The 55,474-nt window shown below is 62.3% G+C and carries 54 protein-coding genes and 1 pseudogene (2 of these 55 cut by a window edge); 28 read left to right on the top strand and 27 right to left on the bottom strand.

Annotation, left to right across the window (positions count from 1 at the left end; all coding sequences use genetic code 11):
- A protein-coding gene (locus LDN70_RS00550; RefSeq protein WP_142937213.1) for an HAD family hydrolase crosses the window boundary here: on the bottom strand, positions 1 to 780 show its 5' portion. The gene continues 66 nt to the left of window position 1, outside the view; the window shows 780 of its 846 coding nt (coding positions 1-780); its start codon is at positions 778 to 780; the stop codon falls past the left edge of the window.
- 219 nt (positions 781 to 999) lie between these two features.
- Between LDN70_RS00550 and LDN70_RS00545 the strand changes: the two genes are divergently transcribed.
- Positions 1,000 to 2,028 carry a hypothetical protein gene (locus tag LDN70_RS00545; protein WP_223941392.1) on the top strand — a complete coding sequence of 343 codons (1,029 nt, stop codon included), beginning with the start codon at positions 1,000 to 1,002 and terminating at the stop codon, positions 2,026 to 2,028.
- Between the two features lie 29 nt (positions 2,029 to 2,057).
- On the opposite strand, the gene serS is transcribed toward LDN70_RS00545, so the two are convergent.
- Positions 2,058 to 3,338: a serine--tRNA ligase gene (gene serS, locus LDN70_RS00540; RefSeq protein WP_166842675.1), complete on the bottom strand. Its 1,281-nt coding sequence runs from the start codon at positions 3,336 to 3,338 to the stop codon at positions 2,058 to 2,060.
- Between the two features lie 112 nt (positions 3,339 to 3,450).
- On the opposite strand from serS, the gene LDN70_RS00535 reads away from it, so the two are divergent.
- Entirely contained in the window at positions 3,451 to 4,512 is a 1,062-nt protein-coding gene (locus LDN70_RS00535; protein ID WP_142937216.1) for a diacylglycerol/lipid kinase family protein, read from the top strand.
- Here LDN70_RS00535 and LDN70_RS00530 read toward each other — a convergent pair.
- The 3 genes from LDN70_RS00530 to LDN70_RS00520 all read right to left on the bottom strand — a co-directional run bounded on the left by LDN70_RS00530 (position 4,509) and on the right by LDN70_RS00520 (position 6,136).
- Positions 4,509 to 4,739, bottom strand: coding sequence for a hypothetical protein (locus LDN70_RS00530; RefSeq protein ID WP_142937217.1), 231 nt, complete (start codon positions 4,737 to 4,739; stop codon positions 4,509 to 4,511). The two genes, LDN70_RS00535 and LDN70_RS00530, sit on opposite strands and share 4 nt — an antisense overlap.
- 105 nt (positions 4,740 to 4,844) lie before the next feature.
- Positions 4,845 to 5,777 carry a prephenate dehydratase gene (gene pheA / locus LDN70_RS00525; protein WP_223941391.1) on the bottom strand — a complete coding sequence of 311 codons (933 nt, stop codon included), beginning with the start codon at positions 5,775 to 5,777 and terminating at the stop codon, positions 4,845 to 4,847.
- Positions 5,778 to 5,809: 32 nt separating this feature from the next.
- Positions 5,810 to 6,136 (bottom strand): rhodanese-like domain-containing protein, encoded by a 327-nt coding sequence (locus tag LDN70_RS00520; RefSeq protein WP_142937219.1) that lies wholly within the window; start codon positions 6,134 to 6,136, stop codon positions 5,810 to 5,812.
- A gap of 175 nt (positions 6,137 to 6,311) precedes the next feature.
- Between LDN70_RS00520 and LDN70_RS00515 the strand changes: the two genes are divergently transcribed.
- The 3 genes from LDN70_RS00515 to LDN70_RS00505 are packed head-to-tail and all read left to right on the top strand — an operon-like array spanning position 6,312 to position 10,038.
- The gene (locus LDN70_RS00515; protein WP_142937220.1) at positions 6,312 to 7,055 is read left to right on the top strand and encodes a Type 1 glutamine amidotransferase-like domain-containing protein; all 744 of its coding nucleotides are present in this window, start codon (positions 6,312 to 6,314) and stop codon (positions 7,053 to 7,055) included.
- 7 nt (positions 7,056 to 7,062) lie between these two features.
- Entirely contained in the window at positions 7,063 to 8,484 is a 1,422-nt protein-coding gene (locus tag LDN70_RS00510) for an amidase (RefSeq protein ID WP_502773824.1), read from the top strand.
- Between the two features lie 54 nt (positions 8,485 to 8,538).
- On the top strand, positions 8,539 to 10,038 hold the full coding sequence (locus LDN70_RS00505; protein ID WP_166842670.1) for a peptide MFS transporter: 1,500 nt from the start codon (positions 8,539 to 8,541) through the stop codon (positions 10,036 to 10,038).
- A 92-nt stretch (positions 10,039 to 10,130) separates the two neighbouring features.
- Here LDN70_RS00505 and LDN70_RS00500 read toward each other — a convergent pair whose 3' ends face one another.
- The gene (locus tag LDN70_RS00500; RefSeq protein WP_223941389.1) at positions 10,131 to 10,772 is read right to left on the bottom strand and encodes a DUF4190 domain-containing protein; all 642 of its coding nucleotides are present in this window, start codon (positions 10,770 to 10,772) and stop codon (positions 10,131 to 10,133) included.
- A 220-nt stretch (positions 10,773 to 10,992) separates the two neighbouring features.
- Here LDN70_RS00500 and LDN70_RS00495 point away from each other — a divergent pair, with 220 nt between their 5' ends.
- Positions 10,993 to 11,748, top strand: coding sequence for an SDR family NAD(P)-dependent oxidoreductase (locus tag LDN70_RS00495; protein ID WP_166842668.1), 756 nt, complete (start codon positions 10,993 to 10,995; stop codon positions 11,746 to 11,748).
- Between the two features lie 273 nt (positions 11,749 to 12,021).
- The gene (gene pgm, locus LDN70_RS00490) at positions 12,022 to 13,683 is read left to right on the top strand and encodes a phosphoglucomutase (alpha-D-glucose-1,6-bisphosphate-dependent) (protein ID WP_223941388.1); all 1,662 of its coding nucleotides are present in this window, start codon (positions 12,022 to 12,024) and stop codon (positions 13,681 to 13,683) included.
- A 179-nt stretch (positions 13,684 to 13,862) separates the two neighbouring features.
- Here pgm and LDN70_RS00485 read toward each other — a convergent pair whose 3' ends face one another.
- The gene (locus LDN70_RS00485) at positions 13,863 to 14,468 is read right to left on the bottom strand and encodes a malonic semialdehyde reductase (RefSeq protein WP_223941387.1); all 606 of its coding nucleotides are present in this window, start codon (positions 14,466 to 14,468) and stop codon (positions 13,863 to 13,865) included.
- 203 nt (positions 14,469 to 14,671) lie between these two features.
- On the opposite strand from LDN70_RS00485, the gene opgC reads away from it, so the two are divergent.
- Positions 14,672 to 17,182: an OpgC domain-containing protein gene (gene opgC, locus LDN70_RS00480; RefSeq protein WP_223941386.1), complete on the top strand. Its 2,511-nt coding sequence runs from the start codon at positions 14,672 to 14,674 to the stop codon at positions 17,180 to 17,182.
- 85 nt (positions 17,183 to 17,267) lie between these two features.
- Positions 17,268 to 18,623, top strand: a complete 1,356-nt coding sequence (locus LDN70_RS00475; RefSeq protein WP_142937227.1) for a uracil-xanthine permease family protein — start codon at positions 17,268 to 17,270, stop codon at positions 18,621 to 18,623.
- Positions 18,624 to 18,669: 46 nt separating this feature from the next.
- Here LDN70_RS00475 and LDN70_RS00470 read toward each other — a convergent pair whose 3' ends face one another.
- Positions 18,670 to 20,136 carry a lysozyme gene (locus LDN70_RS00470; protein WP_223941385.1) on the bottom strand — a complete coding sequence of 489 codons (1,467 nt, stop codon included), beginning with the start codon at positions 20,134 to 20,136 and terminating at the stop codon, positions 18,670 to 18,672.
- A 136-nt stretch (positions 20,137 to 20,272) separates the two neighbouring features.
- Positions 20,273 to 20,608, bottom strand: coding sequence for a nucleotidyltransferase domain-containing protein (locus tag LDN70_RS00465; RefSeq protein ID WP_223941384.1), 336 nt, complete (start codon positions 20,606 to 20,608; stop codon positions 20,273 to 20,275).
- A 351-nt stretch (positions 20,609 to 20,959) separates the two neighbouring features.
- Between LDN70_RS00465 and LDN70_RS00460 the strand changes: the two genes are divergently transcribed.
- The 6 genes and pseudogenes from LDN70_RS00460 to LDN70_RS21275 form a co-directional block, all read left to right on the top strand.
- Positions 20,960 to 22,276, top strand: coding sequence for an ABC transporter substrate-binding protein (locus tag LDN70_RS00460; RefSeq protein WP_223941383.1), 1,317 nt, complete (start codon positions 20,960 to 20,962; stop codon positions 22,274 to 22,276).
- 63 nt (positions 22,277 to 22,339) lie between these two features.
- On the top strand, positions 22,340 to 23,440 hold the full coding sequence (locus tag LDN70_RS00455; RefSeq protein ID WP_223941382.1) for a carbohydrate ABC transporter permease: 1,101 nt from the start codon (positions 22,340 to 22,342) through the stop codon (positions 23,438 to 23,440).
- Positions 23,437 to 24,339, top strand: coding sequence for a carbohydrate ABC transporter permease (locus LDN70_RS00450; protein ID WP_142937232.1), 903 nt, complete (start codon positions 23,437 to 23,439; stop codon positions 24,337 to 24,339). Before LDN70_RS00455 ends, LDN70_RS00450 begins: the two co-directional genes overlap by 4 nt.
- Positions 24,339 to 25,796, top strand: a complete 1,458-nt coding sequence (locus LDN70_RS00445; protein ID WP_223941381.1) for a GH1 family beta-glucosidase — start codon at positions 24,339 to 24,341, stop codon at positions 25,794 to 25,796. Before LDN70_RS00450 ends, LDN70_RS00445 begins: the two co-directional genes overlap by 1 nt.
- 45 nt (positions 25,797 to 25,841) lie before the next feature.
- Entirely contained in the window at positions 25,842 to 26,861 is a 1,020-nt protein-coding gene (locus LDN70_RS00440; protein ID WP_142937322.1) for a LacI family DNA-binding transcriptional regulator, read from the top strand.
- A 24-nt stretch (positions 26,862 to 26,885) separates the two neighbouring features.
- Positions 26,886 to 27,629: pseudogene (locus LDN70_RS21275) on the top strand (Gfo/Idh/MocA family protein); the annotation flags it as partial.
- 214 nt (positions 27,630 to 27,843) lie between these two features.
- Here the strand turns inward: LDN70_RS21275 and LDN70_RS00430 are convergent.
- Positions 27,844 to 28,131 (bottom strand): helix-turn-helix domain-containing protein, encoded by a 288-nt coding sequence (locus LDN70_RS00430; protein WP_308196359.1) that lies wholly within the window; start codon positions 28,129 to 28,131, stop codon positions 27,844 to 27,846.
- On the bottom strand, positions 28,131 to 28,622 hold the full coding sequence (locus LDN70_RS00425) for a DUF2975 domain-containing protein (RefSeq protein WP_223941379.1): 492 nt from the start codon (positions 28,620 to 28,622) through the stop codon (positions 28,131 to 28,133). The genes LDN70_RS00430 and LDN70_RS00425 overlap by 1 nt, the downstream gene beginning before the upstream one ends.
- A 189-nt stretch (positions 28,623 to 28,811) precedes the next feature.
- On the opposite strand from LDN70_RS00425, the gene LDN70_RS00420 reads away from it, so the two are divergent.
- Positions 28,812 to 29,378: a type 1 glutamine amidotransferase domain-containing protein gene (locus LDN70_RS00420; RefSeq protein WP_223941378.1), complete on the top strand. Its 567-nt coding sequence runs from the start codon at positions 28,812 to 28,814 to the stop codon at positions 29,376 to 29,378.
- 100 nt (positions 29,379 to 29,478) lie between these two features.
- On the opposite strand, the gene LDN70_RS00415 is transcribed toward LDN70_RS00420, so the two are convergent.
- Both LDN70_RS00415 and LDN70_RS21105 read right to left on the bottom strand, forming a co-directional pair.
- Complete coding sequence (locus tag LDN70_RS00415) at positions 29,479 to 29,727, bottom strand: hypothetical protein (protein ID WP_223941377.1); 249 nt, start codon at positions 29,725 to 29,727, stop codon at positions 29,479 to 29,481.
- Between the two features lie 146 nt (positions 29,728 to 29,873).
- The gene (locus LDN70_RS21105; protein WP_286198872.1) at positions 29,874 to 30,005 is read right to left on the bottom strand and encodes a hypothetical protein; all 132 of its coding nucleotides are present in this window, start codon (positions 30,003 to 30,005) and stop codon (positions 29,874 to 29,876) included.
- On the opposite strand from LDN70_RS21105, the gene LDN70_RS00410 reads away from it, so the two are divergent.
- Positions 29,999 to 30,418, top strand: coding sequence for a DUF6984 family protein (locus tag LDN70_RS00410; protein WP_223941376.1), 420 nt, complete (start codon positions 29,999 to 30,001; stop codon positions 30,416 to 30,418). The two genes, LDN70_RS21105 and LDN70_RS00410, sit on opposite strands and share 7 nt — an antisense overlap.
- Before the next feature lie 179 nt (positions 30,419 to 30,597).
- Positions 30,598 to 31,554 carry a hypothetical protein gene (locus LDN70_RS00405; RefSeq protein ID WP_223941375.1) on the top strand — a complete coding sequence of 319 codons (957 nt, stop codon included), beginning with the start codon at positions 30,598 to 30,600 and terminating at the stop codon, positions 31,552 to 31,554.
- 291 nt (positions 31,555 to 31,845) lie between these two features.
- Here LDN70_RS00405 and LDN70_RS00400 read toward each other — a convergent pair whose 3' ends face one another.
- Positions 31,846 to 32,955: an FG-GAP repeat domain-containing protein gene (locus LDN70_RS00400; protein ID WP_223941374.1), complete on the bottom strand. Its 1,110-nt coding sequence runs from the start codon at positions 32,953 to 32,955 to the stop codon at positions 31,846 to 31,848.
- Between the two features lie 954 nt (positions 32,956 to 33,909).
- Between LDN70_RS00400 and LDN70_RS00395 the strand changes: the two genes are divergently transcribed.
- Entirely contained in the window at positions 33,910 to 34,236 is a 327-nt protein-coding gene (locus tag LDN70_RS00395) for a hypothetical protein (protein ID WP_142937238.1), read from the top strand.
- 34 nt (positions 34,237 to 34,270) lie between these two features.
- Complete coding sequence (locus LDN70_RS00390) at positions 34,271 to 34,822, top strand: dihydrofolate reductase family protein (protein WP_223941373.1); 552 nt, start codon at positions 34,271 to 34,273, stop codon at positions 34,820 to 34,822.
- A gap of 47 nt (positions 34,823 to 34,869) precedes the next feature.
- Here LDN70_RS00390 and LDN70_RS00385 read toward each other — a convergent pair whose 3' ends face one another.
- Positions 34,870 to 35,823: an ArsR/SmtB family transcription factor gene (locus LDN70_RS00385; RefSeq protein ID WP_223941372.1), complete on the bottom strand. Its 954-nt coding sequence runs from the start codon at positions 35,821 to 35,823 to the stop codon at positions 34,870 to 34,872.
- 57 nt (positions 35,824 to 35,880) lie between these two features.
- Between LDN70_RS00385 and LDN70_RS00380 the strand changes: the two genes are divergently transcribed.
- On the top strand, positions 35,881 to 37,140 hold the full coding sequence (locus LDN70_RS00380; protein ID WP_223941371.1) for an MFS transporter: 1,260 nt from the start codon (positions 35,881 to 35,883) through the stop codon (positions 37,138 to 37,140).
- Positions 37,141 to 37,213: 73 nt separating this feature from the next.
- On the opposite strand, the gene LDN70_RS00375 is transcribed toward LDN70_RS00380, so the two are convergent.
- Together LDN70_RS00375 and LDN70_RS00370 are read right to left on the bottom strand one after the other, a co-directional pair.
- On the bottom strand, positions 37,214 to 37,513 hold the full coding sequence (locus LDN70_RS00375) for a hypothetical protein (protein ID WP_223941370.1): 300 nt from the start codon (positions 37,511 to 37,513) through the stop codon (positions 37,214 to 37,216).
- A 738-nt stretch (positions 37,514 to 38,251) separates the two neighbouring features.
- Positions 38,252 to 38,695, bottom strand: coding sequence for a YdeI/OmpD-associated family protein (locus tag LDN70_RS00370; protein WP_223941369.1), 444 nt, complete (start codon positions 38,693 to 38,695; stop codon positions 38,252 to 38,254).
- Positions 38,696 to 38,785: 90 nt separating this feature from the next.
- Between LDN70_RS00370 and LDN70_RS00365 the strand changes: the two genes are divergently transcribed.
- A complete protein-coding gene (locus tag LDN70_RS00365; RefSeq protein WP_223941368.1) occupies positions 38,786 to 39,028 on the top strand; it encodes a DUF2630 family protein in 243 nt (80 codons plus the stop codon).
- Here the strand turns inward: LDN70_RS00365 and LDN70_RS00360 are convergent, their stop codons facing one another.
- From LDN70_RS00360 to LDN70_RS00345, 4 genes are all read right to left on the bottom strand, one after another.
- Positions 39,029 to 40,171 carry a glycerate kinase gene (locus LDN70_RS00360; protein WP_142937244.1) on the bottom strand — a complete coding sequence of 381 codons (1,143 nt, stop codon included), beginning with the start codon at positions 40,169 to 40,171 and terminating at the stop codon, positions 39,029 to 39,031. It lies immediately after the preceding gene.
- Positions 40,172 to 40,359: 188 nt separating this feature from the next.
- Positions 40,360 to 41,322 (bottom strand): D-2-hydroxyacid dehydrogenase family protein, encoded by a 963-nt coding sequence (locus LDN70_RS00355; protein WP_223941367.1) that lies wholly within the window; start codon positions 41,320 to 41,322, stop codon positions 40,360 to 40,362.
- Positions 41,323 to 41,374: 52 nt separating this feature from the next.
- Positions 41,375 to 42,172 carry a glycerophosphodiester phosphodiesterase family protein gene (locus LDN70_RS00350; RefSeq protein ID WP_223941366.1) on the bottom strand — a complete coding sequence of 266 codons (798 nt, stop codon included), beginning with the start codon at positions 42,170 to 42,172 and terminating at the stop codon, positions 41,375 to 41,377.
- Positions 42,173 to 42,185: 13 nt separating this feature from the next.
- On the bottom strand, positions 42,186 to 42,455 hold the full coding sequence (locus tag LDN70_RS00345; RefSeq protein WP_166842652.1) for a hypothetical protein: 270 nt from the start codon (positions 42,453 to 42,455) through the stop codon (positions 42,186 to 42,188).
- Positions 42,456 to 42,599: 144 nt separating this feature from the next.
- Between LDN70_RS00345 and LDN70_RS00340 the strand changes: the two genes are divergently transcribed.
- Positions 42,600 to 43,466 carry an SDR family oxidoreductase gene (locus LDN70_RS00340; protein WP_223941365.1) on the top strand — a complete coding sequence of 289 codons (867 nt, stop codon included), beginning with the start codon at positions 42,600 to 42,602 and terminating at the stop codon, positions 43,464 to 43,466.
- A gap of 9 nt (positions 43,467 to 43,475) precedes the next feature.
- Here the strand turns inward: LDN70_RS00340 and LDN70_RS00335 are convergent, their stop codons facing one another.
- Both LDN70_RS00335 and LDN70_RS00330 read right to left on the bottom strand, forming a co-directional pair.
- Positions 43,476 to 43,685: a histone-like nucleoid-structuring protein Lsr2 gene (locus tag LDN70_RS00335; protein ID WP_142937248.1), complete on the bottom strand. Its 210-nt coding sequence runs from the start codon at positions 43,683 to 43,685 to the stop codon at positions 43,476 to 43,478.
- A gap of 93 nt (positions 43,686 to 43,778) precedes the next feature.
- Positions 43,779 to 44,591, bottom strand: a complete 813-nt coding sequence (locus LDN70_RS00330) for an HAD family hydrolase (protein ID WP_223941364.1) — start codon at positions 44,589 to 44,591, stop codon at positions 43,779 to 43,781.
- A gap of 71 nt (positions 44,592 to 44,662) precedes the next feature.
- Between LDN70_RS00330 and LDN70_RS00325 the strand changes: the two genes are divergently transcribed.
- A complete protein-coding gene (locus LDN70_RS00325) occupies positions 44,663 to 45,724 on the top strand; it encodes a glutathione S-transferase family protein (RefSeq protein ID WP_223941363.1) in 1,062 nt (353 codons plus the stop codon).
- A gap of 3 nt (positions 45,725 to 45,727) precedes the next feature.
- Here LDN70_RS00325 and LDN70_RS00320 read toward each other — a convergent pair whose 3' ends face one another.
- Positions 45,728 to 46,663, bottom strand: a complete 936-nt coding sequence (locus LDN70_RS00320; RefSeq protein WP_223941362.1) for a carbohydrate kinase family protein — start codon at positions 46,661 to 46,663, stop codon at positions 45,728 to 45,730.
- Positions 46,664 to 46,704: 41 nt separating this feature from the next.
- Positions 46,705 to 47,526 (bottom strand): alpha/beta hydrolase fold domain-containing protein, encoded by an 822-nt coding sequence (locus LDN70_RS00315; protein ID WP_166842645.1) that lies wholly within the window; start codon positions 47,524 to 47,526, stop codon positions 46,705 to 46,707.
- A gap of 110 nt (positions 47,527 to 47,636) precedes the next feature.
- Between LDN70_RS00315 and LDN70_RS00310 the strand changes: the two genes are divergently transcribed.
- The 3 genes from LDN70_RS00310 to LDN70_RS00300 all read left to right on the top strand — a co-directional run bounded on the left by LDN70_RS00310 (position 47,637) and on the right by LDN70_RS00300 (position 51,320).
- Complete coding sequence (locus tag LDN70_RS00310) at positions 47,637 to 48,743, top strand: GTP pyrophosphokinase (protein WP_223941361.1); 1,107 nt, start codon at positions 47,637 to 47,639, stop codon at positions 48,741 to 48,743.
- Between the two features lie 20 nt (positions 48,744 to 48,763).
- Positions 48,764 to 50,260, top strand: a complete 1,497-nt coding sequence (locus LDN70_RS00305) for a SulP family inorganic anion transporter (protein WP_223941360.1) — start codon at positions 48,764 to 48,766, stop codon at positions 50,258 to 50,260.
- Between the two features lie 64 nt (positions 50,261 to 50,324).
- Positions 50,325 to 51,320, top strand: a complete 996-nt coding sequence (locus tag LDN70_RS00300) for a bile acid:sodium symporter family protein (protein ID WP_223941359.1) — start codon at positions 50,325 to 50,327, stop codon at positions 51,318 to 51,320.
- Here the strand turns inward: LDN70_RS00300 and LDN70_RS00295 are convergent, their stop codons facing one another.
- Positions 51,321 to 52,325: a LacI family DNA-binding transcriptional regulator gene (locus LDN70_RS00295; RefSeq protein WP_223941358.1), complete on the bottom strand. Its 1,005-nt coding sequence runs from the start codon at positions 52,323 to 52,325 to the stop codon at positions 51,321 to 51,323.
- Between the two features lie 127 nt (positions 52,326 to 52,452).
- Between LDN70_RS00295 and LDN70_RS00290 the strand changes: the two genes are divergently transcribed.
- Positions 52,453 to 53,700, top strand: coding sequence for a D-arabinono-1,4-lactone oxidase (locus LDN70_RS00290; protein WP_223941357.1), 1,248 nt, complete (start codon positions 52,453 to 52,455; stop codon positions 53,698 to 53,700).
- A gap of 77 nt (positions 53,701 to 53,777) precedes the next feature.
- Here LDN70_RS00290 and LDN70_RS00285 read toward each other — a convergent pair whose 3' ends face one another.
- A protein-coding gene (locus LDN70_RS00285) for an acetyl/propionyl/methylcrotonyl-CoA carboxylase subunit alpha (protein ID WP_223941356.1) crosses the window boundary here: on the bottom strand, positions 53,778 to 55,474 show its 3' portion. It continues 64 nt past the right edge of the window; only the last 1,697 of its 1,761 coding nucleotides appear in the window; the start codon falls outside the window, past its right edge; it ends in the stop codon at positions 53,778 to 53,780.

Genomic DNA, 55,474 nt, shown 5'->3' with positions numbered 1-55,474 from the left:
GACGGCAATGACCTCGTCAGGCGCCTGGCCCATGGCAACGCCGCGGCCGGCCCACGTGAGCATCTCGATGTCGTTGCGGCCATCGCCCACGGCAACCGTGTTGGCCTGGTCCGTTCCGAGCTTGTGGCGCAGAACCTCCAAGGCGCTGGCCTTGGTGACGCCCTCGGCTGCGATGTCCAGCCAGGCGGTCCATCCCACCGAGTACGTCACGCCGGAAAGTCCGATGTGCCTGATGGCCTCATTGAACTCATCCGAGGTGTTCTCGCTGCTGAAGACCACTACGCGGACTGCCGTGGCATCCAACATGGTCTGGAAGTCGACGCCGATGGACTCCACACCGAAACTGGCATCCTGGAAGCGCTCCGTGGAGAGGAAGTTTCCGTCCTCATCCTCCAGGGCGTACTTGGCGTTGGGCAGCCGTTCCCGCAAGGCCTTCAGAGCCGGAGCGGGGTCGAACGTTGCCTTATGGATGATCTCGTAACCCTTCTCCAACGACGGATCAAGGCGGAGGGTCACACCACCGTTACAGCACACGGCGTAGCCTCGCTCGAGGCCGATCTTCTGGATGATGGGAAGCGTCGCATTGAGCGAGCGGCCGGTGGCAATCATGACGTCGTGGCCGCTTGCAACCACAGCCTGGGCGGCGGAGCGAACTCCCTCCGACATGTGGCCGTCGTGGTCCACGAGTGTGCCGTCCACGTCCAATGCCACCATGTACTTGTTGTTGTTATTTGGCTGGTCATCGATGCCAGCAACTGGAGTATCAGTCAAAATAGTCATACTTACAGTAGAGCAGACACCCCGGACACTGAACTAGGACCGGCGCCACAGCTGCGCGTTAACGCACGGTGAATACCTGTTCCGAGTTTCACCCTCTACCGGACAATTCACCCCCGCATCCGCCGGTGAATTGTCCACATAACGGTGAACAACCGAACCCTTTCCACATAGCCCTACTGAGCGGGAGTCACGTGAATCCCTGTGCAGCAACAGTGGTCCATGGACTATCAGAACGAATTCATAGTGGCTGCCCGGCATGAACTGGAAACAGGTGCATCGCGGCAGCTCAGCAGACGGTACAAGAAGGGCGAACTTGTCCGGGTACGCCAGGGCGTATACGTGGACAAACAGCATTGGCTGGGGCTCAAACCCTGGGATCGATACGCTGCAACCGCACGGGCCGTGGCAGCGGAGAACCCTTCCGCGGAGTTTTGCTTCGAAACAGCCGCGTTACTCTGGGGACTGCAGATGGTCGGCGTTCCATCGCACATCCACCTTGCCAACGCCTCGCGCGGGCATGCCGGCGCTCGAAAGCCGAGCACCAGCGCAGCCACCCTGGATTCCTCGGGAACCAGCGGTCTGGAGCGGATCCGCGGATATGGCATCTACCGGCACTACTACTCAACCGACACCGTGTACCTGCGCGGGTTGCGACTCACAGGACCGGCGCGAACGGCCGTTGATGTCCTGGCCAGGGGTTCGTTCACCAAGGGCGTCACCTTGGCCGATCACGCGATCAGTGCAGCAAGGTTTCCGTCGCTTTTCATGAGCAAAGCGGCACTTAGCGCGGCAGCCGAGGGCCTTGCTTCCGAGGCCAAGAGACAACGCGTAGAGCACATTCTGAGCTTTGCTGACGAGAATTCCGGCTCCGCGGGCGAGTCGCTTAGCCGCGCCCAGATGCACCTTCTCGGCTTCCCTGCTCCGGAGTTGCAGTGCGAGTTCCGCGATGCCATGGGGTTCGTTGCCCGTACGGACTTCTTTTGGCGGGACCAACGAGTAATCGGAGAGTTCGACGGCGATGCAAAGTACTTGAGGGACGAGTATCTGGGTGGACAGAGCACCAGGGAAGCGGTCCTCGCCGAGAAGAAACGTGAGGACAGGCTGCGTGCTCTCGGGTTCAAAGTAGTGCGATGGGACTGGGCAACGGCCAACAATCCCGCCTTGTTCACGGCAAAACTCCTCGCGGCTGGGCTGACCCCGCAAAGAAACACCCTCCTACGGACAATTCACCCGCGCACTCGAGGGTGAATTGTCCGTAGGAGGGTGACAAGTGGAATCTAGAGAACCGGGAGAACCTCAAGGCCGCCAAGGTACTTCTGCAATGCCTTGGGAACATTGACGGAGCCGTCCGGGTTCTGGTGGTGCTCAAGGATGGCAACAATCCAGCGCGTAGTGGCAAGCGTGCCGTTCAGCGTGGCAACGGCTCGGGTTCCCTTGGCAACACCTTCGTCGTTGACCACGCGTTCCCGGATGTTGAGGCGACGCGCCTGGAACGTGGTGCAGTTGGAGGTGGAAGTGAGCTCGCGGTAGGCGTTCTGCGTGGGGACCCAGGCTTCGCAGTCGAACTTGCGTGCCGCGGACATGCCCAGATCACCGGCAGCCGTATCGATCACGCGGTAAGGAAGCTCGCACTTTGCCAGCATTTCCTCTTCCCAAGCCAGCAGGCGCTCGTGCTCGGCAGCGGCTTCCTCCACAGTGGTGTAGATGAACATCTCCACCTTGTTGAACTGGTGCACGCGGATGATGCCGCGGGTGTCCTTGCCGTGGGAGCCGGCCTCGCGGCGGTAGCAGGAGCTCTGGCCTGCGTAGCGGATGGGGCCGGCAGAGAGGTCCAGGATCTCGTCAGCGTGGTAGCCCGCGAGGGCCACCTCCGAGGTTCCCACGAGGTAAAGGTCGTCTTCGGCGAGACGGTAGATCTCGGCGTCGTGCTTTACATCAAAACCGGTGCCCTGCATGGTCTCGGGGCGCACCAAAGTGGGGGTGATCATGGGGACGAAGCCGGCGTCAATCGCCTGCTCCATGGCCATCTGCAGCAGCGCCATTTCCAACCGTGCACCGACGCCGCGGAGGAAGTAGAAACGCGAGCCGGACACCTTGGCGCCGCGCTCCATGTCAATGGCGCCAATCAGCTCACCGATTTCCAGGTGGTCTTTCGGCTCAAAATCCTTGAACTCGCGGGGAGTGCCTACGGTCTTGACCACAACGTAGTCGTCCTCGCCGCCCTCGGGGACTCCGTCAACAACAAGGTTGGGGATGACCCGCAGCAGCTCTTCCTGCTTGGCCTGCGCTGCGGCAGCCTCGGCGGAAGCGGCCTTGACCGAGTTGGCCAGCTCTTTGACCTCGGCCAGGAGGGCCTGCTTTTCTTCGCCCTTGGCCTGAGCCACCTTCTTGCCGAAAGCATTCTGCTCGGCACGCAGGGTTTCGTGGCGAATCAGCGCGGCACGGCGATCGGAGTCAGCGGAGATGATCGCGTCCACAACGGACTCGTCGGCGCCACGGGCGCGCTGGCTGGCCCGGAACTTGTCCGGATTTTCGCTGAGGTCTTTTACGTCGATCACCAGACAAGAGTATTCGAATCTGCCGTGGTTTTCCGGCCCGCAGCGGGCAAAGTCCCTCCGTCACGGGCGTGAGGCAAGAGGAGACTGCCCGGGAGGATAGTGTGGGAGCACCATGAGCGACTGGATCCTGTACCTGATTCTCGCTGGGGGCGTGGTTTTTGCCGTCTCCAGTTGGTGGGGTGTGCGCCGACTGAAAGCCCGCCACATCAGGAGCGCGGTCCGGGAGGACTCACACAAGCCCGGCCCCGGGGACCAGCGCGTGGCGGTCATCCTCAACCCGGTGAAAAACAACGCCGAAGAGGCCCGCCAAGCCATCATCGACGCCTGCGATCTAGCCGGCTGGGACCCGCCCAAGTTCTTTGAAACCACCGTGGACGACCCCGGTTACGGTCAGTCGCGCCAAGCGCTGGCGTACGGGGCCGACGTCGTTCTGGCGTGCGGCGGCGACGGTACAGTGCGCGTTGTGGCAGAGTCGCTGGCGCACAAGAACGTTGCCATGGGCCTTGTCCCGCTGGGCACCGGTAACCTGCTGGCCCGCAACGTGGATCTTGACGTGACCGACCTCGCTGACTGCATCCAGGTGGCGTTGTTCGGCAACCAGCGCTACATCGATACCGCCACCATGGGCGTGGATAACGACATCACGGGCGAGTCAGCGAAGCACACGTTCCTGGTCATCGCCGGCATGGGCCTGGACGCCGAGGTTGTGGGTGACACCAAGGAAGACCTGAAGAAGAGCGTTGGTTGGCTCGCCTATACGGAGGCCGGCGTCCGCCACCTGCCCGGGCGCCGCAAACGCGTCACCATCACCATGGACGACCAGCCCGAGCAGGCACGCAAGATCCGCAGTGTACTGTTCGCGAACTGTGGCCTAATTCCCGGCGGCATTGATTTCATCCCTCAGGCCATGATTGATGACGGAATGCTGGACATTGTGGTGATGAGTCCCCGCAGTGCTTTCGGCTGGCTCGCCATGTACACGAAGGTTTTGTTCAAGCACAAAGCGAACCTGCCGATGATGAGCTTCTACCGTTCAGGGAAGGTCATCATCCGCAGCCAGGAACCCATGGCCACCCAGCTGGACGGCGACCCCTCAGGCGAGGCGACAACCGTCACCGTGCAAGTGGAGCCGGCGTCCCTGCTGGTGCGGGTGCCGAAAGCCAAAACCGTTTAGAGAGCGCCGACGTCCGGTTTTGCAGCATCCCTCTCGGCTTCCTCAGTGGCCGCCTTGGCAGCAGCGCGAGCCTCAGCCTGCTCCTTGATCATCGCTTGTTCTTCTTCAAAGCGGAGTCGGTCAGCGCGATCAGCTTCATCGCCATTCCAGTCGTCCTGGTTATCGCCAGTGGGCTTCGGATTGACGATCATGCCCTGGCCGTCTTTGTCATCCCGGTGGACAGACATGACCGCTCCTTTCATTTGCCATTCATCCATCGTTTATGGATCAGGCAAGCATACGCACAGAAGCATTCTTGCGAAAGGGCAGACGCTCCGCCTGTGGATAGCGGGCTAGGAGCCCCTCAGGATTGAATCCACCCACGCGTGCGCCGAAGCGAAAGCAGCGTCAGAAGTGTGCGGAGCAACCACGGCCGGCTGCTTGTCGGCACGGGCATAGGAGCCCAGGAACCGGGTTGCCGGACTGATCCGGTGCAGGCCTGCAAGCGCGTCAGCCACCCGCGAATCAGTGGCGTGCCCATCAGCGTCGATGCTGAAAAAGTAGTGGCCCAGGTATTGTCCAGTGGGCCGCGATTCGATGCGGCTCAGGTTCACGCCGCGGGACGCGAATTGGTCCAGGATTTCCATGAGCGCGCCTGGGTGGTCCTCCGGCAGCGGCACCACCACGGTGGTTTTGTCCGCGCCCGTTCGGTCCGGAAGAAGGCCGGGCTTGCTCACCAGGATGAACCGGGTGACAGCCTCGGGGTTGTCGCCAATGTCCTCGGCCAAGACGTTGAGGCCGGGTTGTCCGGCAGCAACCAACGGGGCACAAATGGCTGCGTCATAGGGAGCGTCGTCCTCCAGCAGGCCCATGGCGGATGCCGCCGTCGAGGATCCGGGGACGTAATCGGCCTGCGGGAGGTGCTCATCCACCCACAGACGGCATTGCGCCCAGGCATGGCCGTGCGTCGAGATCCGCTTGATGTCCGAAAGCTCGACGCCGGGCCTCGCCACGAGCACGAACGTGATGGGAACAAGGGCCTCACGGATGATCCGGAGCTCTTGGCCCGTGGCAATCGCGTCCAGCGTGGCAGTGACCCCGCCCTCCACCGAGTTCTCGATGGGCACCATGGCCGCGTCAGCCTCTCCGGCCCGGACCCGATCCAGCGCCGTATTGACGTTGGTGCACGGGACTCGAGTGGCGTCCGCAGCCCCAGGGACCTGCATGAGGGCAGCTTCGGTGAAGGTGCCCTCGGGGCCGAGGAAGGTGTAGGTGACTGCTGACATCGGAGATATTCCTTGCTGGTTATATACGCGGGTTACAGAACTACCGGCTTGAGCCCGTTATCCGAAACCATGGGTTTCCCCGCCTCAAACCACATGTCCATGCCACCGGCGACGTTCACGGCAGAATAGCCCTGCCCCACGAGCCACTGGACAGCGCGGAATGACCGGCCTCCGGTGCGGCAGATGACAAAGAGATCGTCATCCGGGTCAAGTTCGTCCAGGCGTGCCGGCAGCTGGTCCATGGGGATGTGCACTGCACCTTCCGCGTGCCCGGCCACCCATTCGTAGTCTTCGCGGACGTCCAGAATGCTGGCATCTGCCGGAATGTCGCCCACAGGTACGGTATCGAAGTCGCTCATGGCGTTCCCTTCCCATCGATTTAGTCCAGCATCCAGCCTAGTCCCCGACGCGTGGCACCGTAACTTCACGGGACACCGCAACGCCACGGAATCACCTGCCCTTGCTTCCCGGCGCCAGGACGTTAAGACTGGGACGGAAGCGCCTTCCCACCCCCGGCCCGTTAGGAGTGCCCGAATGACCTCTGGACAAGCAACCATTCTGGCGACCTCCGGCGGCTACAAGCCGGGTGAGCGGACCCGGATCGAGTTCAACCACCTGATGCACTACGCAGTGGAGCTCTCGGGCGTCAGCGGCCGGGCACCCCGGGTGACACATATCGGGACTGCATCCGGTGATCAGCGCTGGTGGGCTGCGGAAATGGACCAGGCAGCACGCATTGCGGGGTTCGATTTCAGCCATCTCAACCTCTTCACTATGCCCAACATCGAGGACCCGGAAGCGCATCTCCTGGAGCAGGACGTTGTGTGGGTGAACGGCGGCTCGGTGGTGAACCTGCTGGCTGTGTGGCGGGCGCACGGACTGGACGGAATCCTGCGGAAGGCTTGGGAGAGCGGAGTGGTATTGGCTGGCGTTTCGGCAGGGTCCATCTGCTGGTATCAGGGTGGTGTGACCGATTCTTTCGGCCCGGAACTCAAGCCTGTCACCAATGCTCTGGGCTTCCTCCCCTACGCCAACGGCGTCCATTACGACTCCGAGTTGCGGCGCGCCCCGGCCATCCACAAGCTGGTGGCCAACGGCACGCTCGGCGAGACCCACTGCACGGACGACGGCGTCGGGCTGGTTTACCGGGGAACGGAACTGGTGGAGGTGGTGTCCGAAGTGAAGAACAAGGCTGCCTTCCGGGTGACAGCCGGCGCCGGCGAAAGCGTGGACGCTGTTGCTGTGGAGGAACGGTTGGAGCCACGATTCCTTGGTTGAGCCTCCCCTGCAAGAAATTTCGCAACTGACAGCCGTTGAGCTCCGCAATGCCCTCGCTGCGGGCGATCTCTCCGCCCGGGAAGCCGCCGAGCATTTCCTGCAGGCCATCGAATCGCGGAACAGGCAACTGGGTGCCTTCGTCACCGTCACGGCCGAACAGGCCCTCAAAGACGCCGCGGCTTCAGACGCGCTGCACGCAAGGCTGGCCCGGGAGGGCCGCCGCGAAGAACTCCCCGCCCTCCACGGCATGCCCACCGCCTTCAAGGACCTCACGGATGTGGCCGGCGTGCCCACCACGCACGGCAGCGCAGCCCTCGAGCACAAACCAGCTCCGGAGGACGGCGCCCTCGCAGCAACGTTGAAAGGGCAGGGCGTCATCTCGCTGGGTAAGACCCAGGTTCCGGAATTTGGACTTACGGCCTACAGCGAAAACCGGGTGGCACCGCCGTCGCGCAATCCGCATGCCTTGGGACGAAGCTCGGGCGGGTCGTCGGGCGGCAGCGCTGCCGCCGTAGCTGCGGGGCTGGTTCCGTTCGCGCCGGGTACCGACGGCGGCGGCTCCATCCGGATTCCAGCAGGCGCCTGCGGACTGGTGGGCCTAAAGCCGGGACGGGGCTTGGTGCCGGGCGGCGCCAGCGCGGGCGATGCCGCTAAATTGGTGGTTGCCGGGCCGCTCGCCCGGACCGCGGCAGACGCAGCACTGCTGATGGACGCGCTGGTCCCGCGGGATCAAGCGCCCGACGGCGGATACCGCGCCAGTGTGGGGCAGGCCCCGGAGCCCTTGAGGATCGGGGTGAGCTTGGACAGCCCGTGGGCCGGTATCTACCCGTTCCAGATCGACGAAGAAGCAGCTGATGCCTTGGAGCTCGGGACCAAGCTGCTGGAAAAAGCCGGCCACAGCGTCACCGAGGCCGGCATCCGCTACGACAACCGCTATCCCGAAGCGTTCACAACAGCCTGGACTGCCGGCGTCGGGAGTGCCCGCATAGCACCCCAGCGTGAGGCGCTGCTGACCCCGTTGACCCGGACGTTCCGGCGTCGGGCGCAACAGCGGAGCGCCTCGAAAGTCAATGAAGCGCTGAGTTTCCTGCGGCAATTCGAGCACGACACCTTGGCGCAGTACGCGGAGTGGGACCTGATCCTCATGCCCACTTTGGCGCAGACACCGCGGCCCATCGGCTGGTTTACCGGCGGCGGCCACAGCGGCGAGCCGTGGCCGAGCGAGTGGGCCGGCGATGCCGATGAGGACTACAAACGGCAGTGCGAGTACGCTCCGTGGTCCTCCATGGTGAACGTCTGTGGGCTCCCGGCCATCAGCATCCCGGTGCACACAACTGCCTCAGGGTTGCCCATGGGAATTCAGATCATCGGCCGGCCGGGATCTGAACTGCAACTTCTCCAGCTTGCAGCCGTCCTGGAGGCCCGGTAACCAGCACGTCTAACATATGGAAAGTGGTTGCCCCGGGCATTGATCGATGTGACAATGCCCGCAGTCAGTGCCAGCATTGAGAAAATGAGCACACCTCAAACCACGGCTGAGTCCGCAAAGCCAGCGGGCGATACGTCATTCTTCGGCCACCCAAAGATGTTGGCCAGCCTCTTCTCCGTGGAAATGTGGGAGCGATTCTCCTTCTACGGCATGCAGGGAATCCTGCTCTACTACATGTACTTCACCGCCGAGCAGGGCGGTCTTTCCATTGACCAGGGACTCGCTGCTGGTTTGGTGGGCGCGTACGGTGGTGGCGTTTACCTGTCGACGATCCTCGGCGCCTGGCTCGCCGACCGTCTCTTCGGCTCCGAAAAAGTTCTGTTCGGCTCGGCCATCATGATCATGGCCGGCCACATCGCACTGGCGCTGCTTCCGGGCGTTCCGGGCCTGATAGCGGGCCTTGTGCTCGTAGGTATCGGCTCCGGCGGCTTGAAAGCCAATGCCACGGCATTGGTGGGCACCCTCTATGGCGAGAAGGACGAGCGCCGCGACGCCGGCTTCTCCATCTTCTACATGGGCATTAACATCGGCGGGCTCATCGGCCCGCTGGTGACCGGCTGGCTGCAGACGAGCTACGGCTTCCACGTGGGCTTCGGCGCCGCAGCCGTGGGCATGGCCATCGGCCTGGTCATCTACGCGTTGGGCCGCAAAAGGCTCCCCGAGGAAGCGCACCGCGTTCCCAACCCGCTCCCGGCGAAGGACCGCACCAAGTATGGGCTCATCTTCCTGGCCATCCTGGTTGTCATCGGCGTACTGCTCGGAACGGGGCTCGTCAACGCCAACAACCTCGCCAGCAGCATGGCCTACGCCGCAATTGGCGCCGCTGTGATCTACCTGTTCCTGATCTTCCGAAGCCCGCTGGTCACCGGCATTGAGCGCAAGCGCGTGGTGGCCTTCATCCCCTTGTTCATTGCATCGGCCGGGTTCTGGGCACTGTTCCAGCAGCAATTCACCTTCATCGCCGTGTACTCGCAGGAGAAGCTGGACCGCAACCTGTTCGGCTGGGAAATGCCGGCCGCCTGGGTTCAGTCCATCAACCCGGTGTTTATCATCATCTTCGCCGGCGTCATGGCTGCGCTCTGGACGAAGCTGGGTTCCAAGCAGCCGAGTTCGCCGCTGAAGTTCTCCGCCGGCCTGTTCATCATGGGACTGGCATTCCTGGCGTTCATCCCGCTGGCCGGCGAGGGCAAAACTCCACTGCTGGCGCTTGTGGGCATCCTGTTCATGTTCACCTTGGCCGAACTGTTCCTCTCCCCCATCGGCCTGTCCGTGAGCACCAAGCTCGCCCCGCAGGCGTTCCACACCCAGATGGTGGCCTTGTTCTTCCTGTCCGTCTCACTCGGCACCACGCTGGCCGGCATCCTCGCCGGGCTGTACAACCCCCAGGACGAACTCCCGTACTTCCTGGGGATCGGCGGCGTTGCAGTGGTCCTGGCCGTTGGCTTGGCTGCGGCTACGCCCGCGATCAAGAAGCTGATGGGCGGCGTTCGCTAGGCTTCCCGGCACACGGCACGCAACCTTAACGACGGCGACCCTTGGGTCCGGTGGAAATCCCACCTGACGCAAGGGTCGCCGTCGTACGCGTCTTAGTAGTTGTAGCGGCCGCTGCTTGACGCGCCAATGGCGACGAAGAAGATGATGCCAAAGATCAGCGTCAGCGCAACGCCGAGGTAACCCATCACCAGGCCGGCGATCGCCATGCCCTTGCCTGCAGGCTCACGCTTCAAGGCGAGGTGGCCCAGAATCACGGCTGCAATCTGCGGGAGGATGAAGAACCCGAAGCCAACGTAGACGGCGATGCCACAGCACATGCTGGCAATGCTCAGGCCCTTGGGCTCGGCCTGCATGGCGTAGTAGGCGGGCTGGCCGTAGGGTGACTGCGGCTGACCGTAAGGCTGCTGGCCGTAGGGCTGCTGGTTGAACGCCTGCTGCTGGTACGGGCTGGGCGGCTGGCCGTAGGGCGAGGGGGGCTGCTGGCTGTAATCACCCGGCGTGTACGGGTTCTGGCCTTGCGAGCCCTGCTCGTAGGGCGGGATCGGCTGGGTGGCGTTGGCGCCGTATTCCGGAGCGCCGTGTTCGGGAGCGCCCTGGTCAGGTGTGCTTCCGGCGGACGGGCCCTGATGGGACGTGCTCGACTCGGGCGCACTGAACTGTGCGGGCGGGACGTACTGGGGCGGTTCGTAGCCCGCAGGCTTATCCTCGTTGCCCTTGGATGGCTGGTCTGACATAGGTATCCCCCTGGATGTGGTCTTTGGTCCCAACACTACCGCCGCCAGGGGCGCCACATAAGGTAGCGCGCGACCCGCGCGTGTGCCACCGAATCACGTAGGGGCATATTCATGCATACGCATGGAATATTTTCGAGCCGGACTTGGTTTTCATCCATAGCGACCTAAATCATCGCTCACCAACGAAATCTGCGGGGCTTTGTCCCGCAAAGGAGGAATCATGGGTAACTTCGAAGGCAAAACCGCGCTCGTCACCGGCGGAGGCTCCGGCCTCGGGGAAGCAATCAGCAAGGACCTCGCGAAGAACGGCGTCAACGTTGTTGTTGTGGACGTCAACCTCGACGCCGCCACGCGCGTAGCCGAGCAGATCACGGCCGACGGCGGCACTGCAGTACCGTTCCAAGGCAACACTGCTGTGGCCGAGGACAGCAAGAAAGCCGTCGACTTCGCAGTGGAGACGTACGGAGCCCTCAACTACGCCGTCAACAATGCCGGTATCGGCGGTGCCAGTGCTCCCGTTGGAGAAATCGACATCGAGGACTGGGACCGGGTCATCGCCATTAACTTGAGTGGCGTCCTCTACGGAATGCGCTACCAAGTCCCGGCCATCCTTGCCGCTGGCGCATCCGAGGGCGCCATTGTGAACATGGCATCGATCCACGGCGCCGTAGCCGCTCCCGGCAACGCCGCGTACACCGCAGCCAAGCACGGCGTTGTAGGCATGACCAAGAACGCGGCGGCTGAATACGGAGCCCAGGGGCTTCGCGTCAATGCAATCGGCCCCGGCTACATCGACACTCCCTTGCTGGCCGCCGCGCCGAAGGAAGTTGTCAGCGGGCTCGAAGCGAAGCACCCGCTTGGCCGCTTGGGCACGGCCGAGGAAGTCGCGAACGTCACCACGTTCCTCCTCTCCGACAAGGCCAGCTTCATGACCGGCTCCTACGTGCTCGTCGATGGTGGCTACACCGCCGTCTAGCGTTCCTGGTTTCGTTCCCACTGGGTTGTTCGCTACCCCTACCCCCGATCGCGCCCCTAACCTCTGGAGCGAATGGCGCGAAAGGGTGCGCCACCGGTGAACAAGTGGCGCACCCAAGGGGAACGGGTGCGCCTGCTGTGGTGTGAACGGGGAATGAATCTTTGCTGACTCGGCGGTTTTTGTCCTGACGTAACAACGCCATTCGGCGTCACAGGGGCCGGATCGGCGGACATTTCGTGTCAGCTGACGCCAAGGTCTGGCATGCTGGACCCCATGGCTAGCCGAGCGGGCACAGTTGCCCTTCCCCAGGACCTTGTTGACATCACAGCCCTGCTGGACGCGTACTTCGACGTAACTCCAGATCTGGGCGACCCTGCGCAGCGCGTGGCATTTGGTACGTCCGGGCACCGCGGATCCAGCTTGAAGGCGTCGTTTAACGAGCCGCATATCCTCGCGATCACGCAGGCAATCGTCGAATACCGTGGCCGTCAGGGCATCACCGGGCCGCTGTTCATCGGACGTGACACCCACGCCCTCAGTGAGCCGGCGCAGAACTCAGCACTGGAAGTACTAGCTGCCAATGGCGTGACCGTTCTGGTGGACGCACGCCACGGTTATACCCCGACGCCGGCGCTGAGCCACGCCATTCTCAAGTACAACCGCGAAGCCGCCCCGGGCACTCCCCAAGCTGACGGCATCGTGGTCACCCCCAGCCACAACCCGCCAGGTGATGGCGGTTTCAAATACAACCCTCCGCACGGCGGCCCCGCTGACACGGACGCAACGGGTTGGATAGCTGACCGCGCCAACCAGTTGCTTGAGAACGGCCTCCGCGGGGTCAAGCGCATGCCGTTGAACGATGCCTTGGCCGCCGACACCACCGGCAAGTTCGACTTCCTCAGCAGCTATGTGGACGACCTCCCTTCCGTGCTGAATCTTGACGCCATCCGGAACGCCGGCGTCCGCATCGGGGCTGATCCCATGGGCGGCGCGTCCGTTGACTACTGGGGCGAGATCGGCGAGCGCCATCAGCTGAACCTCACGGTGGTCAACCCCACCGTGGATCCGCAGTGGGCTTTCATGACCCTCGACTGGGACGAGAAGATCCGCATGGATTGCTCGTCGCCGTCGGCCATGGCGTCGCTGATCAAACGGATGGCCGCCGGTGCCGATGGTACCGCCGCCTATGACATCGCCACTGGCAACGACGCCGACGCCGATCGCCACGGCATTGTGACACCGGATGGTGGTTTGATGAACCCCAACCACTACCTGGCCGTAGCCATCGATTACCTGTACCGGAACCGTAGCGGCTGGAACCCCGAGTCTGTTGTGGGCAAGACGCTGGTTTCGTCCTCGATCATCGACCGCGTTGCAAGTGGGCTCGGCCGCAAGTTGGTTGAGGTTCCCGTGGGCTTCAAGTGGTTCGTGCCTGGATTGCTTTCCGGTGAAGGCGCGTTCGGTGGCGAGGAATCGGCCGGAGCATCCTTCAATAAGCTCGACGGCAGTGTGTGGACTACGGACAAGGACGGCATCTTGCTGGCCCTGCTGGCGTCGGAGATTACAGCCGTCACCGGCAAGTCTCCTTCACAGCTGTACAAGGGTTTGACTGACCAGTTCGGCGCGCCTGTTTACGCACGCATTGACGCTGCGGCCACCCGCGAGCAGAAGTCCAAGCTGGGCAAGCTCTCCGCCGCGGACGTCACCGCGACTTCCCTTGCAGGCGAAGAGATCACGGCCAAGCTCACCGAGGCTCCCGGCAACGGCGCGTCAATCGGGGGCTTGAAGGTTGTCACGGAGAACGCCTGGTTCGCGGCACGGCCTTCCGGCACCGAGGATGTGTACAAGATCTACGCCGAGTCCTTCAAGGGTGCGGATCACCTGAAGCAGGTCCAGGAAGAGGCCAAGGCGTTGGTGGACGGCGTTATCGCGTAACTTCCTCAAATCTTCTTTCACATTCCAGCCCTAAATCCGGGTCCCTCTCTCCCGGGTGGAAGTGATAGAGCGTTGGCCCCAAACCCGAGGGATGTGAGAGAACGTCCAGAGGGTCGCCCCGTTAAGGCAAAACGCCCGCTCACACGAAAGTGAGCGGGCGTTTCTGCTGCGGGAAGACTCTAGACGGTGCGCACAACGTCGTCGTAAGCGAACTTCGGCTTGGCTTCGCCCCAGGCGTCCGGGCCGGGCTGGCCGATGTTGACCACCAGGAAGCTCTTCTGGTCGCCGGCCGGGAAGAATTCGGCGTCGATTGCGGAGAAGTCGGCACCGGTCATCGGGCCAGCGGCGAACCCCAGCGAGCGCACGGCGAGGATGAAGTAGCCGGCCTGCAGGTGAGCGTTGTTGTTGCCCGTAGCAGCGGCGAAAGCGGGGTCGGCGTCGTACATAGCCTTGGGCGCGTCGTAGGCGGGGAGGAACTTGTCCCACTGGCCCTGCCAGTCGGTGTCGTAGGACAGGATGGCAACCAGCGGGGCGGACGCGGTCTTGGCCTGGTTGCCACGCGAAAGGGTGTCCACCAACTTGGCGCGTGCCTCGTCCGAGCGGACGTAGGTCACGCGGAGCGGCTGGGAGTTGAATGCGGTGGGGCCGAACTTGGTGAGCTCGTAGATGGCGCGGGCCTGCTCGTCGGTGACCTCGCCGGCGAAGCTGTTGGCGGTGCGGGCTTCGGCAAAGATGGCGTCGACTGCTGCGGCGTCAATGACTGCTTCTTCGTGTGCAATCGTCATGGGTAAACCTTTCGCTGGGCCTGACCCTGAACCGGCCGGGCACTTCTGCTTTCCATGGTTGCAACTTCAACTTCCGTTGTCCTCTTCCCATGACGGCCCGTGACGTTGGGCACAGCGCAAAAGTCGGTAGCATCGTGCATACGAGCTGCCACCCGTTGTGGGGGACGTTCAGCCGTGGGAATGACGACACCAGAAGGGGCCTGATGCCTACCTTTCCCTTAGCGGCCCGCCAGCGGGCACTGGCTGTTCTTGTGGTGCTTTTGGTGATGTTCCTGATGCCAACCGGGCAGGCGTTGGCGTCCACGCAGACACTTGGTTCCGAACAGCAGCAGCCTGGCGTCGAGGATCCTGGAACACGCTTTTTCGGGGCTTTGCTGGACTGGGACAAGGACTCAGCTGCGGATTACGCCCAGCGACTCGGTACGCCCGCGGCTTTGTACGGCCAGAACGTGTCCATGCCCGTGGATGACGGCGGCCGCGAATATTTGAAGGGTTACTTCTCCCAGATCGCGGACCAAGGCTCGCACGCGCTGCTCACGGTCCGCCCCGGGATCGCCCTGAAGGACATCAACGACGACGTTGCGTCCGCTTTTGCGCGTCAAATCACGACGGCGGCAGCTGGCTTTCGAGGGAAGGTCTTCATCCGCTTCGCACCGGAAATGAACGCCCCGTGGGTCAGCTGGGGACAGGAGCCGGAAGCTTATCGAGCTGCTTTCGACAACGTAGCCGCAGCACTCCGGTCCACCCTGCCGGATCCGGAGATGGTGTGGTCTCCCACAGCTGAGAAGGATTACCCGTTCCAGAGTGCAACGTCTACGCCTCCCAAGGGTGTGCCCTTGGAATCGGTGGACACGAGCGGCAATGGCGTGTGGGATCAGGATGACTCCGCTTTTGAGCCGTACTATCCGGGCGACGACGTGGTGGATTGGGTTGGGCTGTCCGTCTATCACGACACGACGGGCGCCGGTAAGGCCAGCAATACGCTGCCCACGGCGGGTGAGTTCAATGAAGCCTTGCACGTATCCAGCGGGGGAATTTCCAGCGGCGGGGCTGGGACGGACAATTTCTACAACACCTATGCACAGGCCCGCGGCAAGCCTCTCTTGGTTGAGACGGGGGCTTTGTACTCGCCCGGAGCCGGTGGCGCTTCTGAGCTGGACGTCAAGCAAACGTGGTGGCACCAGGTCTTTGCCTCGGTGGCGGAGCCCGGTAATGGGGCGGTCCGGGCTGTGGTGTGGAATGAGACCACCGATGTGCGTGAACCAGGGCGGGTGCCCATTGACTGGAGGAGCACTGCTGAGCCCCAGCTGGCCACCCCGTTCCGAACCTCGTTGGACACCTCAGGCCTCACTCTTGGACCTGTCACGGAGAAGGGCCTGGACAACGTGCCCGGCATTGAGGCCCCTCAAGCGAAGAGTGGGACGGTCATACAAGGCTGGGCGGCGTGGGCTTCGGCCGGGTCTGTGCTGATTGCTGTGGCGGCATTGTGGCTGTTGTCCTCGCGGGCTTTCGCCAGTAAATGGTCCTACACCGGCACGGGTAAGCGTGATGCGCGGATCGACATGCTCCGGGGCCTGGCCATCGTGTTCGTGGTGGTGAACCATGTGGGCATCAACTCCGTTTTCCAGCTGCTTAGCCAGGAGACCTTGGGGGTGGTTTCCGGTGCGGAGCTCTTCGTCATGCTCTCCGGTGTGGTCCTCGGCATGGTTTACGGTCCCCGAATAGCCACCGACCTGGGTGACGTTGTAGACGGGACCACCAAGCGCGCTTGGAAGTTGTACTTCACGGCCCTTGCCGTGGTGTTGATCGTGTACGGGCTGAGCCTGCTTCCTTTCATTAACGCCGCAGCAGTCACCACCTTCACGGATCAAGGAACCGGCGGGGCAGGCCGCGCAGCGGCAGGCACTACGTACGATCTCTACGCCGGGATGGAGGGACTGCTGCAGTTCCCCGTCCCGCAGGGTCTCATCCCGGCTCTGCTGTTGCTGCAGGTTGGGCCGTGGCAGTTCAACATCATGGGGCTCTACGTGATCCTGTTGCTGATTAGCCCCCTGATCCTCGTTGCGCTCTCGCGCGGATTCACCTGGCTGGTCCTCACGCTCAGCGTCGGCCTCTACACGGCGGGATCAATTTTCCGTTTCCGCCTGCTGCCGTCGCAGTTCGAGGATTCTTTCCCGCTTCTCGTGTGGCAGCTCTTGTTTGTTGTGGGGATGACCGCCGGGTTCTATCGGCGTCAGATCATCGAGTGGTTCGGTGACCCGCAGCGGCGCCTGCTGCTTGGGGCGTGCATTTTCCTGGCCGCTGCCTGTGCGGTGTTCTCCTGGAGCGGCCCTTACCTGACCAATCAACTGGACGTTAGGCTCGCGCTGATCCCGGAAAGCACGTTCAGGTTCGTCTACGACACCTTCTTCAGTAGGACCTACCTTGGCCCGGGGCGGGTGCTCAACGTCTTCCTCATCACCATTGCCCTGTACGCATTGTTGAGTGCTTTCTGGAAGCCGTTGTCTCGTGCCGTGGGCTGGTTCTTCATACCTCTGGGCCAGGCCACGCTGTACGTGTTCATCATGCACGTGTTCTTTATTGTGGCCATTGCCAACATCCCTGCCCTGCGGGACGGAAACCTGTGGCTGAACACTGCCGTGTACATCGCGTTGCTTGCCACACTGTGGGTAATGGTCAAAACAAAGTTCCTGTTCGGGCTGGTTCCCCGCTAGAGACCAGCATTCGCCGCCGACCCAAGGTCCGCATTGGCGGTAATGTTGCACCGAATCCCAATACTCTTCTGAGGAAGGCCCCGCCATGAGCATGCTCGGCATCAAATGGAAGCTCCACGGCAATGGCAAGTCCATCCGCCCCGGCCACGTGGTGGCCCCCGACGAGCGGCTCGCCTGGCCCCTGACCATCGGCATCGGCATGCAGCACGTGGTTGCCATGTTCGGCGCGACGTTCCTTGTCCCCATCATCACGGGCATGCCCCCGGCCACCACACTGCTCTTCTCGGGTATCGGCACGCTGCTGTTCCTGGTGATCACCAAGGGCCGGGTGCCCAGCTACCTTGGGTCGAGCTTCGCATTCATCGCCCCCATCATGGCGTCCCAGCAGCAGTACGGCGTGAGCGGCGCCTTGGGCGGTGTGGTGCTTGCCGGCGTCGTACTGGCGCTTATCGGTGCGGTGGTCCAGAAGTTTGGCGCCGAATGGATCAACCGGCTAATGCCGCCCATTGTCACCGGCGCGATTGTGGCGCTGATCGGCCTGAACCTCGCGCCGGCCGCGAAAGCGAACTTCGACGCCGCTCCCGTCACCGCGCTGATCACGCTGGTTACCATCATCCTGGTTTCCGTGCTGTTCCGCGGGATTCTTGGCCGCCTGAGCATCCTGGTGGGTGTTGTGGTGGGGTATCTCGTGGCGATGATGCGCGGCGAGGTCAACTACGAAAAGATGGACGCCGCCGCGTGGGTAGGCCTGCCACTGTTCCAGACGCCCGAATTCCACATCGGCGTGGTGGGCCTGTTTGTGCCGGTGGTGCTGGTGCTCGTGGCGGAGAATGTGGGGCACGTGAAGTCGGTGGCCGCGATGACCGGCCAAAACCTCGACGGCGTCTCCGGCCGCGCGCTGATGGCCGACGGCGCCGCGACGGTACTTGCCGGGTTCGGCGGCGGTTCCGGTACCACAACGTATGCGGAGAACATCGGCGTCATGGCCGCCACCAAGGTCTACTCGACGGCGGCCTACTGGGTGGCCGGTATCTTCGCCATCCTGCTGAGCTTCTCCCCGAAATTCGGCGAATTGATCGCCACCGTTCCGGCGGGCGTCCTGGGCGGCGCCGCGACCATGCTGTATGGCATGATCGGCGTGCTCGGCGTGAAGATCTGGGTTCAGAACAAGGTGAACTTCTCCAACCCGATCAACCTGACCACAGCCGCCGTGGCTTTGATCATCGGCATTGCTGATTACACGTGGACCATTGGCGAGCTGAAGTTCACGGGTATTGCCCTCGGGTCAGCCGCTGCCCTAGTGATTTACCACGGCATGAAGGGGCTGGCCCACTGGCGCGGGACTGTGGCCGAGCCGGAAACCGAGACGGCGGGGCTGCCGCCTGCGGTGAAGTCAGCGATGAATGCTGCGGCCAAGAGGGGCGGGAAGAAGGGGAAGTAGGGCTTCCTGCCGGGACCTGCGGATGAGGTGTGGATCCGGAGCAGCCTTACTGGTCCCCAAACTTGGTGTCGAAACGGCTCATGAACGCGGCCATGGCATCGCGGGCCACCGGCTCAAAAGGCCTGTAGGTCTTGGTCCCATTGGTTTCGTTCCACCCGGAACTGATGCCACTGCTCGCCAGCCAGGTGATCTGCTTGTAGAACGGGTTGGTGGTGTCAACGTCCGCAAACGGCGACTCCGCTGGGGCATTGAACTCCGGCGAACCGGCCAGCCTGTACATGAAGGCGGCCATGGCATCGCGGGCTACCGGTTCAAGCGGGCGGTACGTCTTGGTCCCGTTCGCCTCAATCCATCCGGTACTAATGCCCTTGCTGGCGAGCCAGGTGATCTGCTTGTAAAACGGGTTGGTGGTGGCAACGTCGGCAAAGGGCGACTTGGCGGGGGCCGTGAACTCCGGGCTACCTTCCAAGCGATACAGGAAAGCAGCCATTGCATCACGGGCAACAGGGGCCAGGGGCCGGTAGGTCCTGGCTCCGTTGGACTCGGTCCATCCGGTTGAAATTCCACGGGACCCGAGCCAATTGACTTCGGTGGTGAATTGTCCCCCGGTTATGTCGGAAAAGATGGGGCCTGGGTTGCTGGCGAAGGCTGCCAGCTGCTGGACGGTACCGTTGAAAACATTCTGATCACCCGGGAAAACGCCGGAATCGGCGTGCTGCCACAGGGTGTAGGCCTGCCAACCTGCGGGCAGCTCTCCGGGCGTCGCTGACCACCTCGCGATGTGCAGCGGGTGGTTGCCGAATCCGTTGGCCCTACCCGTGCAGGTGTTCCACCAGTCCGTGGTGGTGTAGATGGCGGGAAGGCGCCCGGTTCGCGACAGGATGGTGGTGGAGAAGTCGGAGATCCACGAAACCATTTGACCCGGGGTCATTCCGTAGCAAGAGCTGCCGTAGGGGTTGTACTCGAGGTCCAACAGCGCAGGCAGTGCTTCACCATCAGGAGTCCAGGCTGCACCGCTCTGCAGGAAATAGCTGGCTTGAGCGGCACCGGAAGACGCGTTGGGAAGTGCGAAATGATACGCGCCACGCAGCATCCCAACCGAAGCTGCCCCGGCGTACTGGTCGGCGAAGTACGGGTTGCTGTATTCGGTTCCCTCGCTGGCTTTGACGTACGCGAACCTGGCCCCGTTTTCTGCAGCCTTGGTCCAGTCCACCACCCCTTGGTGGCTACTGACATCCATTCCGGGCACCCCCGGCAATGATGAGGCGGACTCCGTGGCCTGAAGGGTGAACAAGTGGCCTGCGCTTTCATGACCATGAATTGTAGATCCCATGGCGTGGTCGTTCTGAACTGTGGGCGATTCATCGGAAGCGGTGGCCGGCGTCGCACCGGACGCGATGAGAAGCATGGTGGCGAGCAAGGCAGCGGCCGTTTTGGTGCCGGCAATCCCTTGCGGCCGCCGTTTGGGTGACGTTTCCGGGGTGCTTGGGCAGCTGGGCGTGGAGAGTTTCATTCGACGATTCCTTCGGCATGCGGGAGGAACCGGCGCCCCCACGTGGTTCAGCCCAGCCTACAGCCAAACTAAAGGTCGACGTCGAGGAAAGCCCGCGAATCCTCTAGCCGCGCACTCGCATCTGACCTCGCCGTCACTAGGCAGCCGCCGCATCAAGCAGGCGGCGCGACAACCAGTGACGGTCACCGTGAACGTGGACGCCTTCCCTCATAATCGAGTCGAATATCGGTGCCGCCCGCACTTCGGCCGCTTCGTAAATCATCGGACGAACGTCGTTGCCGGTAAGGCGGTACACGTCCACGGCCAGGTTTCCAATCTGCTCATATAGGTCGTCGTCAGCACCGTCATGAATGATGAACAGCAAGTCGATATCAGAGTCATTGCGCATGTCTCCGCGTGCCGCTGAACCAAAAAGGGTTACCTGCAGCGGGCGTTCAGGCCATCTCAATATTGCGCGGGAAACAAAACGCATGAATCGATCCCTGCCCCGGGATGCTTCTGCGATGACGCCAGCGAGCATGTGGGATGAATTCAGGGCGTACTCGGTTCTTATTGCACGCGATTTTTCAAACTTCCAGCCGCCCCGGAAGTGATCATCGAGGGACGGATTCTCGGCGACATGAGCCACCCAAAGCCCCGAGAGCCAACCCTTCGAGGGACGGGCACCGAGGACGCGGCTAAGTGGTCGCCCGAAGACATAGAGCACTTCTGAGAGAGCGCTCTCTTGACGTAAGTGACTTGCAGCACATACATTGGTCCCACATCCCAGAGAGCGCTCTCTCGCCATTGGCGTACGGTCGCTCGAACACACAAAGGAGTGATCGTGGAGTTTTCACGACTAAGGAAATTCACTGCCCTGGCGGGCGTAGCCTCACTGGCCCTCGTAGCAGCGGGCTGCAGCGGCGGAGGCGATAAGGCAGCGAGCGCCGACAACCCCGTCACACTGACCGTGACCACCTTCGGCACCTTCGGATACGACGACCTGTATGCCGAATATGAGAAGCAGAACCCCGGCGTCACCATCGAGGCCACCAACATCGACCGCGGTTCCAACGCCCGGACCGATGCGTTCACCAAGCTCGCCGCAGGCTCCGGGCTCAGCGACGTCACGGCTATCGAGGAAGGCTGGCTCGGCTCCATCATGGAGGTCTCGGACCAGTTCGTGGACCTCAAGGAGCACGGCGCTGAGGACATCAAGGGCAACTGGGTGGACTGGAAGTTCAAGCAGGGCACGGACCCCAACGGCCGTGTGATCGGTTACGGCACGGACATAGGACCGCAGGCACTCTGCTTCAACGGCAAGCTCTTCGAGGCGGCGGGCCTGCCGAGTGACCGTGAGAAAGTCGCGGAACTTTTCGGCGGCAAGGACGGAAGCTGGGAAACGTACTTCAAGTTGGGCCGCCAGTACAAAGAGGCCACCGGCAAGGCCTGGTATGACCAGTCCGGCTTCGTCTGGAATTCCATGGTCAACCAGATGGACGAGGGTTACTACACCAAGGACGGCAAGCTGAACGTCGAAGGCAACAAGGAAATGCGGGCTAAGTTCGACATGCTCGCCTCCGGAACCGCTGATGGTCTTTCCGCCAACCAGACCCAGTTCGACTGGGGTAACGGCAAGGCCTTCGTGGACGGATCCTTCGCTACCCACGTTTGCCCGGCGTGGATGCTGGGCACCATCAAGGGCCAGCTCGAGTCCGCCGGCGGCGGACCGGCAAGCGGCTGGGATGTAGCGGATGTCTTCCCGGGCGGTGCCTCCAACTGGGGCGGTGCTTTCCTCTCGGTTCCCAAGACCTCCAAGCACCCCGCTGAAGCAGCCAAGCTGGCAGCATGGCTGACCGCACCTGAGCAGCAGATCAAGCAGTCCGCTGCGGCGAACAACTTCCCCAGCACCCTGGAAGCACAGGCAAAGATCGTGGAAGCGGCAAAGCCGAACGAACTGTTCAACAACGCTCCCTATGGCGCCATCTTTGAGTCCCGCGCTGAAGGTGTGATCGCACAGTTCAAGGGTCCGGATGACTCCGTGATCCAGGAGAACGTCTTCGGTCCGGCCCTCAAGATGCTCGACTCGGGCAAGGGCACCGCAGATGAGGCTTGGAATGAAGCCGTCAAGCTTCTCAACGACCTCGTGGTCAACAACTAGCAGCACCCGGCCGTGGGGCCTCCGGGAAACCGGAGGCCCCCTCACAGAGTCTGAGACCCGACCATGACCACCACCCTGAATCGCCCGGCAGCCGGCAGAGCGGCCGCCACCAAACCGAAACCGACGTTCCGCCAACGCCTGAATGTCTTCGACATGAAGGCATCCCCGTACTTCTATATCGCACCGTTTTTCATCCTGTTCGCCCTGGTGGGGCTCTTTCCCCTGGGCTACACGTTCTTCGTTTCCCTCTTCGACTGGCACCTGCTCAAAGGCCAGGGAGAGTTTGTGGGATTCCAGAACTTCGCAGAGGTTCTTCAGGACAGGTTCTTTTGGAACTCCCTGTTCAACACCGTCAGTATCTTCCTGATCTCCACCATTCCCCAGCTGACCATGGCAACCATTATTGCCGCGGTGCTGGACCAAAACCTCCGCGCCAAGACGTTCTGGCGCATGAGCATCCTGCTTCCCTACGTCGTGACTCCCGTGGCTGTTGCCATGATCTTCACCAACATGTTTGGCGAGCAGTACGGGCTGATCAACAACATCCTGGCCAGCTTCGGCATTGACCCCGTTATGTGGAAGAACGACACCCTTCCCAGCCACATCGCCATTGCCACCATGGTGAATTGGCGCTGGACAGGCTACAACGCGCTGATTCTCCTGGCTGCCATGCAGTCGGTGCCGCGCGACATCTACGAGTCTGCAGCGATCGATGGCGCCGGTTCGGTCCGGCGCTTTTTCAGCATCACGCTGCCGAGCATCCGGCCCACCATGGTGTTCGTCATTGTCACTGCGACCATTGGCGGGTTGCAGATCTTCACGGAGCCCCGGCTGTTCGATCCGGTGGCGGCGGGGGGAACGGCACGACAGTTCCAGACCACCGTGCTGTACCTGTGGGAGATGGCCTTCCAGCGGCAGAACTTCGGCAAAGCCTCCACCATCGCCTGGCTCCTGTTCCTGATCATCCTGCTCTTCGGCATCGTGAACTGGCTAATCTCACGCCGCATCGCCACCAACGGCGACGATCGCGGAGCAGCCAGCCGCCGCCGTCGTAAGCGCTCTTCCGTGGCGAAAGCAAAAGCGCACGACGCCGGCCTCGCCGCCCAGGCGGTAACGGCAGAACCGGTAACGGCACCAGAATCAACCCCGAGGAGCGGGCAATGACCCTCACGCAAAACCGACCACAAGCGCCGGCTCCGCAGCGAACCTCCCGGTCCCTGACCGCCAGGAAAGCACTCTTTGGCAACGGCCGCCGGCCCGGGTTCCTCACCTACGGGTTGTTGCTCGCCTTTTTCCTGGCATCGGCCTACCCGCTCTGGTGGTCCGTGATCATCGGCAGCCGCTCCAACGAGGCCCTCGGGGAGACGTGGCCGCCGTTGTTCCCGGGCGGCAATTTCTGGACCAACGTCGGGGAGGTGTTCGACACCGTCCCGTTCTGGCTTGCGCTGGGCAACAGCGTGCTGATCTCGGGCATCATCACCATTTCCGTGGTGGGATTCTCCACCTTGGCCGGATATGCGTTTGCCAAGCTGCGCTTCCGCGGCCGCAACTGGCTGATGGTAGCGGTGATCGCCACTATGGCCATCCCCACGCAGCTCGGCATCATCCCCTTGTTCATGCTGATGCGCACGCTGGGCTGGACCGGTGAGATCGGCGCCGTCGTGATCCCTACGCTGGTCACGGCGTTCGGTGTCTTCTTCATGCGGCAGTATCTGGTGGACGTGATCCCGGACGAGCTGATCGAGTCGGCGCGCATGGACGGCGCGTCCATGATCTCAACGTTCTGGCATGTGGCACTCCCGGCCGCGCGCCCGGCCATGGCCATCCTGGGCCTGTTCACGTTCATGACGGCGTGGACTGATTTCCTGTGGCCTTTGCTGGTGCTCGACGCCGGCAATCCCACCTTGCAGACGGCGCTCAGCCAACTGCAGTCGGCCCGGTATGTGGATTACTCCATAGTCCTGGCCGGCGCCGTCATGGCAACACTTCCGCTGCTGGCCCTCTTCGTCGTGGCGGGACGACAACTCATATCCGGAATTATGCAAGGAGCAGTGAAGGGCTAATGCCATTCGAAGCAACAACCTACCCAGCGATCACTCCCTTTAACAGGGTGTGGCCCAAGGGCTTCCTTTGGGGCTCGGCCACCGCCGCAGCCCAGGTGGAAGGTGCCAGCCACGAGGGCGGCAAGGAAGATTCCGTGTGGGACGCTTTCGCCCGCGTTCCGGGCGCCATTGCCAACGGTGAAAACTTGAAGGACGCGGTGCAGCACTACCACCGGATGCCGCAGGACGTCAGGATCATGAAGGAGCTGGGCCTGGATTCCTACCGGTTCTCCACCAGCTGGTCACGCGTCCGTCCCGGTGGCCGCGCTGCGAACGCAGAAGGCCTGGACTTCTACTCGCGTTTGGTGGATGAATTGCTCGACGCCGGCATCCTCCCTTGGTTGACCCTTTACCACTGGGACCTGCCGCAGGCGCTGGAGGAGAAGGGCGGCTGGGCCAACCGCGACACCGCCTACCGCTTCGTGGACTACGCGAACGACGTCTATTCGGCACTGGGAGACAGGGTTCAGCACTGGACCACGTTCAACGAACCCTTCTGCTCGTCACTCCTTGGCTACGCGGCCGGCGTGCATGCTCCGGGCCGTCAGGAACCGGAAGCTGCCGTCGCGGCAATCCATCACCAGCACCTCGCCCACGGCCTGGTGGTCAATGAGCTCCGGAGCCGCGGCGCCCAACAGCTGGGGATCACACTCAACCTGAGCAACTCCATCCCACGGGATCCTTCCGATCCTGTGGACCTTGACGCCGCCCGCCGGTTTGATTCGCTGCAGAACCGGATCTTCCTCGATCCGATTCTCCGAGGTGTTTACCCGGAGGACACGCTCAACGACCTTGAGCAGTTCGGCATCCGGGACGTCATCAAACCTGGCGACCTGAAGATCATCGGTGCTCCCATCGACTTTCTGGGCGTCAACCACTACCACGATGACCTCATCAGTGGTCACCCCACTGATGAACACGGCGACGGCCACTCGGGCGGCGCAACCCGCCCGACGTCGTCGTGCTGGATTGGTTCGGAGGACATCGCATTCCCCAGCCGCGGCCTGCCGCGCACCGCCATGAACTGGGAGGTCAACCCGGACGGGCTGCGGAAGCTCCTGGTGCGTCTTGGCGAGGAATACCCCACGCTGCCACCGCTGTACATCACCGAAAACGGTGCCGCTTACCACGATGTGGTCAGTCCTGACGGGGCGGTCCATGACGCCGAGCGGACCCAGTTCGTGCTGGATCACATCACGGCCGTGGGCGAGGCGCTGGACCAGGGCGCCGATGTGCGCGGCTACTTTGTGTGGTCCCTCCTGGACAACTTTGAGTGGTCCTGGGGCTATGGCAAGCGCTTCGGGGTGGTTCGCGTGGACTACGACACCTTTGAGCGCACGGTCAAGGACAGCGGACTGGCATATTCGAGGGTTATCGCCTCGGCCAAGGCATCGGCCGACGCCACTGTGAACGCCTAAAGTAGCCTTCAAAGGCATACTTTTTCTTACGTTCCGGAGATGACCATGACGCAGGACACCAGCGGCCCCCGGCCGGTACCCACCCTTGAAATGGTGGCTGCCTTGGCCGGGGTCTCGCGGGCCACCGTGTCCCGGGTGGTCAACGACAGCCCCAGTGTGGACCCGGAGTTGGCGCAGTCGGTAAGGAAAGCCATCCTCGCATTGGACTACACGCCAAACCGTGCTGCTCGTTCGCTCGCCAAGCGCCGGGCTAATGCGGTCACACTGATCGTTCCGGAGTCGACGTCCAAGGTCTTCGCAGACCCATTCTTCGCCTCGGTAGTGCAGGGCATCGCCTTGTATCTCACCGATACCGAGTACACGCTGAACATGGTGATCTCCTCGGAGTCGAAACCGGAGAAGACCCGCAGCTTCCTGCTTGGGGGCAACGTGGACGGGGTTCTGGTGGTGTCGCACCACAGTGGCGATAACTCCTGGACGCACCTCTCGGGGTCCTTGCCCATGGTGTTTGCGGGGCGGCCCTTGGTAGGTGGCAAGGAGAGCTACTACGTTGACGTGGCCAACGAGCAAGCGGCTTATGAGGTCACGCGTCTACTGACCGAGAGCGGCCGAAAAAACGTTGCAACCATTGCCGGCCCCCAAGACATGCCTCCCGGGCTGGACCGCCTTGCTGGGTGGAGGACGGCCGTACGGGAGGCAGGCCTGGGGGAAGGCTTGGTGGAGGAGGGCGACTTCACTTTGGCCTCGGGCGCCAAAGCCATGCATCGATTGTTGGACCGCGGCGTGCCTGTTGACGCCGTTTTTGCAGCGAACGACCAGATGGCTGCCGGCGCCTACACCGCCATTCAAGGGCGCGGTTTGCGCATCCCGGAGGACATCGCCGTGGTGGGTTTTGACGACGATTCCTTCGCTACCTCCGTAACCCCAGCTCTCACCACCGTGCATCACCCGATTGTTGAACTCGGCAAGAAAATGGCCGAAACCCTGGTGAACCTGATCGAGGGCAAACCGGCAGAACGCGTGAACAGAATGCCTACCTCGATCGTGATCCGCGATTCCGTATAGCTCTATGCCTTGAAAGGCTTTTCCATGATTCCTGCTCCCGTCAGCACCGTAGCGCCCTCCAGGGCGACAGGCCATCCCATCCGATGGGGAGTCGTGGCCACAGGCTCTATTGCACAACGGGTGGTGGAAGACCTCGCGCTCCTGGAGGACTCTGTCCTTCAGGCTGTCAGTTCGCGCACGGAGGCGTCGGCGCGGAGCTTTGCTGAGAAGTTTGGCTTCGTCTCTGCGTATTCCGACGTCGGGGAGACGCCCGGTTACGAGCGGCTGCTGGCGGATCCCGCTGTCGACGTCGTGTATGTCGCCACGCCGCACGCGCAGCATCACGTCGTCGCATTGGCCGCGCTCAATGCGGGCAAGCACGTACTGTGCGAAAAGCCCCTGGCCATGGATGCCGTGCAGGCACGTGAGCTGGCTGACCTCGCCCGGGACAAGGGGCTTTTCCTCATGGAGGCAGTGTGGACCCGGTTCCTGCCGAGCTTCTGCCGCGCCATGGAAATCCTGCGTTCGGAAGAAATTGGAGAGCCGCGCTGGCTTCAGGCCGATCTTGGCTTTGTACCTGCCTACGATCCCGCTTCACGGATCTGGGATCCGGCTGCCGGGGGCGGAGCGTTGCTGGACCTTGCCGTCTATCCGTTGACGTGGGCCCTGGGAGTTTTCGGCGAGCCTCGCAGTTTGCTGGCCAACGGAGTTTTGACTCCTGAGGGAGTGGACCTGCAGAGCTCCGTCACGTTGGATTACCAGGGTGGGGCACACGCTCAGTTCATCACCTCGATCGGCACTGAGTGCCCCGGCGTGGTGACGGTGGGAGGAACGGAAGGTTGGCTGCGATCCTCGGCTCCCCTTTTCAAGCCGGCCGAGCTCGTTATCCAGCCTCGTAGTGGCACACTGCGGACGGAGGAATTTGAGGTGCTGGGGCACGGGTTCAGTTACGAGCTGCGCGAGGTGACGCGTTGCCTGCAGGCCGGGCTGACCAAGAGCCCGTTCATGACTCCTGAGGAGTCTGTTGGGACCATGGAACTGTTGGATGAGGCTCGTCGACAGATGGGTCTCCGGTATCCCAGCGATCTTCAGACTCCCACCGCAGCAGGTCCCCTGGCTGGCACTCCAGCACCTCACACAGCGCTTCGAGCGTAGTAAAACGCACCGCCTTCGCACGGCCGTTCTTTAGCACGGCCAAGTTGGCCGGGGTGATGCCTACCTTCTCGGCGAGCACTCCTACGGGCATTTTGCGCTTGGCGAGCATGACGTCAATGTCCACGATGATCGGCATCAGATCACCTCGTCCAGCTCGGACCGGAGATGCTCCGCTTCTGCGTCCCGGGCTACGGCTTGGGCGAGGAGGGTTCGCATCACCAGCACCACCAGGGCCACTCCCCCGATCAACAACGCCGCTCCACAGATCAGCAGCACGACGCCAGGGGCAATCTCACCGGGCGCCAGGATCACTGCGATGCCAAACATCAGTAACGCGGCGATTGCGATGGCTCCAAAAATGACGTCCACAAACCGGAAGGCCCTGTGGGAGAACACCGTCCCGCGGCGCACCATGGTCAGCAAACGCCACACGCAGACCGCCACCACCTGGACGCACAGAATACCCAGGACCACGATGGCGAGCAGCGCAATGCGGGGACCATCCGGGGCGCCAGCCTCAACGAGGTCGCCGGAGAGCAGCGGGACCATCCGCACCTGAACGAACAATGAACCCGCCACCACCATCGCGATTACTACCCGCAAGGCGAGGATTGTCAGCTTTCCCATGAGACTCCCTTATCGAACAACAGCCTTATTCTATCGTTATTCGATACTTAAGCAACTCTTCGAGAGTATTGTGGATAGTCAGCTTGCTTACTAAAGTTTCATTACTTAGGCTGGAACAGGTCAGACAAACAACTCTCACAGCGGCGGTCCACGCCCAAAAAGCACCCCGCTGCGCAACGAGGAGGAACAATGTCAGAACACAACATCGCAGGCAAGAAGGTCGCATTCCTGTTGACGGACGGCGTGGAGCAGGTGGAACTCACCAGCCCATGGCAGGCCGTCAAGGACGCGGGCGGCGAGCCAACGCTCGTGGCCCCATCCAAGGGAAAGCTCCAAGGCTTCAATGGCGTGGAGAAGGGTGACACCTTCGACGTCGATCTTGCCGTGGCCGACGCAAACGCCTCCGATTTCGACGCGCTGGTTCTCCCGGGCGGCGTCGTCAACGCGGATAACCTCCGAGTGGACAAGGACGCCCAAAACTTCACGCGCGCGTTCTTCGAACAGCACAAGCCGGTTGCATCGATCTGCCACGGCCCATGGATTTTCATCGACGCCGGCGTCATCAAGGGCCGCAACGTCACCTCGTTCCACACGCTCCAGTCGGACCTGAAGAATGCAGGCGCCAACTGGAGTGATGAGGAAGTGGTGTGCGACCAAGGCCTGGTCACCAGCCGCAACCCGGACGACCTGCCGGCCTTCAACAGCAAGCTCGTGGAGGAAATCTCCGAGGGCCAGCACGCAGGCCAGACCGCTTAGCGGTCACTGGCCCACCTACGCCAAGTGCCGCCGTCGTACTTTTACAAGAAGTACGACGGCGGCACTTGGCGTTTCGTGACTTGAAGGCTTGGTAGCGAGACTAGCCACGCACGGTGACGGAGAACTTCCACACGACTTTCCCGGTGTCGGTCATGGTGAAGCACTGGCTTGCGCGGGTCCAGGAGGAGTTCATGGTGAGGCGCTTCGTGTTGCACGAGGACTGTGAGCTGAAGTCGGTCGGGTACAGGTAGGTGTAGCCCGCAGCCTGCGCCGGCGCCGCAACCGCGAGGCCGCCGGAGGCAAGTGCGATCGCTGCTGCAAACGTGGCAATGGTCTTGTGACGCTTCATAGTCTCTCCCCACATAGGCCTCAACGAACATGGCCAAACTATCAGCGGAGACTAGGGGCCGAAATGGGCAGGAGTGCCCATGAATTCATTGAGGTCCGCAAGCGGAGCAAGTCCTATCCACTCGAGGCCTCGGGGCCGACAGTCGCTTAGTAGACCTTGAAGTGGTCAATCACTTTGTCGGCAAGGGCCTTGATGAACTCGCCGTCTTCACCCCTGTCCCACCGCTTCTCGACGGCATCGAGAGGGTACATAGCGAACGTAAGATCTTGAGATGGCATTCAGATCGCTTCTTCCTGGCGAAGTCCTCATCATGAAAACCCTGCTTGATCGTGTGGACGAGCCAAAGTGGAGCGCGCTCGATCTAGACGCCCTGCGGGTTAGCGACATGAACGACGGTGGAATGGGCAGCCTTCTATTTGAGAGCACGAAGCCATCCAGAAGGTTTGGACTTACCCTTTCGGAGGGTTGGTTTAACGATGAGGATGGCTTTCCCGTCCTAGTTGCGATCAATCTCGATAAGGACAACGACGTCTTCGAACTCGATAGCTGGAAAGTCGACTTCTCACCGCGCCGCCGGATGCCAAAATCGGCCGCGGAGATAGTTTCCGACCCGGCTGATCTGCAGCAGGAAGAGTATGTCGGGCCGAAACATATAAACGGTCGGCCGGACGCTCCTGACAAGCCGGGGTGACTTTCTCTCGTATATCAAGGAGGGGCTGGCGAAGTTGATTTAAGATGTCCGCGAAAACGGGCTGAGTCGTCCGGCTGGGAATGGAGCACCAGGCAGGACCGCATACCCCAAGGACGGAACTGTTGTCATGCGGGATCTTTTCCATAAGACGGAGGAAGTGTGTTCCGTCCGAAGGATTCATGGGGCTTCTGGTTTATGCAGTAGTTAAGAAACAGCATCGGAGAGCGTCGGTCAGTATGGTGAATACAGTTGCTTTAGATCTCAGTGATGAGGAGCGCTTGCTTCTCTGGCGGGGCTTGTTGGAGTGGGGTGGCCCCGCCCGCCCATCTGATGCGATGGCTGTGGCCATGGGTTTTCTTAGTATCAATGATCTGCTTGGTGAGGGCTCCCGAATTGGTGAGGTGATCAGGGCGGGAGGAGCTCTCAGCAAACCCGATTGGCGCCGTGCCCTGTTGGCCACGGAAATCGTGTTCGCCAGCGGTGTCGTGGGATCGGGGCTGGACTGGTCTATGACCACTGGTTTCCAAGACGACGAAACAATCGTGATCTTGCGGTCTATTCAGCGCAAGATGGCCGGCAGCCGCTATTGGGTTCTCGATAGCGTGACTACCTCGGATGTTCCGCCAGCGCCGCGGGTCACCGCGATGCCGCGTATTTCCCGGGTGTCAGAGGAGACCTTGCCGGAGTCTGCAGAGACTCGTCCGTTGATTGAGCTTGTCAATAGCACCGGTGCCACAGCGCAGCGTCAGCAAGTGAAGCGGGTGGTCGAGGGACTTGCATTGGGGTGCCTCTACTACGGAATTCTGCGACTGCCCAACGATAGGACGGCTGTTGCGTCCGCATTTACCAGTGCGTGGAGTTCTTGGCCCAAAGCACCGGAATTCAACAGCGTTAATGACTTGACTGTCGGAAACGACGTCTGGATTGAAATGGGAAAGTCAGAAAGCCGTAAGGGCCTCACTGCGGCCTGGGAACGCCGCTCCGTGCCGCATTTGATGCCGAGGTACGCGGATGACACGGTAACCGATTGCCTAAAGCTTGTTGCCGACGACAAAGCATCCGCAGGGGATTGGACTGACCTGGCCGAAAGTTACCTGCGGGCCCTTTCGCAGACTCCTTCGAGCAGCGCCACGTAGAGTTCCTGCCACAGTTGCGCGGGTTTTTCTGTCGTTTCTGGTGTGGGCTGGGTCGACCCCGGGTTGAACTAGACGATTGGTACAACGATCCCAAGGTCTCATCAGCGATGATCTATAACGTTGAGGACGCAACAGGTCGGGGTGTCCTTGGCACCTTCCCCAATGGGCTGTAAATCACGCAGGCCAGACAGCCTAGCGGCCAGCGACCCCCTACAGCTAGTGCCGCCGTCGTACTTTCACAAGAAGTACGACGGCGGCACGTGGCGTTTCCCTGCAAAGTTGCCCGCTGCTTTAGAACAATGCGGTGAAGACGTCCCAGTCGGCGCCAACCAAAGTCCGGGGTTTCCAGCTTCCCGACTTGAAGGGGTAGAGATACATGTACCCCGCGCCGTCGATTCCGTAAATGTCGGTCCAGCCGTCGTAGTCCCGGTCGCCGGCGCTGAACACGCCCTTGAAGGACTGCCAACCCGAGCCGATCACCTTCGAGCCAAGCCAACCACCCTTGCCATTGGAGGAATAGAGGAACAACTGGCCACCCGCATTCGTGGCGAGGATGTCGGCGTGCGAGTCTCCGTCAAAGTCGCCTGTTGAGAAGACCCTGTTGAACATGTTCCAGCCAGCACCGACTTGCCGTGGAGCCAGCCAGCCACCTTTGCCGTTACCCGGGTAGAGGAGCAGCCTGCCGTCCCGGTTTCTGGCCAGGACGTCATCGTGGCCGTCCGAGTCAAAATCGCCGGGAGCAATGAGTTCAGTCATGCCCTGCCAACCAACGCCCACCAACGAAGCCGGTTTCCACCAGTATTGACCGTCAGCGGGGTACATCCACAGTTCTCCGGAGGGCTTCCGGGCCAGCACATCGGCGTGCCCGTCCTCATTGAAGTCCCCGGGAGAGAAAATCTTGTCAAAGACGTTCCAACCCGTTCCAATCTCCTTGGGGAACGCTCCGAAGTTGCGGCCCCACATCCAGAGCCTGCCGTCACTAGTCCGGGCCATCAGAAAGTCGCTGACTTCCCGATTGACATAGTTCCGAGACGGGGCCGGATTAGTCACATATTCAGTGGAATCACTGACGAAACGGCCTACAACTTTGCCTCCAAGCGAAACAACGGCTGTGACGCGCACAGTTCCTCCGCCGTCTGCGTCTTTGACAACATAGTCCACGCCAGGGGGAAGCCCCGTGCCAGCGGAATACGACGTGGAGTTAGTAAGCCAAAAAAATTCCACCTTGGGAGTCGTGCCGACCGGGATGCCCTTGATGGACGAGACGTCAAAACTTGCCTTCAATGCGGAGTTGATCCAGGGCTTCCCTGAGACAGCGATCGGGCCGCTCGTGACGAACAGATAGGGCTCCGATTCCGCGGATACCGATGTGAACCCCGGGGTTACCGTTGTGACGCGCAAGGACACTTCCTTCCCCGCATCAGCGGATCGGACGGACCCTTCGAATGGCTCCGTTCCGGATTCGTAGCGAAAGAGCTTCGCAACTCCCCCCGAAACCCACTGCACGTGCACCTTCGTGACGCCTGCGGTCCATGTACCGGGAGATACCGTGCCGTTTACCCCATAGTTCCAGTTGCTCCACACATCTTGCTTCGCTTGGAATTTCGGCAAAACCGAGGCTTGGGGGGTCCGCAAAACTCTCGAAGGGTTACTGACGGCGAAGTCAGCATTTTGAAGCAGCGGATCCCCAGCGTTGTCGCTGAACAGAAAATCGGATGAGCTGTTCCTTCGGGCCGCAGTTTCGGCCGGGTAGGATTGACCGCTTTTTTGGAAGACAATACGAACGTCGGTCAACCGCTGCAGACCTTCGTAAAAGTCGCTGGCGCCAATGGCTGCCGTGGCCTCAGCTGTGAATGGGCCGGGCCCAGGGTCTCCCGTCCAGATCAGGCTACGAGGCTCGGACAAGGACGCATCACGGTACCGGAACTCCACGCGTTGCGCAGGCTGGCTAAGCGTAAATCGCACCTTCGCAGTCTGCCCAGGCGCTAGTTGGGCTGCGGAGACCAATTCAACGGCCGTGAGTTGGGGAGCTTCGCTCGCCACTGTGACGGCATTGGCCGGTAGGGCGGGGAGCGCGACCATCATCAATAGCACTGCCACAAGCGCAGCCGTCAGCTTCGACAAAAGGCTAAGTTGACGTGATTTTTCCGGCACGCCAGCGGCGGTACTTGAGCGCACTTATCCCCCAATATTCAGGCTATGGATGGCCTGATAGAGGCCTCTCGGTAGAGAATACAGTTTCCTCGCAGAAATACGTGCTATGTGACCGCGGCGCTGGCGGCAGCTCCGCCGTCGTATTGTTGCGCAGGTCACACTCGGCGCATACGCTGGGGACGCTGCAGCGTGGCAGCAAGGATGAAAGGCAGTACATTGGCCAGCGACAAGCTCTCCGTAGTTGTTCGCGTCGACGTTGACGGCGAACAGATCCAGATCGCAGCGACCGGTCGAGTGACCACCTCCAGCCTCCAAGGGCTCTACCCGGTGGTTCAGCGCACCAAGGGTTTGGGTGGAGGACTCGGCGTTGAGATGGACCTTTCCCAAGCGACCATTGACCCGGACGCACTGGATCAGCTGCAGGGCTACGCAGCACTCCATGCCGTTCCGCTTCGCTTCGCGGCAGACTTCAGCAACGTGACTGCACTCCCCTCCTGGGGCCTCCAGACCGCCAGCCGCGCCGCCTAAAACAAAGCACCCTTCGTCCCAACAGGAGATCCACATGCGCAAAGTCACCGCTGGCCTTTTCCACTCAGTGGACGGCGTAGTTCAGGACCCCTTCAAGTTCCAGTTCGGCAGCTTCGACGACGAACTCGGTACGGGACTCACCAAGATGATCAACACCGTGGACACCGTGGTGTTGGGCCGTGTCAGCTACCAGGAATGGGCCGGATATTGGCCGAACGCGCAGCAAGACGACGACTTTGCAGCCTTCATCAACCCGATCGAGAAGTTCGTTGCATCCCGAACCCTCACCGAACCCCTTGAATGGGAGAACTCGCACCTGATCGAGGGTGATGTTGAGCAGTTCGTCACCGAGCTGAAGTCGCGGGACGGCGGCGAAATCGCGGTCTGCGGCAGCATTTCCCTGGTCCGCCAGCTGCTATTTGCAGGCATCCTGGACGAACTCACCCTGATGACGCACCCGGTGGTGGCCGGCAGCGGGCGACGACTTTTTGAAGACGGCGATCCCCTGCACCGGCTCGTCCTCGAGAATCAGTACGCCACCAGCAAGGGCAACGTGGTCAGCACGTACAGCTTGCGAAAAGACTGAATGCACGACGGCGCCACCCGCCTGCCGCCGTCGGGCCGCCTCAGCGGTCACCCCAACAGCAACGACGCGCCAAGTTCGCTCCTGAAGTAGAGCACGCTGCGGCCGTAACGGGTTGAGGTCACCAGTCCGGCGTCCCGGAGCACCCTAAGATGCTGATTTACGGCGGACGTTGTGACGCCAAAGCGTAGGCCCAGCTCGGTGGACGAGGCCGGGGCAGCAAGGGCCGTGAGCAGACTGGTCCGAACCTCACCCAACACGGCCACTATCGCGGCCGGATTCGTGACCCGCTCCGCCTCCCACATGGCACCTTGGCCCCGAGCCGGGTACATCAGCAGCGGTGGATCGCCATGGTTCACGGGAGCAGAAGCCCTGCGGGTGAACATGGTGGGAACCAAGGTCAACCCCAGGCCGTCGGTTTTCTCGGTCCTCGACGCCGGGTTCTTCAACCGCACGGAAATCACGCGACCGTCGAATTCCACAGCGTAGGACAAGTCGTTCAGCATAGTAAACAACCCACCCTGCGCGATCTGCCGGCCGCGGTAGACGATGTCCGCTTCCAAAATGGTGCGCATGCGCAGCCAATGGGGTGCGAAGCAGGTGTCCCAGAACTCCCTGAGGATCCGGACCATTCGCCGGATAGCTGGAGCAACAGGGCCGGAAAAGATGGACGGAACTGCGCCGTGCACCCGGATCAGGTCCCCATGAAATTGGGTGGCCGAAATCTGCTCCAATGCCGCAAATTCGTCGTCGATCCGCGTAAGTGGGGACTCGGGCCGCGGGTTCAGGAAGTCCGGTGTCCACAATCGGTCATCCACCAAGGCCAGCAATCCATCCAAGTCCAAGCGTGAGCGGGCCTCTTCCGTCCGGCGCAGCCAAGGCAGCTGAAGTGGATAATGGCTCGGGTCGCGGATAGCCCTGAGGGACAGTCCAAGTTCACAGAGAGGCGAGATGCCAAAGCGCACGCCGCCCAGATCTGCGTCTGACAACTCGTACTTCAACATGAAGCATTACGCTACATCAATTCCAGCCACTGCCAGGGGGGTGGCAGAACTACAAGTGTGACTAATTCCCCCGCAGATACCGCACCGGCTCAACAGCACGGCCTCCGCGTCGCACTCTCAGATCCCACCCTCAAGATCCTTGCTTCTGCCATCCTCGTAGCCACAGTGGGCCGCGGTATCTTCCTCACGTTGACAGTGCTGTACTTCAGCCGCTTCGTCGGATTGAGCGCCTTAGAAATCGCCACGATTCTCACTGCGTCCAGCGGGGTCGGCGTTGCCACGTCGTATATCGGCGGTCGACTCGCCGACCACTTTTCAGCCCGTCGACTCCTGGTGGGCATGGTCGCCATCGAAGGTCTCGCGATCGCAAGCTATACATTCGCCGGGAACTTCAGCACCGCCGTCGTGATTGCCTGCATCGCAGTGGGAGTAAACCGGGGCGCGAATGCCACGCGTTCCGCGATCATCGCCCGGGCGTTCGACGGCCCAAACCGCGTGAATGCGCGCGCAGTCCTCCGCACCATCACCAACCTGGGCATTGCCGTTGGAGGCATGATTGCCGGACTCGCACTGTTGGCCGGAACCGCCGACGCATTTCGGGGAATGATGCTGTGCGCCGGCGTGGTCTACATCCTGAGTGCGCTGTACTTGCGCCGCCTCCCCCAGCACGTAGATGCACCGCGCCGCGATCCCGCCACCCCTGCACCGAAGCGCGGAATCTCCCCCTTCAGGGACCGTCGCTACGTACTGCTGACCGTGCTGTCCGGTATTTTCGGCATGCAGTTCGGGCTCGCCGAGATGGGCGTTCCTTTGTGGATTTCACAGGACACCAGCGCGCCAGAGGTCCTGATATCGGTCATCCTTGTCATCAACACCCTGTGTGTCGTCCTGCTGCAAGTGCCGCTCTCCCGGGGCACCGACCACCCTCGCCGTGCAGGAAAGATCGTGCTGACTGGTGGGGTGCTCATGGCTCTGGCCTGCGTGCTCTACGCCTCGGCGGGCGGGGCGCCGGCCATCGCCGCCATCGCCCTGCTGTGCGGCGCTGCCCTCCTGCATGCGTTCGCGGAAATCCTCTCACAAGCGGGAGCCTGGGGACTTAGCTTCGAGCTCGCCAATCCACTCCAAGCCGGCGCTTACCAAGGGATGTTCGGTATGGGATCGGCGCTGGGCGCCATGCTCGCACCGCTGGTGGTGACCGCCACCGTCGTCGAACATGGCGCGCTGGGCTGGGGCATCCTGGGTGCCGTCTTCCTTGCGACGGCGGCGGGAACCTGGCTGATAGCCCGAAAGGCATCAACGACGGCGGAAGTCGCCTAAGCAGCCAGGCGCAGATGGCTGTCTCCCGCAGGGAATGATCCCTGAAGAAACAGCCATTTGCCTGATCCAAACGTCAGTGGCTACCCGTCACCTCCTGCCAGGGAAGCCTGTGGCCGTTGCAGAGGAGACTGGGAGATTCTCCACGGGCGGCCAGCTCAGCTTTAAGCCCCTGCCTGACCGCTTGACCGTAGGACTGCACCCTTCCACCCTCAGGGTAGGCAGCATCGGGATCATCGTTCAGGCCGGAATATGAGCAGATTGAATTGGAGTTCTCAGGGCCCTTTTCCACTTGGCCGGCGGCGAATGCCGGAGTGCCGGACAACGCGGTCAGGGCACCGACACAGAGTGCGGCGGAAAGAATTTTGATGCGCATTGCTATACCTCGCTTCGTTTGACGTGGCGTGCGCTCCCCAGCCAGCCCGACGCAGGTTGGATTAAGATAGCGCAGCTCCGAACCGAAGTTAAGACCCGCACTGTAGTTATCTCAGGCAGGAAGATCCGGAGCTATTCAAGGAGAAACCGCTGCAGAAAGCTCCGCAGCCGCGACGCTCTAGGCTGCCTACTCCATGGGTCCGGAACGGAGGCTCCGTCCACGGCCGAGCAATCCGGGCAAGGCCCATCAGGGAACTCACCCATTTGTTTCCAGATCCGCCCTTCCAGGCAGTGGTGGTTCCGGCATTCCTCGTGCTCCATGGATCATCCCCCAACGCAACAACTCTGGCGCTTAGTCTGTGGCGACCTGGGATGATTTATGGCGCGGAAGTGGGGCAGGAAGCACAGCGCATATCAGCGGGAGCTCTTGTAACGCATCTGATGGATCGCCGGACGGGGGCCGCTCGCGTAGGGGCGTGTGGCCGGCCCGGGGGGTCTAAGTCAGAACCGGCCACACTGTCCGCTTGAGCGAGCGGACGTACACACGGCCGGCCAGCCAACAGATGGGGCCCTGCTCGTGCGCCGTGACCGGCCGACAAAAGGGTCTCGTCTTCTCGTCAGCCGTGGCTGCGGTTCCGCATTCTAGATGCGCCCTGCAGCCTGTCACTACTTAGTAGTGAAGCCACTAGGCGGAACATGGCATGGTTCAGCGCGCTTTTTGTTTGCCGAGCCAAAAGGGCTATTTCTTCCCGGCCTTAAGATCCGCGATCATCTTGGCAATCCGTCGCGCGCGGGTCTCCGCAGTCTTGGCATCCCCAATCGGTTCCACGTAACGCCGCTGCGCGCTGTAGTTGAGCGTTCCGTAGAAGGTCCTCGCTTCTGGCTCGGCGTCCAGAGCAGCTGTAAGATCATCCGGCACCTCCACAACGCGCGGCTGGGTGTCCACCTCCAGGCCCACCTCGACGGTGTCCCCTGCCGCGGCGCCGATCAGCTCCCGGTTGGCCGAGCTAACGCCCACCATGTACTTCCCGCCCATCACCGCGATGCTGCTGCGGTAGCTCTGACCGTTGATGGTCACCACCACCGGCGGCCGTTTGCCTGCGCCCAGCCCCTCAACGATCTGTTCAGGAACTTCAATGCCCGCCTTGTTGCCTTCGCCCACAACGGTGGTTGTGAATTTCATGTCCCAAGTATGCCGCCGGTCAGCGGTGGACGCGCCCCATCAGCAGGACTAGGTTCAACGTACGCCCCACGTTAACCAAGGAGAGAGAACATGGACGAGCAGGACCTTTTGCAACGAATTCAGTCTCTTGTGGAGGAAGAGCACCGCCTCCGCGACGCTGCCGGGTCAGACGACGACGGCGGCGACAGCACGGCGCGCCTGGCTCATCTGGAAGCCCAGCTCGATCAGTGCTGGGATTTGCTCCGCCAGCGCAGGGCGAAGCGGGATGCCGGGGAGAACCCGGACAGCGCCGAACCGCGCCCCATCAGCGAAGTTGAGGGCTACCGGCAGTAACTACGCTCCTTCAAGCACCTGACTGGTAGCCCACGCGAGGTATTTGGCGGCGTTAGCAACGGCGTCGGCGACGTCCGGGACGCCATCCTTGCGCTGCGCAACGTCCAGCAACTGGGCTGCAGCAACAATGCCGTGTTTCGCCAGGTCTTCCGGCGTGACTGTGATGCGTCCAGCCACCGCGATCACCGGGATGCCATGCACGCTCGCGGCGTCAGCCAGCGCGATGGGTGCCTTGCCGGTGAGCGACTGCTCGTCCATGGAACCTTCACCGGTGATCACCAGATCGGCCTCGCCCAAGTGCTTTGCCAGGCCGGTCAGCCCGGCCACCAGCGCAAACCCGCCTTCCAGCGCGGAGTCACTGAAAGCCAGGAACGACGCCGGGAACCCGCCCGCTGCCCCAGCTCCCGGAACGTTGACATCGCGGCCCGTGGCCTCCCGAAGGAGCGACGCCCAATTGCGGAGACCGGCGTCGAGTTTTTCCACGGCGTCCTCATCCGCACCCTTCTGGGGGCCGAAAACGTGCGCGGCACCTTCCGGCCCGTACAGCGGGTTTTGAACGTCGACGGCGATCCTGAACTTCACGGCGGACAGCCGGGGATCCAGCTCGGAGACATCCAAGGCAACGACGTCGGCAAGGGAACCTCCGCCGAGGGGCACTACATTGCCGGCCGCATCAAGGGGTTTGAGTCCCAAGGCACGCAAGGCGCCGCTACCGGCGTCGGACATCGCTGAGCCGCCCAAGCCGAGCACGATCTCGGTAGCGCCGGCGTCGAGGGCCGCCGCTACGAGTTGGCCGCAGCCGTAGCTATGGGCGCGCAGCGAATTCTCAGGTGTCGGCTCCATGTGGGCCAGACCGGACGCCATGGCTGTCTCAATGACTGCGCTTGCCCCACCGAAAGCATCCTTGCGGATGGCCCACGAGGCTCCGACAGGCTTGAGGATAGGGCCCACAACCGCGTTGTTCCGTTCCTCGTAGCCCGCAGCGATCGCGGCGTCGAGGGTACCTTCCCCGCCGTCGGCAACGGGAAACTGAGTGGTCACGGCATCCGGGTAAACGCGCAGGGCACCTTCGGCCATGGCTGACGCGGCTTCGGCGGCGGTCAGTGATCCCTTGAACTTGTCCGGGGCGATGAGGATACGCATGGCTCCTATCTTGCCAGCTTGCCCCGGAAAGCGCTTGCCCGCAGCGTAACGTTGGCTCTCAGAGGCTGAACGTAGGGGTGGATCCGGCCGGGGCTTCGGGCGTCGCACCCGTTGCCGCCAAATGCCCCCGTAACCTCTGGTGCGATCCGCGCGAAAGGGTGCGGAGCCTACGCCGCAGCCCCGCAGAACTATCCGTTGATCACCCGCACGGGAGCCCCATCAAGCCACCCCTTAACATCTTCGAACGCCCCGCCATAGAACTGCCGGTAGCTCTCGTGCGTCACGTAGCCGACATGCGGCGAAAGCGCTGTCCTCGAGGAATGCAGCAGCGCGTGCCCGGAGGGAAGAGGTTCCTCGTCGAACACATCCAGCGCAGCGCCGCGGATCCACCCCTCTTCAAGGGCCTGGATGAGCGCCGCTTCGTCCACCAGGGGGCCACGTGCGGTGTTGACCAGCACGCCCTCGGGGCCCAGTAGACGCAACTCCTTCGAACCCACAATCCCCTCCGTCCGCTCAGACAAGCGAAGGTGCAGCGTCACGACGTCGGACTCACGGAACAACTCCTCCTTGCTGACCTTCCGGGCGCCCGCATCAGCGGCGACCTCAGCTGTAAGGTTTTGGCTCCAGGCGAGGACGTCCATACCGAATGCCTTCGCATAGCCGGCCATACGTTTGCCGATCTTGCCCAGGCCAACAATTCCCAGCGTCTTGCCTTCGAGTTCGAACCCCACGCCGGTCTGCCAGGTACCGGCCCGCAGCGAGTTCTCCTCCACCGTCAGATTCCGGGCAAAGGCCATCAACAAGGCCCATGTCAGTTCCGGCGCCGCAGCCGGAGAGCCCGCCGTTCCGCACACCGCGATCCCGCGTTCGGCCGCGGCCTCAAGATCGATCGCTGCATTCGCCATGCCGGTGGTCACCAGCAGCTTCAGGTTCGGCAGCGCCTCAAGGACGTCCGGTGGGAAACGGGTGCGTTCGCGCATCGCCACAATGATGTCGAATGGTGCCAAAGCGGCCACTGCTTGCTCTTGCGATACGAAAGGCGCGCTGAAGACGCTCACTTTCACGCCGTCGTCGAGCAGTGAATCCCACGGGGCGTAATCGCCGGAGACCTGCTGGTAATCATCCAGGATGGCTAAACGGAATCGGGTCACACTCCATATCCTTGCGCGGCGGCCGATGGTACTCAACCCCCTGCGCCGAGTTTTAGACCCATTGGCCCCAGCGCACCAGGACTTCCTTCAGGAGATCCAGCCGGTCGGACACAATACCGTCCACACCCAGGTCCAGCAGACGCTCCATCTCCGCCGGATCGTTGACGGTCCACACATGAACCTGCCTACCCAGACGGTGCGCGCGCCGTACGAATCCGGGCGTCACCACGGGGAACCGGCCGTAGCGGACAGGAACCTGGAAAACGTCGACGCCGGAGAGCAGCTTGCGTGCCAAAGGAACCGGAAGCACCGGCCCAAGAAGTACGAAGATCGCGGTGAGGGAGCTGCCCGCAGAAGAGGCAACTCGCCGTGAAAGCCTGGCAAGAACTGCGCGGCGCCGCCTGTCCGAGAAGCTGGTGACCAAAACCCGGTCATGGACGCCATGCTTCTCGATCGCAGCGGCCAAAGGACCCACGGAGTTCCAGTCCTTGACGTCCAGGTTCAGCCGGGCATGGGGCAACGACGTGACCAGCTCATCAAAAGTTGGCACCGGCTCCACCCCGCCAATACGCGCCGCAGCCACCGCAGCAGCGGTCAACTCCGAAACCTTGCCCCCGGAATCGGTCACGCGGTCCAAAGAGGAGTCATGGAACACCAGCAGTACGCCGTCGGATGTCGTGTGGACATCCGTTTCCAGATGAACAGTTCCGAATTTCATTGCAGCGTGGAAAGCGGCCATGGAATTCTCCAGGCCATCCAAGGAGAAACCCCGGTGGGCGAAGGCCAAAGGGCCCACCGAACCGTCCTTGCGGAGGAAATAGGGCAGCGTCACTCCCGTAGCGTAGCCCATCGCTAAGGGGCGCTTAGCTCTCCTGCGGGAGGGTCGCCGTCGTTTGCGGAACGATCGCCACGCCGTCGCTGACGTGCACCAGCGTCCGGCCGCGACCGTCGTCGAGCTCCACCCACACCGCGGTGGCATCGCCGGTGACGGCGTCCACAACACCTGCGGACTCGAAACCAGGAGTCAGCGTGACATTGACGCGGTCGCCCTGACGAAGCGAACGCCAATGATGATCCGGTTCGATGCGCCGCAAAGGCGCGGTGTTGACATTGTTGATCCGACGCTTAGCCATGGTTCCCCCTTCAAATACCCTGAAAATAGGACTGGTAGACACGATGCGAACGGGTCTTGGCTGGAAGCCTACGGAGGCAAGTTGAACGCAGGTTGTATGGAAGCTGGGAACAAGGTGACACTGCAGGACTGACAAACTAGGGGCATGACTGTGTTGATTGCCGGCTGCGGCGACCTGGGAACTGAAGTTGGCCTGCGTATGGCGGCTGCAGGCCATGAAGTAGTGGGCTTGCGCCGTTCCCCCCAAAAGCTGCCCGGAGAGATCCGCGGTGTCTTTGCGGACCTCTCGGTTGCCGTGCCGGAACTGCCCGAGGACGTGGACATTGTGGTGGTGGCCATCGCCGCCGACACTTCCACCGAAGAGGCCTACCGGGCGGCGTACCTGAACGGCGTGAAGAACGTGCTGGACGCGCTGGAACGGCAGTCCATCCAGCCACAGCGGATCCTGTTCGTCTCCTCCACGGCTGTGTACAAGGATTCCGGCGGCGCTGTGGTGGACGAGTCCACTCCCACGGAGCCCACGCGGTTCAGCGGGAAAGTTCTGGTGGAGGCTGAGGATCTGTTGTTTTCCCGGACGCGCGGCACGGCCACCCAGCCCATCTCCCTACGCCTGGGTGGAATTTACGGCCCTGGACGCACCCGGCTGATCGACCAGGTCCGCAACGGCAAAGCTGTCATCCCCGCCCAACCCCGGCACACCAACCGCGTCCACCGGGACGACGCCGCGGCCATGATCGTCCACCTCACAACCATGGAAGCCTCTCCGGACTCCGTCTACGTAGGCGTTGATGATCACGCGGCGGAAATGGGCGACGTCATGCGCTTCCTCGCCTCAGAGATGGGGTGCCCGGAACCCACGACGGCGGCACCTGACAGCGCGTCCGACGCCGGCCCCGGCGACAAGCGCTGTTCAAATGCCCGCCTGCGGACGACGGGCTTCGACTTCACCTTCCCCACCTACAAAGAGGGCTACCGCGCTTTGCTCGCCGGTGAGGGTGTGCGGCACCCGTAATTCGTGAGGTTAGCTGGTCAAGCGACGCCGCGCCCTTCTGGTCGGCTTTATTGTCCGGGCAGCGGCAACAAAGGGCCGCAGAACCTCCCTGAGTTCCTTGGCGTGGGGACCGTTGAGGTCAATTTCATAGGCAGTGCCGTCAACGGAAAAGGACACTGTCTCCTCCGCGTACGTGCCGTCCAGGTCATCATGCAGAGTAACGATTCTTCGCGTAGCCACGCTGGAACCCTACGTCTTAGTGGCGTGCGGCATGCCGTCGCTGGTTCGCATGTCCCATGCCTCGCTCAGCCCTAAGGCTCACCGGTGCAGCAGCTAACTGACCCGCTGCTCCGTGAGCTTTGCCTCGAGAACCTGGGCTACGCCGTCGTCGTCAAAGTGCGGCGCCTGCTGCCCGGCAGCGAGGATGGCTTCCGGGTGTCCGCTGGCCATCGCATAACCGTGACCGGCCCAGCGAAGCATCTCAATGTCGTTGGGCATGTCCCCGAAGGCCACCACATCAGCGGCTTGGATTCCCAGCGACTCGGCGTACTGGGCGAGTGTGACGGCCTTGTTGATGCCCGGAACGGACATCTCCAGCATCGCGGTCCGCGGCGCTGAGTGCGTGGTGGACACAAGGTGGGCTACGGCCGGCTGCACTTCGGCGAGGAACTCATCCGGCGTCCCCTTGCGGGTGATCGCCAGGAACTTCACGACGGCGTCCTCCGCCGTGAGCGTCTCGGCCAGCGGTTTGGGGGTGAACTCCGCGAGCAACTCGCTGGTTTCGTTCTCAATGAAGCCCGGCTCCAGCTGGAAACCCGTGAGGGTCTCAACAGCGAACAGTGCGTCAGGCCGGATGTCCTTAATGATGCGGCGTGCCTCAAAAACGGCGTTGGCATCGAGAGCGCAGGAAGAGAGAGCCTTCTCGGATTCGAGATCCCACACCACCGCACCGTTGGAACAAATCACGATCCCACTGTGACCCAGCTGCTCCTGAAGCGGGTACAACCAGCGCGGCGGGCGACCCGTGACAAAGACGAGCTCCACCCCTGCGTCGCGGCACGCCTGAAATGCCTTGATGGTCCGGTCACTGATTTTGCCGTCGTGACCGAGGATTGTGCCGTCAATATCGCTTGCTACGAGCCGCATCATGCCAGTCTACGTGGGCGCACCGGCCCACAAGGTCGCGCGGTTCAGGGAGCGCAGCATAGTGTGAAGTCATGAGTGAGAAGACCAGCGAAGTCGAAGAACACAGCACCCGCGGAGCTTACGTCACTGGCGGCGAGTTCACCCGGGACACAAACTACATCGAGGACAGGATCACCCGTGACGGTGCCGCCGGACCCAACGGTGAGCCTGGCTGGCCCGTGGAGCCCGGCCGCTACCGCCTGATTGCAGCGCGGGCCTGCCCCTGGGCCAACCGTGCCGTGATCGTGCGCCGGCTTCTTGGTTTGGAGGATGTCATCAGCCTCGGCCAGCCTGGCCCCACGCACGACGCACGATCCTGGACCTTCGACCTGGACCCCGACGGCAAGGACCCGGTGCTGGGAATCGAGCGACTCCAGGAAGCGTTCTTCCGCCGCTTCCCGGACTACCCCCGCGGCATCACCGTCCCTGCCATGGTGGATATCCCCAGCGGAGCAGTGGTCACCAACAACTTCCCCCAAATCACGCTGGACTTTTCCAGTGAGTGGACGCAATTCCACCGCCCGGGTGCGCCGGATCTGTACCCGGAGCACCTGCGCGAGGAAATTGACCAGGTCAACAAGCGCGTCTTCACCGAGGTCAACAACGGCGTTTACCGGTGCGGCTTCGCCGGATCCCAGGAAGCCTACGATGCCGCCTATGACAGGCTGTGGACTGCCTTGGACTGGCTGGAAGAGCGGCTCAGCGGTCAGCGTTACCTCGTGGGTGACTCGATCACCGAGGCAGACGTCCGGCTCTTCACCACCCTGGCCCGGTTCGACGCGGTCTATCACGGGCACTTCAAATGCAACCGCAACAAACTGAGCGAAATGCCGGCCCTGTGGGGATATGCCCGGGACCTGTTCCAGACACCCGGGTTCGGGGACACCATCGACTTCGTGCAGATCAAACAGCACTACTACATGGTCCACGAGGACATTAACCCCACCAAGATCGTCCCTGCCGGTCCTGACCTATCCGGCTGGCTCACCGATCACGGACGGGAATCCCTCGGCGGCCGCCCATTCGGCGACGGCACTCCTCCGGGACCCGTGAAGGCTGGCGAAGAAGTGGCTGACGGACACGGTGCCGGCTAGGACCTACTCCACTCCGTGGTTGAGCTCAGCTCGCGTGGGCGGGTTTGCGCCCGCCCGCGACACCGTAACGGCGGCCGCACGGGTGGCGTGATCCATGATGGCGGTCAGTGTTTCCACCGGCATCGCCCGGAGATCGGACCGGTTCTGCGCGCCGTCCAAACCGTGGTCCACAATGGCGGACAACAGCCCCGCCATGAACGAATCGCCTGCGCCCACGGTGTCCACCACATTCACGGAGGGCGCGGAAATCTGGGTTTCCCCTGCCCGGGTGATGCCCCACGGACCACGTGAACCCCGCGTCACCACCACCAAAGCCGGTCCTTCTTCACCGCCCAAGGACAGCCAGCGGCGCGCGGATTCCACAGGATCAACGCCGGGATACAGCCATTCGAGGTCCTCGTCCGAGGCCTTCACGACGTCGGACAGCACCACAAAGCGCTCGGCTTGGGTTCGTGCATACTCAACATCCGTGATGATGCTGGGCCGGCAGTTGGGATCGAAGCTGATGGTGCTGCTCGGGTGGGCGTGCTCGACGGCGGCAATCACCTCCGCGGCGCCGGGCTCCAGGAAAGTGGCAATGGAGCCGGTGTGCAGCAGGGTGGAGCCTTGCAGCATCAGCGGCAACCGCCCGGCGAGTCCGGGGAGTTCCCAGGCGAGGTCGAAAACGTAGGTGGCGGCGCCGTCGTCGTCGATCTGCGCGGTGGCAACGCTGGTTGGCTTCTCATCCGGCGGAAGCGGCACCATCACCGAGCTGGAACGGAGGTGCGCCGCAATGGAATCGCCGTACGCGTCGCGGCCGTAGCGCCCAATGAATTGCACCGGGTGATCCAGCCGCGCCAGACCAACCGCAACGTTCAGCGGGCTCCCACCCACATGGGCCTCGATTCCCGAGGAGCGTTGAACGACGTCCACCAAAGCTTCACCAATGACTGTCAGCATGGAGACCACTCTGCCAGAGGCGGCCCCCTACGGCCCACTAATTACGAGAGCAACCGCTGCACCAGTTCGCGGCATTTCTTATAGGCCACGGCCTTGGGGTCGATGAGGTCAAAATGGTCGCCAGGGACGCGCAGCAACTGGGCCGCACTTCCGGCCGCCGTGGCCGCAGCCACGTACGCTTCGGACTGACTCGCAGGAACGTCCTCGTCATCCGTGGCATGAACGGCATAGACGGGGACGTTGATGGGCAGCGAACTCATGGGATCAGCGTATTTATGCCGTTTGGGGTATCTAGCAGAATCGCCGCCCATGAGGTTGCAGACGGCGCCGTTGCTGAGGTTCAGCTTCTCTGCCGCAGCAAGGTTCAGGAGGCCCGACTGGCTGACGACGCCGGTCAAGTGCACAGCGTTGTCCTCCGGTCCGCGCTGAAGTTGGCGGTCGGCGTCGGGCGTTCCAATGGAGGACAGCTTCTGCCGCCCGGCAGCCCAGACGGCCAAGTGGCCACCAGCCGAATGGCCCAGCGCCACTACTTTGCCGAGTTTCAGGTCATGGTCGCCGGCTATATGGGATAGATGGTCGATTCCGGCGAGGATGTCCTCGAAGGTATGGGGCCAACCACCGCCGTTGCCGGCCCGCCGGTACTCAAGGTTCCAGGCGGTGATGCCATGCGCTGCGAGGTCGCGAGCAAGGGGTTCACCAAGCTCAGCGCCGTACTGTGAGCGCCAATAGCCGCCATGGATCACAACGGCGATTCCGCCGGCGACTGTAGCCGCACCGCGATGGTTTCCGTTGGACGGTTCAGGTATGAAGAGTTCGCCCCATTGGCTGGGGTGTTCGCCGTAGCTGTACTTGTGCCGCAACATTGCGCCCTCCTTTGTACTGAGCCTATCCTGACGATTCGGTTGTTTGGCTAGAGGCACCCCGACGGCGGGTGGCTCGGTTCAGTGTCGGACCCGCCCCGTAAGCTGGGGGCATGGCAAGCAATTGGGACAGCCTGGATCAGGCCCAGCGCGACGCAGTGGATGCGAATGTGGCGCTCTATGAGCGTGTTCGCCCTGCATTGAAGCGGGTCACACGGGATGTGCTGCTCACTTTGAGGGACATGCTGAACGACGCCGAGGTCACCCCTTTGTTCGTCACGGGGCGGACCAAAACCGTGGAGTCTTTCCGCGAAAAGATTTCCCGCACGGATGATCCCCTGGAGCCGGGCGGTCCGCGGGTTTTGAAATTCCCGGACCCGTTCCGCACGTTGAATGACATGGTGGGCATCCGCGTCATCACCAAACTGCCGGCGGAGAACGCCGCCGTAGCCAATATCATCAAGCGGCAGCGCCAACTCTTTGATTGCCGCGGCGATCGCGAGAAGGACATCGGCTCCATCGAGTCCGGAACCTATGGTTACTCCAGCCGCCACCTCATTCTGCGGACCATTCAGAACGAAGCCGTGAAGGAATACCAGCACGTCTTCAACCCGGACATGCCCGCCAACGGCAGCTACTTCTTCGAATGCCAGATCCGTACCGTGTTTGCGCATGCCTGGAGCGAGATCGAGCACGACATCCGCTTCAAGGCCGAAGACCCGCGAGCCTGGACGCCGCATTTCGATCGCCAGTTCACGGCCACAGCGGCCATGTTGGAAACCGTGGAGAGCGCCTTCGCGGATCTTCATGAGCGCTACGAGGAAGTCCGTAGCTACTGGGACCTCGAAGGCGAGGGGGGCTCGCCGCTGACGCCAAACCGGGTTCGTGACGTCTGGCGTACCCTCTTGCCGCACGTTGACCGTAAAGTAGATGACGACTGGGGATGGGCCGCTGAACTGCTCGCCGCCCACGGACTCACCAAAACCGTGGAACTTGCCGGGCTGCTTAGTGCCAATCGGATCACCGAGGTCCGCAAGGCCCTGGACCACCGCTACTCCCCCGGCCCGGACCGCCTCCTGGATGACCTCCTGCTGTGGCAGTACGGAACCGAACACATTGATCTCACCGCTGAGGCGCCCGACGTCGTCCCGCACCCGCGGCGCGACAGCCTCTTGCGGCGTCTTAAGCAGATTGAGCGTTACCGCCAGACTGCTTTGTAAAGCCCGCACTGTAAGGACCCATGACTCCCGAGCAACTCATGTCACTGCGGGCGACTTTCCGTTCGCCCCGTCGCCTGCTGACGGAGTCCCTGGCGGGACTCGTGGTGGCCCTGGCGCTGATCCCCGAGGCAATCGCGTTCTCGGTGATTGCCGGCGTTGATCCCCGGATCGGGCTGTTCGCTTCCTTCACCATGGGCGTGGTCACCGCGATTGTGGGCGGGCGTCCTGCCATGATCTCTGCTGCCACTGGTGCTGTGGCCCTGGTGATCGCGCCGGTCATGAAGGAACACGGGCTCGACTACCTCATTGCCACCATCATCCTGGCGGGCGTCTTCCAGATCATCCTTGCCGTTCTGGGCGTCACCAAGCTGATGCGCTTCATCCCGCGGTCCGTGATGATCGGCTTCGTGAACGCGCTGGCGATCCTGGTGTTCATGTCCCAGATGCCCGAGCTCTTCAACGTGCCGTGGATGGTCTACCCCATTGTGGTTGTGGGCTTGGTGATTGTGTTCGGGCTGCCTCGCTTGACCTCGGCCATTCCCGCGCCACTGGTGGCCATTGTTCTCATTACGTTGGTGACAGTGGTGGGTGGCATCGATGTTCCCACGGTCAGCGATAAAGGCGAACTCCCGGACAGCCTGCCCGGGTTCTTCCTGCCCAACGTTCCGTTGAACCTGGAGACGTTCCAGATCATTGCACCCTTCGCCCTGTCCATGGCGTTGGTGGGCCTTCTGGAATCGTTGATGACTGCCAAGCTGGTGGACGACATCACGGACACCCGTTCCAACAAGACGAGGGTCTCGTGGGGTCAGGGTGCGGCCAACATCGTCACCGGATTCCTTGGCGGCCTGGGTGGCTGCGCGGTGATCGGTCAGACCATGATCAACGTCAAGGGCTCAGGGGCTCGAAGCCGGCTCTCGACGTTCCTGGCCGGCGTTTTCCTGTTGGTATTGGTGGTGGTCCTGGGCGATGTTGTGGGCATGATCCCCATGGCGGCGTTGGTGGCCGTGATGATCTTCGTTTCATTGATCACCTTCGACTGGCATTCCATCCGGCCTGCTACGCTCAAGCGCCTGCCCAAGTCCGAGACCGCCGTCATGCTCATTACCGTTGCCGCCGTGGTGGCGACGCACAACCTCGCGGTGGGTGTCGGCGTCGGCGTTTTGACCGCCATGGTGCTCTTTGCGCGGCGGGTGGCCCACTTCGCAACTGTTGAGCGGACGGAACTGGAGCTCAACGGTGAAGTTGTTGCCACCTACACGGTGGACGGCGAACTGTTCTTCGCTTCCTCCAATGATCTGTACACGCAGTTCGACTATGCGAAAGATTCCTCAGAGGGCATAGACCGTGTGATCATCGATCTGCACGGCTCGCACATCTGGGATGCCTCAACAGTGGCCGTGCTGGACTCGGTGACCGAGAAGTATCGGAATCACGGGCGTGACGTAGAGTTCATCGGGCTCAACGAAGCCAGCGTCCGTATGCGCGAGCGACTTGCCGGTAAGCTCAACCCCTGACATATACCCCTGCGTGGATGTAACGAACTCGCTCGGTTTGGGCGCCGAGTGTGAGCATGGATGAATGCTTGAGGCAACCAAATCCCCATCGAAAACAGAAGAAACCGCTGCGCCCGTCAACGCCGCACTAGCCGCTGAAGCCAAGATTGCGCGTATCGCCGTCACAGTTTTCCCCCTTCTGGTGGTGGTTGCCGGCGTTCTCGGCTTCCTGATTCCCGATCTGTTCAAGCCCATGGGCGTCGCAGTTCCCTACCTGCTGGGCGTCATCATGTTCTGCATGGGCCTCACGCTGACCCCACCAGACTTCGCCTCGGTGGCCCGGCGTCCGTGGGCTGTGGCGTTGGGAATCGTGGCGCACTACGTGATCATGCCCGGAGCCGGGTGGCTCATTGCGGTCCTCCTGCAGCTTCCACCGGAACTGGCCGTTGGCCTGATCCTCGTTGGCTGCGCTCCTTCCGGCACCGCCTCCAATGTCATGGCTTTCCTGGCCAAGGGGGACGTGGCCCTTTCTGTGGCCGTCGCTTCCGTTTCCACACTCATTGCACCTTTGGTGACCCCCGCACTGACACTCTTCCTGGCGGGATCCTTCCTGCACATCGATGCCGGTGCCATGGTGATGGACATTGTGAAGACCGTCCTGCTGCCGGTCATCGCGGGCCTTCTGGCCCGCCTCTTCCTGTCCAAGGTTGTGGCGAAGGTTCTCCCGGCACTTCCGTGGGCTTCCGCCGTCGTGATTTCCCTGATCGTCGCGATCGTCGTAGCAGGCAGCGCCAGCAAGATTGTTGCCGCCGGAGGAATCGTGTTCCTGGCCGTAGTCCTCCACAACGGTTTCGGCCTGGGCCTCGGCTACCTTGCCGGTAAGCTCGGCCGCCTGGATGATAAGGCCCGCCGTGCCCTCGCATTCGAAGTTGGCATGCAGAACTCTGGCTTGGCTGCGACGCTGGCTACGGCACATTTCGGTGCCTTGGCTGCACTCCCGTCGGCCGTGTTCTCGCTGTGGCACAACATCTCGGGTGCGATCGTGGCTGCTTGGCTGGCTCGCCGCCCACTAAAGGACTAGCTAGCCCTCCGTGGTACCTCGCCGATGCAACTTCCACGGCGAGGCCACCCGAATGCCCTCCGCCGGTGTAACTCCCGCCAGGCGATCGAGCAGCATGCGGACAACCTGCTCAAAGATCGGGTCCGGACCCACTGTTGTCAGGGCTGGATCGTACTCCTGGCCCTCGGTAGAGTTCCCGACGCCGACAACCTGAACGTCCTCGGGCACACGAAGGCCGAGGCGGTAGGCGGCCCGAATGGCCTGCAGCGCCTCCATGTCGTCCGTGCAAAAGATGGCGGTAGGCCGGTCCGCTAGCTGCAGCAGCTCAAGCGCGGACTGATATGCGATGGCCGGACGGTGCTGCGACGTTCTGACCAAGGACTCATCAAGTGGGATGCCCGCGTTCTTCAGTCCTGCTACGTAGGCGGCGAAGCGGCTCTTGGGCCGGCCGGCCGGGTCCGCCCTCCGGATGCAGCCGATCCTGCGGTGCGACGCAGTGAGGAATTCCATGCATTCTGCAAGCCCGGCCTCGGGTTCGGGAGCAAGGACATCGAAACCGGCCTGCTTCATGGTGCCTGAAATGACCACCTGGGCAACGCCACGGCGGGCTAATTCAGTGACTGTTTCGTCCTCGGACTTTGCTTCCGGGAAATAGCCGATGATGACGCCGTCCGCACCGCCGGACATCATGAACTTCCGCCAGTCATCACCCAGCAGGATCACTGGTTGGTAGCCGTGCTGGGGCAGGATCGTGGCTGCGGCGGTGGCGAGTGCCCGGTCCCACGGCCACTCGAGGTTTCCGATGGCCACGGCAACTACGTCAGTCTTGCCCCGGCGCATCCCTCGTGCGGCCTGATTGGGCACATACCCGAGCTCTTGCACCGCAGCCAGGACACGGTCCTGCGTGGGCTGGCTGATCCGGGTAGTGCCACCGTGACGACCGGAAAGCACATAGGAAACTGTGGTCAGCGAGACGTCCGCCGCCCTGGCCACATCCCGAATGGTGGGCTTTGATCCCTTGCTCACGTTGCGACTCCTGATAGACAGCGGATTTCTTGAACTCTATCCGGTGCCGACTTGGACTCCTCTTGACGCAATTAGTTGTGAACCTTAACAATTACAGAGTCTAAAAATACAAGCGAGAGATCATTCGATGAAGAACTGGGCAGGAAATCTTGAGTACTCGTCAGCCGACGTCCACCGGCCAACCACTGTGGATCAGCTGCGCGAGCTCGTAGCTCACGCGACCCGCATCAAGGCCCTTGGTTCCCGGCACTCCTTCAACACCGTTGCAGACACCGACGGAACCCACATCCTGCTCGACGCCCTCCCCCAGGAGGTAGTAGTGGACACCGCGAAAAGCACAGTCAAGGTCAGCGGTGGCATCAGCTACGGGGCCTTGGGCCGCGCCCTTGAGGAACAGGGCTACGCGATCCACAACCTCGCCTCCCTCCCGCACATCTCGGTTGCCGGCGCTATCCAAACCGGCACGCACGGCAGTGGAGTCAACAATCCGTCGCTGGCTGCCGCCGTCGTCAGCGTTGACCTGGTGCGCGCCTCCGGCGTGCTGGTGACCCTTACAGCGGACGACGACGAATTCCTCGCCAGCGTGGTGGGAATGGGCGCACTTGGCATTGTCACAGGGCTGGAACTCGCGATCCGACCAAGCTACGAGGTCCGGCAGCGCGTGCTCACCAACCTGTCCTGGGAGGGTGCGTTGGCGAACTTCCAAACCATCGCATCCAGTGCCTACAGCGTCAGCTTCTTCACCGACTACACCGGCGATACCATCCCCCAGGTCTGGCTCAAGGCCCTAAACACCGAAGCTCCCCTGCCGGACCTGTTCGGTGCAACCCCGGCGACGGCGGCCATGCACCCGTTGCCGGATATGTCTGCTGAGAACTGCACAGAGCAGCTGGACGTGGCAGGAAAATGGCTGGACCGCTTGCCCCACTTCCGCCACGAGTTCACGCCGAGCAACGGCGAGGAACTCCAAAGTGAGTTCCTCCTGCCCCTGGATCAGGCGCCGGCCGCGCTGCAGGCTGTCCGAGAACTCGCCCAGAAGCTCGCGCCGCTCCTGTTCATCTCTGAAATCCGCACTGTGGCAGCTGACGAGTTCTGGCTCAGCCCGTTCTACCAGCAGCAAAGCGTGGCACTCCACTTCACGTGGAAGCCGCTCCAGACCGAGGTGGAAGCAGTGCTGCCCGAGCTTGAGGAAGCCCTGCGTCCGTTCGGAGCCCGCCCGCACTGGGGCAAGCTCTTCACGCCCGGCCAGTACGACTTCGCCGCGCTCTACCCGCGGTTCGAGGACTTCCGTGCCTTGGTTCAGGCCAATGACCCTTCGGGCAAATTCCGTAACAGCTTGTTGGACAGCGTGCTGGGTGTTGCCGTTACGTCCTAGCCCTCAATCACGTTGCCAACCCGCTTTTCCGTCGCTGGGCAGGAACGGAAAAGCGGGTTGGCAACGGAAAAGCGGGTTTACGATATGTGCGCCAGAACGGCTCCGGCTGTGACCACGCCACCGGGAGCTGACAGGACTTCGGAGAGCGTACCTGCACGGTGCGCAGGGACCTGGGTTTCCATCTTCATGGCCTCCAGGACCACCAAGGGATCCCCGGCGGCTACTTCAGCACCGGGTTCAACGAGCCACTTGACCACTGTTCCGGCCATGCTGGAGACGAGGGCTGATTCCGCGGGAGAGTCTCCACGTGTGACCGAACCCGGCGTATCGGTCGGCGCGGTAAAGGCCGGAATGCCCTGCCCGGAACGCGCCCAGCCATCCAGCAGATCCGCGGGAAGGCCAACCGCGAGGCGCTTCCCATCCACGTCCACGGTGATGGTTCGCCGCTCCCCTCCGGGAGGAACCACGCTGTATTCGGGATCCACCGGGATCTTGTCTGCGAAGTCGGTCTCAATCCATCGGGTGTGAACCCGCATTCCGGCAACGGACGTGAAGTCTTCGGACTCCAGGACCGCGCGGTGGAACGGCAGGACGGTGGCGAGGCCCGTGATGTTGATTTCGGCCAAGGCACGCCGGGCACGGCGCAGTGCCTGCTGCCGGTCAGCTCCGGTGACGATCAGCTTGGCCAACAGGGAGTCGAATTGCGGCGCCACGAAGGAGCCAGACCGCACCCCGGTGTCCAAGCGGATGCCAGGACCGGTGGGCGCTTCGAAGGAAGCCACGGTGCCGGGGGACGGCAAGAATCCACGGCCCACGTCCTCGGCATTAATACGGAACTCGAAGGAGTGTCCCTGCGCCACAGGATCCTCCGTGATGCTCAACGGCAATCCGGCGGCAATCCGGAATTGCTCCTGCACAAGGTCAATCCCGGCAGTTTCCTCGGTGATGGGGTGTTCCACCTGCAGGCGCGTGTTGACCTCGAGGAAGGCCACGGCGCCGTCGGCTGAGACCAGGAATTCCACAGTCCCGGCGCCGTAGTACCCGGCCTCCCGCACTATGGCTTTGGAGCCGTCGTAGATTCGTTGACGCTGTTCATCGCTCAAGAACGGAGCGGGAGCCTCTTCCACAAGCTTCTGGTGGCGTCGTTGGAGCGAGCAATCGCGGGTGCCCACCACCACTACATTGCCGAGTTTATCCGCGATGATCTGTGCTTCCACGTGCCGCGGCCGGTCAAGATACTGCTCCACGAAGCACTCACCACGCCCGAACGCCGCTACAGCTTCACGGACCGCGGAATCGAACGCTTCCTCAACTTCGGCGAGCTCCCGGACCACTTTCAGACCGCGGCCACCACCACCGAAAGCCGCCTTGATCGCGAGCGGGAGTCCGTGTTCCTCCGCAAAAGCCCGCGCTTCCGCTGCAGAGGAGACGGGACCGTCGCTTCCGGCAACCAAGGGAGCACCCGCGCGGACTGCGATTTCGCGGGCAGTGATCTTGTTGCCCAACTGACGAATGGAGTCCGGTGAGGGTCCGATCCATTCAAGCCCGGCGTCGAGCACTGCTTGTGCAAACTCCGCGTTCTCGGAAAGGAAACCGTACCCGGGGTGGATGGCGTCAGCACCGGACTCCTCCGCGACGGCCAGCAGCTTCCCGATGTTCAGGTACGTGTCAGCCGGCGAGTTTCCGCCCAGGCTGTAGGCTTCGTCGGCGGCGCCTACGTGCATGGCATCGGCATCGATGTCCGCGTAGACGGCTACCGACAGGATGCCGGCGT

Source organism: Arthrobacter sp. StoSoilB22 (assembly GCF_019977315.1).
GTDB lineage: Bacteria > Actinomycetota > Actinomycetes > Actinomycetales > Micrococcaceae > Arthrobacter.
Note: the sequence above shows the minus strand (reverse complement) of the source record. Positions and strands in the feature narration are given on the sequence as shown.

Excerpts from the sequence above, each read along its gene's own strand:
- LDN70_RS00305 (WP_223941360.1), top strand. The coding sequence starts at position 48,764 with ATGACTCCCGAGCAACTCATGTCACTGCGGGCGACTTTCCGTTCGCCC.
- LDN70_RS00485 (WP_223941387.1), bottom strand. The coding sequence starts at position 14,468 with ATGACGATTGCACACGAAGAAGCAGTCATTGACGCCGCAGCAGTCGAC.
- LDN70_RS00470 (WP_223941385.1), bottom strand. The coding sequence starts at position 20,136 with ATGAAACTCTCCACGCCCAGCTGCCCAAGCACCCCGGAAACGTCACCC.
- LDN70_RS00290 (WP_223941357.1), top strand. The coding sequence starts at position 52,453 with ATGAAGAACTGGGCAGGAAATCTTGAGTACTCGTCAGCCGACGTCCAC.
- LDN70_RS00440 (WP_142937322.1), top strand. The coding sequence starts at position 25,842 with ATGACGCAGGACACCAGCGGCCCCCGGCCGGTACCCACCCTTGAAATG.
- LDN70_RS00415 (WP_223941377.1), bottom strand. The coding sequence starts at position 29,727 with ATGAAGCGTCACAAGACCATTGCCACGTTTGCAGCAGCGATCGCACTT.
- LDN70_RS00300 (WP_223941359.1), top strand. The coding sequence starts at position 50,325 with ATGCTTGAGGCAACCAAATCCCCATCGAAAACAGAAGAAACCGCTGCG.
- LDN70_RS00350 (WP_223941366.1), bottom strand. The coding sequence starts at position 42,172 with ATGGGCTACGCTACGGGAGTGACGCTGCCCTATTTCCTCCGCAAGGAC.
- LDN70_RS00455 (WP_223941382.1), top strand. The coding sequence starts at position 22,340 with ATGACCACCACCCTGAATCGCCCGGCAGCCGGCAGAGCGGCCGCCACC.
- LDN70_RS00375 (WP_223941370.1), bottom strand. The coding sequence starts at position 37,513 with ATGCGCATCAAAATTCTTTCCGCCGCACTCTGTGTCGGTGCCCTGACC.
- LDN70_RS00445 (WP_223941381.1), top strand. The coding sequence starts at position 24,339 with ATGCCATTCGAAGCAACAACCTACCCAGCGATCACTCCCTTTAACAGG.
- LDN70_RS00365 (WP_223941368.1), top strand. The coding sequence starts at position 38,786 with ATGGACGAGCAGGACCTTTTGCAACGAATTCAGTCTCTTGTGGAGGAA.
- LDN70_RS00500 (WP_223941389.1), bottom strand. The coding sequence starts at position 10,772 with ATGTCAGACCAGCCATCCAAGGGCAACGAGGATAAGCCTGCGGGCTAC.
- LDN70_RS00505 (WP_166842670.1), top strand. The coding sequence starts at position 8,539 with ATGCCCGCAGTCAGTGCCAGCATTGAGAAAATGAGCACACCTCAAACC.
- pheA (WP_223941391.1), bottom strand. The coding sequence starts at position 5,777 with ATGTCAGCAGTCACCTACACCTTCCTCGGCCCCGAGGGCACCTTCACC.
- LDN70_RS00420 (WP_223941378.1), top strand. The coding sequence starts at position 28,812 with ATGTCAGAACACAACATCGCAGGCAAGAAGGTCGCATTCCTGTTGACG.
- LDN70_RS00430 (WP_308196359.1), bottom strand. The coding sequence starts at position 28,131 with ATGCCGATCATCGTGGACATTGACGTCATGCTCGCCAAGCGCAAAATG.
- LDN70_RS00545 (WP_223941392.1), top strand. The coding sequence starts at position 1,000 with ATGGACTATCAGAACGAATTCATAGTGGCTGCCCGGCATGAACTGGAA.
- LDN70_RS00425 (WP_223941379.1), bottom strand. The coding sequence starts at position 28,622 with ATGGGAAAGCTGACAATCCTCGCCTTGCGGGTAGTAATCGCGATGGTG.
- LDN70_RS00495 (WP_166842668.1), top strand. The coding sequence starts at position 10,993 with ATGGGTAACTTCGAAGGCAAAACCGCGCTCGTCACCGGCGGAGGCTCC.
- LDN70_RS00360 (WP_142937244.1), bottom strand. The coding sequence starts at position 40,171 with ATGCGTATCCTCATCGCCCCGGACAAGTTCAAGGGATCACTGACCGCC.
- LDN70_RS00520 (WP_142937219.1), bottom strand. The coding sequence starts at position 6,136 with ATGAGCGACTTCGATACCGTACCTGTGGGCGACATTCCGGCAGATGCC.
- opgC (WP_223941386.1), top strand. The coding sequence starts at position 14,672 with ATGCCTACCTTTCCCTTAGCGGCCCGCCAGCGGGCACTGGCTGTTCTT.
- LDN70_RS00410 (WP_223941376.1), top strand. The coding sequence starts at position 29,999 with ATGGCATTCAGATCGCTTCTTCCTGGCGAAGTCCTCATCATGAAAACC.
- LDN70_RS00475 (WP_142937227.1), top strand. The coding sequence starts at position 17,268 with ATGAGCATGCTCGGCATCAAATGGAAGCTCCACGGCAATGGCAAGTCC.
- LDN70_RS00385 (WP_223941372.1), bottom strand. The coding sequence starts at position 35,823 with ATGTTGAAGTACGAGTTGTCAGACGCAGATCTGGGCGGCGTGCGCTTT.
- LDN70_RS00330 (WP_223941364.1), bottom strand. The coding sequence starts at position 44,591 with ATGCGGCTCGTAGCAAGCGATATTGACGGCACAATCCTCGGTCACGAC.
- LDN70_RS21105 (WP_286198872.1), bottom strand. The coding sequence starts at position 30,005 with ATGCCATCTCAAGATCTTACGTTCGCTATGTACCCTCTCGATGCCGTC.
- LDN70_RS00340 (WP_223941365.1), top strand. The coding sequence starts at position 42,600 with ATGACTGTGTTGATTGCCGGCTGCGGCGACCTGGGAACTGAAGTTGGC.
- LDN70_RS00390 (WP_223941373.1), top strand. The coding sequence starts at position 34,271 with ATGCGCAAAGTCACCGCTGGCCTTTTCCACTCAGTGGACGGCGTAGTT.
- LDN70_RS00370 (WP_223941369.1), bottom strand. The coding sequence starts at position 38,695 with ATGAAATTCACAACCACCGTTGTGGGCGAAGGCAACAAGGCGGGCATT.
- LDN70_RS00515 (WP_142937220.1), top strand. The coding sequence starts at position 6,312 with ATGACCTCTGGACAAGCAACCATTCTGGCGACCTCCGGCGGCTACAAG.
- LDN70_RS00450 (WP_142937232.1), top strand. The coding sequence starts at position 23,437 with ATGACCCTCACGCAAAACCGACCACAAGCGCCGGCTCCGCAGCGAACC.
- LDN70_RS00320 (WP_223941362.1), bottom strand. The coding sequence starts at position 46,663 with ATGCTGACAGTCATTGGTGAAGCTTTGGTGGACGTCGTTCAACGCTCC.
- LDN70_RS00395 (WP_142937238.1), top strand. The coding sequence starts at position 33,910 with ATGAAAGGCAGTACATTGGCCAGCGACAAGCTCTCCGTAGTTGTTCGC.
- LDN70_RS00405 (WP_223941375.1), top strand. The coding sequence starts at position 30,598 with ATGGGGCTTCTGGTTTATGCAGTAGTTAAGAAACAGCATCGGAGAGCG.
- LDN70_RS00315 (WP_166842645.1), bottom strand. The coding sequence starts at position 47,526 with ATGTTGCGGCACAAGTACAGCTACGGCGAACACCCCAGCCAATGGGGC.
- LDN70_RS00325 (WP_223941363.1), top strand. The coding sequence starts at position 44,663 with ATGAGTGAGAAGACCAGCGAAGTCGAAGAACACAGCACCCGCGGAGCT.
- LDN70_RS00465 (WP_223941384.1), bottom strand. The coding sequence starts at position 20,608 with ATGCGTTTTGTTTCCCGCGCAATATTGAGATGGCCTGAACGCCCGCTG.
- LDN70_RS00535 (WP_142937216.1), top strand. The coding sequence starts at position 3,451 with ATGAGCGACTGGATCCTGTACCTGATTCTCGCTGGGGGCGTGGTTTTT.
- LDN70_RS00310 (WP_223941361.1), top strand. The coding sequence starts at position 47,637 with ATGGCAAGCAATTGGGACAGCCTGGATCAGGCCCAGCGCGACGCAGTG.
- LDN70_RS00530 (WP_142937217.1), bottom strand. The coding sequence starts at position 4,739 with ATGTCTGTCCACCGGGATGACAAAGACGGCCAGGGCATGATCGTCAAT.
- pgm (WP_223941388.1), top strand. The coding sequence starts at position 12,022 with ATGGCTAGCCGAGCGGGCACAGTTGCCCTTCCCCAGGACCTTGTTGAC.
- LDN70_RS00345 (WP_166842652.1), bottom strand. The coding sequence starts at position 42,455 with ATGGCTAAGCGTCGGATCAACAATGTCAACACCGCGCCTTTGCGGCGC.